Genomic DNA, 57671 nt, shown 5'->3' with positions numbered 1-57671 from the left:
CCTCGCAGCTTCTCTGGCTTGACTGACTTCTATAGTTTTGAGATAGTCAGTCAAAATCTTCTCTAAATTACTTGCACTAATTAAATTACCTGCTAAACCTTTGTCGCTAGTTTGCATAAAATAAGCAACTTGACGCAGCATTGCTTGCTTATCTTTATAATCAATAGTTTTAGGATCTATTCTTTTATCTTCTAGTAATGCACGTTCTACATCCCATTGATGTAACAATACCCGCGATGCTTGGTTATAAAGTTCGGCTCTATCTCTGGGTAATTCCTGATTACGATTGAGAATTGCCATCATTGTCAACAATAAGGGATTTCCTGCTAATTCTTTAATAGCCTTAGAATTCTCAATTCCTCTTTGCAGTCGCTCCCGTTTTCTGACTTTATCTGCTGCATCGCTAAAAGTTAAATCATGCCAACGCTGAATAAAATTCTGAATTTGTGCTGAGTCTAAATCTTGCAACATGAAGTGATGAAACTCAGCATTCTTTAACCGTTGCGGTTTATAGCCAATGACGCGGGAAGTGACAATTACCTGGACTTGAGGATATTCATTAGTAAAGCGATGAATATCTGTAATTACATCCTCTCGCTTACCAGGCTCAAAAACTTCATCTAAACCATCAAACATCACCAAAGCTTTACCAGCCTTAAGCTGTGCGTGCAGTTGATGTTGATTGAGGTGAGAAATTGCACCGCTACATTTATGGAAAAATTCAAGAAAATTATGGCATTCCTTTTCATCTCGCCGTCGCATATAAGTGCGTAACTCAATTAATAAAGGAATCGGTAAGGAGATAATATTATTCAGTGGCGACTCTGCCCAATTTAAAGCCAGATATTGCAACAATGTAGACTTACCTGAACCAGGATCGCCCAAAATCACAACATATTTATACTTTTGCTTTTCATTGACTATATCTAATACTGGACGTATTGGTTGTTCTAAATAAACACGTTTATGCTTTTCTAATTCTTCTGTTGCGACTTCTGTTTCTAATTGGTTAGTTTCTTTTAATCGTCTGAGATGTTCTTTGGGTAGTTCGTAAACTGCGGGTAAAACTTGTTCAACTTCCCGGACATTTTGCTCGATAAATATGCGCCATAATTTTAGTTCGTTATAAGCGTAACCACTAGTATCAAAGCTATCTAACTTGAGATGACCGTAACTTTCTCGAATTCCTTCTTGATAGCGTTCTAAATCAAAATCAGGAATAATCCCGGCAATCTGTGTAGTGTTCTCGCGAATTGTATCTAAATTATGAGAATCAAGGATTGCTCTTAGTTCAGGAACTTCTAAAATTATTTCTTTAACTTTCTTGATATATTTCTTACTCAGCAGGTTCCAATTAAAATCATCTGGTAAGGGAGATGAAGCATTAAGTTGATACCAAATTTCTGCTAATTTATTGGTGTTGATAGCTTGACAGTTATACTCAAAAGCATTGCCTAATATTTCTCTAACTTGGGGATGCTTGAGAAATTGCTTGATGGGCTGAATATAGTTTTTAATTTCATCTTCATCAAGTGCATGATATTCTAAATCCTGCTGCATCAGTTGCAAAAATTCCGTCAGCGCCATGACTTCAGCTTTTTGCAGTGGTTCTTGCTGAAAAGGGACAGTTACAGCAGAGTGAAAGATAAATTTAAAAAAGTCTTTAGCGCAGTCTTTGACTAAATCTTTGGCAAAGTCTTCGCTGATAATGGTTTTGACGAGAAATCCAAATGCTTTACCAGCTACCCAGGTAGTGAACCATTCAATCAGCATACTCGTGTCTATTGATATTTTGACTACGAGTATATACATCAGTCTCAGGAAGCATTGCAGATTTTACGATAATTTAAAAACAAGAACGCCAACGCGCTGAAAAGTTAGCTGCTAGGTTACGTGGGTTAGATGTCGATCCGGATGCGATCGCATAAAGGAATAACGGGAATAATAAGCTACCCCGCTTTACCAAAAATCTACCTAAAGGCGGAGTAGCACATCAGCACCGAAATTCCATGAAATTGCCAAAAAATCAATTCAGCCATCTCACAGCTATAGAAAGAAATAACCTTTCATTCCCGGCACAGTTTTTATTAAATCAAAATCTGTTGCAAGGTAAAATCCTTGATTTTGGTTGTGGCTTTGGTAATGATGTGAAAATTTTACGTCAAAAAGGATTTGATATTACAGGTTACGATCCTTATTATTCTCCTGAATATCCTCAAGAAAAATTTGATACTATTATCTGCTTTTATGTATTAAATGTTTTATTTCTTGAAGAACAAGCCAATGTCTTGATGGAAGTCTCTCATCTACTCAAGCCAGGAGGTAAAGCTTATTATGCAGTTAGAAGGGATATTAAAAAAGAAGGTTTCCGGGAGCATTATATCCATAAAAAACCTACCTATCAATGTGTAGTTAAACTCCCGTTTCATTCTATTTATTTGGATGATATGCGAGAGTTTTATGAATATACTCATTATAATTATCAACGCAATTCATCTCATAACTGTATATTCTGCAATCCTTATAAACATCTCACATTATTAACAGAATCAGCAACAGCTTATGCAATTTTTGATGGCTATCCTATCAGTAAAGGTCATGTTTTAGTCATTCCTAAACGCCATGTTAGCAACTATTTTGAGCTACCGTTTAAAGAACAATCTGCTTGCTGGCTCATGGCAAACAAAGTTCAAGAAATTCTGCAACAAGAATTTGCACCAGATGGTTTTAATGTGGGAATGAATATTAATCGAGCAGCCGGACAAAATATGATGCACGCCAGTATTCATATTATCCCTCGCTACAAAGGTGATACTGTCGGCGCTAAAGGTGGAATGCGAAATGCGATCCCGCAGAGGAATAAGTCAGGAATTTCCAACTGAAAATATACTATCGCTTTTCTGGCAAGGGGGCAGGGAGCAGGGAGCAGGGGGAAAAAATAAGAATATCTTCTCTCGAAATTGGATAATTTATTTTCTGGAAACTAAGTAAGTCAAGAACAGAGACTTCGCTCAGGGTGAGAGTCTTTTATATCCATATATTGTAGAGGGCATGGCAGTGCCAATGCCCCTACAATCTGTTGCATTCTTTTTTAAAATTGGTATTACTTGATGATATTTAACCGAGACTATCGGGATCGATTCCTAACGCTCTTAATTGTTCCGCCAATAGTTGAGCGCGTTGCTCTGCTTGTTGTGCGCGTTGCTCTGCTTGCTGTGCGCGTTGAGCTTCTTGCTGTGCGCGTTGTACTTCTTGTTGAATTTGTTCTTTTGGGGTGGGATAGCGTTTACCGTCTGCGTCGTACCAATAGAGCCATTCTCTAGTAACACCGCTATAATTTCCGCGTTCGCAACCAATTCCTAAGCCAATTTCTGGTAACCAAACTGGGTTTCCTGATTGCAATTCATATTTACCATTAACTAACTTATATACTTCTAGGCGCGGTTTACGACGACGGCGAGAAGAATAAATTACATAGTACAGTACGCCTAATTTGGCATATTGATCTAATTTAGCTGTGTATTCTTTACGATAATTTTGGGAAACTACTTCTAACACCAAACTAGGTATAACATTCTCATCCCACAATACATAACTGGGACGCAATTCTTCATCGTAAAACCTCTCTACACCTAAACTCAGAAACCCATCGGGCACAATTGCAGGTTCATCGGGGTGATAATATATACCCATGTCTACCCCAAAAAACCAATCCATTCTATCTGCCCAAAGTATCAGCAGAATTGCCTTCAGTAATCCTGGTATTAATTCTTGTAGTTCATTATCCACAGGTGTGTCGTCAGAGTCTGGTAGTTCTTCGGCTGAGGGCAAGTACCGAGGCAGATTGTAGTTTAACATGGCGGCTTTCCCCAAAACTCACCAGAATTATAGCGATTTCTGGGGTTACTGACAGCAATTAATCATTATGCGATCGCTACTCTATTTACTGATAAACATTTCTTTATGATATGTTGCCTCAATTCTTCTTGTCATAATCCACCCCATGCTGATGGAACAGAGTTTTGTTCTCACTGTGGTGTTCCCTTAATTGTATTGCGCCATTATCGTCCAATTCGGGTATTAGGTAGTGGCGGATTTGGCAAAACTTATTTAGCAGAAGATGTAGAAAAGTTTAATGAACTATGTGTAATTAAGCAATTTGCTCCCCAAATACAGGGTGCTGGTGCGCTACAAAAAGCAACGGAATTATTTGAGCAAGAAGCAAGGCGACTGCAATTTTTAGGAGAACATCCCCAAATTCCTACACTGTTAGCATATTTTGAGCAAGATAATCGATTGTATTTAGTGCAGCAGTTTATTGATGGAGATAATTTATTTGATGAATTAAAACAACAGGGTAATTTTAACGAGCAAAAGATTTGGGATTTACTGATCAATTTATTAACTATTCTGCAAACAGTTCACGAGCAAAAGGTAATTCATAGAGATATTAAGCCGCCGAATATTATCCGGCGTAAATTACCTTCTAAAAATCATGGTGATATTGTACTCATTGATTTTGGTGCATCAAAACAATTGAGTGAGACGGTAATTACTCAACCAGGCACAACTATCGGCTCTTTTGGTTATGCGCCTCCAGAACAAATGCAAGATGGACAAGTATATCCAGCTAGCGATTTATATAGTATAGGTACTACTTGCTTTCATTTATTAACTGGTGTTGCACCTTGGGAATTATGGAAGCAACAAGGATATGGTTGGGTTGCTAATTGGCGACAGTATTTATCGCTACCAATTAGTCACAAATTAGCGATGATTTTGGATAAGTTGCTGCAACTGAATTATCAGGAACGTTATCAATCAGCAGAGGAAGTTTTACAAGATATCAATGATATCGAATCTCATTCACAAATTCCTGATACAGTTGCTTATCCGCAGTTAGCCTCACCACCATCACCGGAATTAGTACCGACGGTAAATTATCAAATTCCATCATCAAATTCATCAACAGAATTACCAACAAAATTAGACTATCAACCTCCGCCATCAACAGTAGTAGACTTAGCAAAACCAAAACAGCAATTAAAATTACCTTTGCTGGTAAGTGGTGCTATCTTAATTCTGGGTTTGGGAGGATATGGTGTTTTGCAATTAAGTCAACCTATTGTAAATAAAAAAATTGAGGCGGAAAAATTAGCATTAGCTAATACCTTAGATGCTCATGATGGCTCGGTTAATTCCCTAGCAATTACTGCTGATGGACAAACTTTAATTAGTGGAGGGGCAGATAATAAAATTAAAATTTGGAAGTTAGGATCTGGAGATTTAAAAACTACTCTTAGCAAAAATTTAGACGCGGTTAATTCTGTTGCTATTAGCCGTGATGGAAAAACTTTATTTAGTGGCAGTAAAGATGGTAATATCCAGATTTGGAATTTACCAGAGGGGACATTAAAAACTACTCTACTAAAGAGTAAAGATGCAGTAAATTATGTTGCAATCACACCAGATCGTGAAACTTTAGTTAGTGCTGGAGGTAATACAATCCAGATTTGAAATCTGGAAACTGGAAAGCTAAAAAATACCCTCACTGGACATACAAAATCTGTGATGGCTGTTGCTATTAGCTCTGATGGGCAAACTTTAGCTAGTGGTAGCGCTGATAATACTATCAAGATTTGGAATCTAGAAAATGGACAATTAAAGAATACTCTCACCGGACATAAAGAATCAGTGATGAGTGTGGCGATTAGCCCTAATAATGAAACTTTAGTCAGTGGTAGTTCAGATGATACGATTAAAATTTGGAATTTAATAACTGGAAAATTAACTAATACGCTTACCGAACATTTTTATCCAGTTAGTACTTTAGCAATTAGTTCAAATAGTGAGACTTTAGTGAGTGGTAGTTGGGACGATCGCATTAAAATCTGGAATCTTAAAACTGGAGCAATTAAAAATACTCTAACTGGGCATAGAAGTGCAGTAAATAGTGTAGTAATTACCCCAGATGGACAGAGTGTCATTAGTGGTAGTAGCGACAGGACGATTAAAATTTGGCGATCGCATTAGGGAAGGGGACAAACAATTCAAAATTCAAAATTCTCTCTTGGAAAGTTCTGATCGGAGGAAACCTCCGCTCAGACTTTCCGCAAAATTCAAAATTAAGAATTAAGAATTTTATTTGACTTTTGCCCAATACCCAATGCCCCATGCTCTAAAATCTATCTCTAGATAGATGTACTAAATTTATAAGTAGTTGTGAGAAGCAAAGGCGACAATTGCTAGTCTGGGAAATTTACTGGTAGCGATCGCCTTTTTCGCTCCATTACCAAGACAAGATGAATTACCCAGCATCTACCGAGTCTCTGAGAAATCTAGGTAACTCTTAACTATTAATAAATATATATTGCTGACACCAGTTAATGGTTTATATTTACCCAAAGGTGGCGCAAGCGGCTACCGATCTCCAAAATGAGGAGGCAGCATCGTACCATCCTTGTAACTGATGCATATCCTCGATCCCAGGTGTCAGTGTAAGGATAAGTTGATATTAAAACAAAGAATTTTTGCTGAATTGTAACGGATAAAGACTACACTTAAAAGTCTTGTGCAGCAAAACCTGTAGCTTTAACTTAAAGTAATCATGTCCAAGGTTCTTGTCTCCGATCCTATTGACCAAGCTGGAATTGACATTCTCTCGCAAGTTGCTACTGTTGATGTCAAAACAGGTTTAAAACCAGCAGAACTGATAGAAATTATTGGTGAGTATGACGCGCTGATGATTCGTTCGGGTACGCGCGTTACTCAAGAAATTATTGAAGCCGGTACGCAATTAAAAATAATTGGGCGTGCTGGTGTGGGTGTGGATAACGTGGATGTCCCCGCAGCCACGCGCCACGGTATTGTAGTAGTCAATTCTCCTGAAGGTAACACGATCGCGGCAGCCGAACATGCGATCGCGATGATGTTATCTTTATCTCGCCATATTCCCGACGCTAATGTGTCGGTGAAAAAAGGTGAGTGGGATCGCAAAACTTTTGTCGGCGCGGAAGTTTACAAAAAAACCCTGGGAATAGTGGGGTTAGGTAAAATTGGCTCCCATGTGGCGGCTGTTGCTAAGGCGATGGGGATGAAGCTATTAGGCTACGATCCCTTTATCTCCACAGAACGAGCTGAACAAATTGGCTGTCAGTTAGTCGATTTAGATTTGCTGATTCAGCAAGCTGACTATATCACCTTACACATCCCCAAAACCCCGGAAACAGCCCATTTAATCAATGCCACAACTTTGGCAAAGATGAAACCAACTGCCCGGATTATTAACTGCGCTCGTGGTGGCATCATTGATGAAGCGGCTTTAGCTGAAGCCATCAAGCAAGGAACAATTGCTGGTGCGGCTTTAGATGTGTTTGAGTCTGAACCACTAGGCGAATCCGATTTGCGATCGCTCGGTAAAAATGTCCTCCTCACCCCCCACTTAGGCGCATCCACAGCCGAAGCCCAAGTGAATGTCGCCATAGATGTAGCTGAACAAATTCGCGATGTGCTTTTAGGACTTCCTGCACGTTCCGCCGTCAACATTCCCGGACTCAGCCCCGATGTGTTGGAAGAACTCAAACCCTACATGGAATTGGCAGAAACTTTAGGCAAGCTCGTCGGACAATTAGCTGGCGGTCGAGTAGAATTACTGAATGTCAGATTGCAAGGCGAACTAGCAACTAATAAGAGTCAGCCTTTAGTAGTTGCTTCCCTCAAAGGACTGCTTTACCAAGCACTGCGGGAACGGGTAAATTACGTCAATGCCAACATTGAAGCTAAAGAACGGGGAATTCGCGTGATTGAAACCAGAGATGCTTCTGTACGCGACTACGCAGGTTCCTTGCGGTTAGAAGCTACAGGGACTCTGGGAACTCATTCTGTCACCGGCGCGTTGTTAGGCGAGAAAGAAATTCACCTAACTGACGTTGATGGTTTCCCGATTAACGTTCCCCCCAGCAAATATATGCTGTTTACCCTGCACCGCGATATGCCAGGGATCATCGGTAAACTCGGTTCCTTACTAGGCAGTTTTAATGTCAATATTGCCAGTATGCAGGTAGGGCGGAAAATTGTTCGCGGTGATGCAGTTATGGCTCTCAGCATCGACGATCCTTTACCTGAAGGCATTTTGGCAGAAATTACCAAAGTGCCTGGTATTCGGGACGCATACACGGTAACCCTGTAAATAGCATGAAGGATGAGGGATGAAGGCTGAAGTAATTTCATCTTTTATCCTTCACCATTCATCCTTGAAAATATGGCAAAAACCTGGTGGGAATTACAAATTTTATGTGAACCAGACTTAGAAGATTCAATCTTTTGGCGTCTGGAAAATTTTGGCTGTCGCGGTACGGCAGTTGAAAATAAAGGTAATGCCTCTTTAGTCAGGGCTTATTTACCGGAATTTCAAGCACATTTGTTAGATTTAGCGGCGCTATCGCTGTGGCTGCGTCAAGATGCTTTGTGTGTTGGGTTAACCGCACCTGCTCTAAATTGGCAGATCATTAATGAGGAAGATTGGGGTACTAGCTGGAAGCAATATTGGCAACCGGAGAAAATAGGCGATCGCTTTTTGATTAATCCCGCCTGGCTACCATTACCCGAAACCACAGATCGCCTCGTGATTCGCCTCGATCCCGGAGTAGCATTTGGTACAGGCAATCATGCCACAACTCAACTGTGTTTAGAATCTCTAGAAATGCGGATGAGTGAATTACCAAAGTCTTTCACTCGTGTATCAACTAAAAAAGAGCCTGTGGTAATTGCGGATATAGGTTGTGGTTCTGGTATCCTTTCTATTGGGGCAGTCCTATTAGGTGCAGAAAAAGTCTATGCCGTCGATACCGATCCTTTAGCAGTGCAATCTACCTTCAGCAATCGCGCACTCAACGATGTTAGCCCAGAACGCTTAGTACCAGCAGAAGGCAGTGTAGACATATTACAAAAACTCATCGCTCAACCACTAGACGGAATTGTCTGCAATATTTTGGCTGATGTCATTATCGAATTACTACCCGAAATGAGTGCGATCGTCAAACCCACTACTTGGGCTGTCTTTAGCGGTATTCTCCTAGAGCAATCAAAAGCTGTAGCTGATGCCTTAGAAGATAATGGCTGGATTGTTGCTACCTTGTGGAAAAAGAAAGAGTGGTGTTGTTTGAATGTCCGCCGTTCTTGAACTAACCAGCCTGTTGATTTTGCTAATTGGCGTTAGCCTACCTTTTGGGTAGGCTGCTGTTTTTGATGCCAAATCTTAAAGAATCTCTTGGAGATGTTGTACTAACTGAGGTGCTTGCATCACGCCTTCAATTCTATCTACTGGTTTACCTTGCTTAAACAGTACCAAAGTTGGGAGAGCGTAAATTTGATACTGGCTAGCTATTTCTTCATATTTTTCTGTGTCTATTTTCACAATCCGTAACTTATCTTTAAGTTGGGCATTAACCTGCTCTAAAATTGGCACCATCATTTGACAAGGGCCGCACCATGAAGCATAAAAATCTACCAACACAGGTACATCAGAACCAGACAACATCTCTTCAAAGCTGTTGAATTGTTTTTTAGTAGCCATATGACACACCGATTTTGTCTTGATTGATTTAATAGTAATGCTTGGTTGAGAAAATGGGACTATGTCAAGAGCCAAGCCTTAAAAATAGGGGCATTGGGCATTGGGCATTGGGCATTGGGCATGGGGCATTGGGAAAAAGTCAAATAGAATTCTTAATTTTGAATTTTGATTTTTGAATTGTTTCTCCTCCTTGTCTTCCTTGTCCTCCTTGTCTCCCTTCCCTCCCGTCCGTCATCACGAAAGTACGGATATTGCACTCTTGCGGTGAGCGAGAACCTCACTTGATTTTCTCTGATGTTTGTTAATTTAAAATCAGATGCTATAGAGCTTGAGATTATACCTGGCAACTCACAGAATCTCATATCTTAGAAAAAGCGCAAAGTCTGAGCGGAGGTTTCCTTCGATGGCTCCGCTAACGTCTCTGACGAACAGAACTTTGTAAGAATAACATAACAGAAATTTCTAGAGGAGGCTGGTAGATGGCTGCAACCGACTTTAAAGACTATTACACAATTTTGGGAATTAGTAAGACTGCTAGTCCAGAGGAAATTAAACAAGCTTTTCGTCGGTTAGCCCGCAAATATCATCCTGATGTTAACCCAGGCAATAAACAGGCGGAAGCTAGTTTTAAAGAAGTTAACGAAGCTTATGAGGTATTGTCTGACCCAGATAAGCGCAAAAAGTATGACCAATTTGGTCAATACTGGAAACAAGCTGGCGAAGGCTTCCCCGGTGGTGCTGGGGTTGATATGGGCGGCTTTGACTTTAGCCAATATGGTAGTTTTAATGACTTCCTAAATGAGTTATTTGGTGGTGCTGGGCCTCGCAGTAGCCGAAGCTATTCTTATAAAAGTTCCACAGGTAGACCTGGGGGTTTTGGCGGTTTTAATGATTTTGGTTTCCAAGATGTAGGTGCTGGTGGTTCACAAGATAGTGAAGCAACTATATCTCTAACTTTTAGTGAAGCGTTTGCTGGCGTGCAGAAGCGCTTTAGTTTAGGTAGCGAAACCATAGATGTGCGTATCCCGGCTGGTGCTAAATCGGGTACTCGTCTGCGCGTGCGAGGGAAAGGTCAAATTAACCCCATGACTCAACAACGGGGTGATTTGTACTTAAAGGTAGAATTACAACCCCATTCTTTCTTCCAAATCGAAGGCGATAATTTGGTTTGCGAACTCCCAATTACACCGGATGAAGCTACTTTAGGCGCTTCCATTGATGTACCGACACCTGATGGTTCTGTGAACGTTAAGCTACCTGCGGGTGTACGTTCTGGTCAATCCCTGCGTTTGCGTGGTAAAGGCTGGCCGATAGCTAAGGGTGGAAGAGGCGATCAGTTGGTGAAGGTGGCAATTGTACCACCCAAAGAACTTAGCCAACAAGAGCGGGAATATTATGAAAAAATTCGGTCTATACGTACTTATAATCCCCGCAGTCACTTGCAACAGGTCAAGTTATAAGAAATGTTTCGCGCCTCAGATTCCATGATTCTGGGCGCGAAGCCATGTTTATGGTTTATTTAGCTTGATTTTTCGCCATTAAAGTTTTTATCCGAGACTTAAACGCTGCAATTGCCTTTGGAGTAGGTTGAGTAGTTTGCCAAGATGGGCGTTGCGTAATGCGATCGCTCCAACTTTGCAATTTAGAATTAAAAGTCACTCCCATTTGTGGTAAGAAAAGAATGCTAGTACCTGCCACAATATCCGCCAGAGTTAATTGTTCGCTACCAAAGTAAGGGCGATCGCCTAGTAGTTGCTCAAAAAAATTTAGTACAACAGCTGCTTTCTGTTTTGCTTCCTCAATTTTCTCAGGCTCCGAGTCTAAGCCAATCATTTGCCGCAATAGGGGATTGATGGCTGGTAAAAGTTCATTTACGGTTACCATCTCCACCATGCGCACAATTGCTAAAGCTTTCTCTTCTTTGGGCAATAAACTAGGGTTAGGATACTTAGCTTCTATATAATCGAGAATTGCTAAAGATTCAACTACCCGAAAATCATCATCAACTAATACGGGAACATGATGAAAGGGATTTAGCGCCACAAACTCTGGCTGAAACTGATCGCCATTCAGTTGCATTTCGATTAATTCAAAATCCAGTCCCTTTTCTAGTAAAGCAATCCAAGGACGACGGGAGTTAAATGAAATCGGTTGGTGATAAAGTTTGAGCATCTGTAAATCCTATTTTCACTCAACTACAAGCATCAAATTGTGCTAATAATGTCTCCACACTAGCATTATGATCCAGAAAAGAAAATAAATGATAATAGCGGAGCTTGCCTGATTTATCTAATACAAATTGTGCAGGTAAAGGTGCGCCTAAGGCTTGTCCTACGCGATATCTGCGAAAGACACCACAAGCAGGATCGCTGAGTAAAGGCATTTTTAAACCTAAGTCTCTGACTACTATTTCGCTTTGTTTTTCGTCAGTACTAGTAATCAGCAATATCTCGACATCACGCTCTTGAAATTGCTCGTAGTTTTCATTCAAAGATTTGATGTGCGGATAGCAAAATGGGCAATATTGCTTTTCTGTAAATATCCTGGTAAAAGCCAATAATACTGGTCGCTTACCGCGAAACCCAGACAATTTTACCAAACTATTATTTGTAATATCTGGTAATTGAAAATCTGGCGTTCCCACTTCCAGTCTTAACTCATTTATCGGAGGAATTGGCAGAAAATTCCGAAAGAAACGCTCATTTATTAAGCCGCTAAAATCAGTTGAAGTTAGCATATTTAATATCCTTGATAAGTCAATTATCTGTTGACTGTTGACTGTTGACTGTTGACTGTTGACAAATGACAAATGACAAATGACAAACGAAAAAACCACAGATAGGCACTGAAGTTAACACTGATTCATCTGTATCTGTGTTCATCGGTGATTATCTGTGGTTATAAATGATACTGCTCTTCAATCCAGTATACTGCGTTGCCAATTTATGGCAAGAGCAATCTAGACTGCGGAGAAGTAAACTTTAGATTTCACGGGGTCGGGATTCATGGTTTTATCCCCTGGTTGCCAACCGGCAGGACAAACTTCGTCTGGGTGAGACTGAACGTACTGAATTGCTTGTAATGTCCGCAGGGTTTCATCAACGCTACGACCAAAAGCGAGGTTGTTAATGGTTGCGTGCTGGATTACACCATCTTTATCGATGATGAACAGACCGCGTAAAGCAATACCTGCTGCTGGATCGAGAACGTTGTAAGCTGCGCTGATTTCTTTCTTAATGTCGGAAACTAAGGGATAATTCAAGTCGCCAACACCACCAGATTTGCGGTCAGTTTGAATCCAAGCTAGGTGAGAAAACTCACTATCTACGGAAACACCAAGAATCTCGGTGTTGATTTTCTTGAATTCTTCGTAGCGATCGCTAAATGCTGTGATCTCAGTGGGACAAACAAAGGTAAAGTCTAGTGGATAAAAGAATAGAACAACATACTTACCGCGATAGTCGGAAAGTTTGATGCTCTTAAATTCCTGATCCGATACAGCTGTTGCTGTAAATTCTGGAGCCTGTTGACCAACGCGGAGGCATCCTTCTGTTCCGTAAGTGAGGGACATTATCTTAATTCTCCTTCAACTTATATGCATTTACTAGCGTTGGAATTCGGGTCAGTGAAAACTTTCCCTTCCACGCTGTCACAGTTTAATTACGATCTGTTACGACTATATCATAGTCATAACGATTTTGAGTAGCAAATGGTTGATTTAGATCAAAGAGAGTGGTTATTGACCAATGGCTTAGGTAGTTTTGCCAGTGGGACAGTAGCCGATGTCAGGACACGCACCTACCACGGTTGGCTATTTGCGGCGACAAACCCCCCATCTGGGCGAACTCTGCTGCTTTCGCACTTAGAAGCTAGCCTAGAAGTAGAAGAAAAAGTTGTCACCTTAGGGACAAATTACTGGGGTAGCGGACGAATAGAAGCTACTGGTTACCAACTGCTACGGGATTTTGAGATTCATCCAGTCCCAAAATGGATTTGGCGACAGGATAATTGGCAGTTGAGTCGGCAATTGGTCATGCCTTATGGTTTGGTAGAAACTGAAAGTGGGGGAAAGGTAAATTCGCCAAATTCTGCGCCGGAATTATGCCATCGGCTATTGATTCAGTATCGTTATGAAGGCACAGAAGCCAGTATTTTAAGGTTACGACTGCTAATAGGCGATCGCGATTTTCATCATCAACAAACAGCTTCCCCAGAATTACACTTTTCTCAAGTGCTATTACCCCAGCAAATTTGTCTCCAAGCAATTATGAATGGGAGTTTTGGCACGCCTTGGCATTTACGCTGGACAAAAGGAGACTATAAAGCTGATGGTGTCTGGTATTGGGATTATCAATTAACAGAAGAAACTCGGCGGGGATTAGGCGACAAGGAAGATCTTTATAGTCCAGGTTATTTAACTGTACATCTCCAACCAGGTGATGTTGTCACCTTAGAAGCCAGAGTCGGTTTCCCCAATCCCCAGCCAGAACCCTTAACTTGTGAAACCTTTAGCGAAGCGATCGCTGCAGAAGAAGAAAGATTAGCCCAAATTTTTGGCTTTGATCGAGGGACTAATCAAAACCCCAATGCCCCATGCCCAATGCCCCATGCCCTATACTCAATATGGAAGAAATTACTTAAAGCCAGCGATCAATTTATTGTTTATCGTGCTTCAATTGCTGGCCCTACTGTGATTGCTGGTTATCATTGGTTTAATGATTGGGGACGCGATACTTTAATTGCGTTACCAGGTTTAGCACTAGTAACGCAACGCTTTGATTTAGCAAAAGGATTGTTGCAAACCTTTGGAAATTACTGTCACCAAGGTTTAATTCCTAATGCATTTCCCGATGTTGGTGGTGAGCCTTTTTACAACAGCATTGATGCTGCACTATTGTGGATTGAAACTCTAGGACTTTATTTAGAAGCTACTGAAGATTGGCAGTTTTTAGCCGAACAATTCCCGATAGTACAGCAAATTTACAAAGCATTTGTTGGTGCTACCCGCTACAACATTCATGTTGATGCTACTGATTGGCTAGTGAGTTGGGATGCGCCTCATGTAGCTTTGACTTGGATGGATGCTGTAGTGAAAGGAGAACCTGTCACACCTCGCTTGGGTAAGCCAGTAGAAATTAATGCTTTGTGGTATTCTGCTTTGTGTTGGCTGAGTCAGTGGGCAGAAAGATTAAGCCACAATCAGGATGCTAATTCAGAACGACTGGCAAAGCAAGCACAGCGTTATGGACAACAAGCAGAACAGGTAAAAGCTTCCCTACAAAAATTTTGGAATGCAAAACTCGGTTATTTTTACGACACTATCGAACTAGACGATCGCCGTCACGCGCAAATCCGCCCTAACGCAGTTTTAGCATTATCCTTATATCATTGCGGATTTCCAGCAGAACAAGGGCGTCAAGTACTTGCAGTTGCGGCTTCTTGCTTACTCACTCCCTATGGACTGCGGAGTCTAGCGCCTACCGATCCCCAGTATATTGGCAAATATCAAGGTAACCCAGAACAACGCGATCGCGCCTACCATCAAGGTACAGTTTGGAGTTGGCTGATAGGGCCGTTTATTCGTGCTTGGCAACGTTTTTATCCCGAACAACCAGTACCTTTTGATTGGCAACCTCTATTAAAGCACTTTTTAGATGATGCTTGCCTTGGCTCAATTTCCGAAATTTTTGATGGCGATCCACCCCATCAACCCAAAGGTGCGATCGCCCAAGCTTGGTCAGTGGCTGAGGTTATTCGTTATCTACCAAATTCTCAGCTTTAGAAGAGTCAACAGTCAACAGTCAACAGTCAACGGTCAACAGATAATTGACTTTGGACAATTGACTAAATCTTTGTGCGATCGGTCAAAATTTCATAGCCGGTTTCTGTCACTAATACAGTATGTTCAAACTGGGCTGATAAAGAATTATCTACAGTTACTGCTGTCCAGCGATCGGCTAAAGTTCTGGTATGCTTAGAACCTGCATTTAAAATTGGCTCGATGGCTAAAGTCATTCCCGCACGTAATTTTACATTCGGCATTTCTCTAGTACGGTAGTTAAATACAGAAGGTTCTTCGTGTAAATTGCGTCCTACACCATGTCCTGTGAATTCTTCTACCACTGTAAAACCATTGACTTTCACATGGTCTTCAATGGCCCCGGCTAGATCCATTAAGTATGCACCCGCCTTTACTTGTTCAATACCTTTGTAAAGAGCTTCTTCAGCTACGCGAATTAGTTTAGCGGCTTCTGGGGTGACTTCACCGACAGCAATTGTAATGCAAGAATCGCCATGAAAACCTTGAAAATAAGCGCCTGTATCTACTTTTAATACATCCCCAGTCCGAATTACTTTCTTTGGATTTGGGATTCCATGTACAACTTCGTTGTTAATACTGGCACAAATAGTACCAGTAAATCCGTGATATCCCTTAAAGCTTGGGGTCGCACCCATTTCGCGAATGCGTTTTTCTGCATAAGCATCCAAATCAGCCGTAGTCATTCCTGGTTGGACTAGCTCAGAAATTTCTTTGAGTACGGTAGCGACAATTTTTGCCGATTCTCGCATGATATCAATTTCACGCGGTGATTTAAGTTCGATACCTCGGCGTTGTTTACTGGGAGATGGTGGCTGAGTGGCTTGAGCAAGTAAGTTACTGAGTATGTTCATGAGAGATTAAAGCGATCGGCGCTGTAACGCTGATGGTTAAGTTTTTTCTAGATTAGTTGAGAAATAATATCTATATTTAAATTAACTTATTTTTACTGGCTTATTGATTTTTGACAGTAACTAAGCCATTTCCCTACTGAAAATTCAGAAAATGGCATAACATTATCTCTCAGGAGTAAATAGAATTACTCTTGGTCTTAAGCTGCTTTTTCAGTCAATTCATTTTAACTTTTGAATTTTCAATTGGTAACAGTAATCTCTCCGGTCATACCTGCTTCTGTATGTCCTGCTACTGAACAGCGTAGGGTATATTTTCCTGACTTGAGCGGTACAAATACCCAGTCTGCCGTCGCACCGGGTTTGAGTTCCACTTCATGAATAGCTCCTTTAATTTCTACTTTCCCGGCTTCGACTTTTTGCGTCCAGATAGCATCGGCAAAATCTTTAGCTGTAAAATAGTGTTTCATTTGGCTAGGGTTAGTCAGCCGGAGATTGTAACGTTTTCCCGCCACAAATTCTAAACTATTTGGCTCAAATTTGAGTTCGTTAGCTGCATTACCCAAACTAACAGAAACTTCAACTGCTGGTTGCTTGAGTAAATCACCAGATCCAGTTGCTGCTAATGCTGGATGATGGCTGACAATCAAACAGAGCATGAATAATACAATTATATAAATCCCCTTAATAGTTTTCATCGTCCAAAAGAGTATTTAAATTTGTTTTTTTGCACCTATTCACTTAATTACGAATTACGAATTACGAATTAGTAATTATTTCATTTGGGCTAATACAGCCGGGCCTGCTGTTGCTACTACAATCTTATCTGGATGGATTAATTCACGAGCGGCTTGATTGACTTGATTGAGGGTAACTTGCTGAATTTTGTCTGTAAAAGAGCGGAGTTCGACTTTATCGAGTCCATGTACTTGATTCATCAAAATAGTTTTCGTTAATTCTTCTGGATTAGCTAAAGAAACATTGTAGTTGCTAATTAATGTTTGTTTAGCTGCTTCAATTTCTGCGGCTACAACACCTTGTTGATGAATTTGCTTTAAGAGTTTTTGAGTGCTAGCGATCGCTTTTATGGTATCTTCTGGACTAGTTTGCAATTCTATCCAAAATGTGCCTGCATTTTTCCCGACTTGGAAGTAACTATAAATTCCATAGGTTAGCCCTTGGCGATCGCGTACTTCTGCGCCTAATCTACTAGATAGGGTATCGCCTCCCAAAATCTGATTTAAGACTAAAGCTGCATAAAATCGGGGATCTTTACGGTTAATACCCTTGTAACCCATATAAGTAATTGCTTGGGCTTTACCCGGTAGGATAGAGTTGACACGTACTTCCTTGTCGGGCATTGATACTTGAGGATATTGTAATTTTGGCGCTTCGCCGCTAACTTTCCATCCGCCAAATTCTTTTTCTAGTAGCGATCGCACTTTGGCTGGTTCAAAATCTCCTACTATTGTTAACACCATATTATCAGGACGATAATATTTTTCTTTAAAAGCGATCGCATCTTTGCGCTTAATCTTTTTTAAACTTTCTGCTGTAGGAAAGTTATGTAAAGGATGTTTGTGCGGATAAATCGACTGCACAAAGGTTCTAATCGCTACTTCATCTGGATCGTCTAAATCTAATTTGAGATTAGTTAAAGCTTGTTGGCGCTCAAGTTCCCACTCTTTCGCCGGGAAGTTACTATTTTTAACGACATCTGCTAAAGTTTTTAAAATTACAGGTAAGTCGCCAGCTAAACTGTCACCATCAATGCGCACGCCTTCGCGGTAGGCTCTAAACTCTAAATTTGCACCTCTATCTTCTAAAGCTTGGGCAATTTGTAAAAAATCTTGAGTTTTCGTGCCATTCATTAAGTTATCTGCTACTAAAGATGCTAATCCTGCTTTATCCTCAGGGTCAAATTCCGTACCTGCATTAATATGACCGCTAAGGGTGATAGTAGGAATACTGCGATCGGGTAGTAGTAATAATTTTAAACCATTGGCAAGTTGAAATTGTTGTGGTATTTCTCGCTCGCCAATATCTGTGATTTCATCCACTGGGGGTAAGTATTTTAATACTTCAGTGGGTGCTACAGGCGAGCCTAAACCGAAATTTTCTGTAGTTTGAGCAGAATTGGGTTTGCTTGTACCTTTTAACTCTTTTTGGCTGGGTTCAAAGTAGCCAACTGTACGTGCTTCTGGTTTCAGGTATTTTTTGACTACAGCAACAACATCTGCTGGCGTTACCTTGCGGATAGCAGCTAAGTAGCGTTCTGTATGGCGATAGTCACCAGTTGTGGTTTCATCATTACCCAATTGCATTGCTTGATTCGTGAGATCGCGGTTAGCTAAAATTACCGCAGCTTCTAATTGGGTTTTTGCACGATTAACTTCTGCTGCTGTGACTCCTGATTTGACTAAATCCGCGATCGCCCGATTTAAAACCGAGTCAATTTTCTCTAAACTTTGATTATAAGCTGCTGTCACCAACAATTCATACCAACCAAATTCTCGCAAGCTAGTCACAGAAGCGCCAATATCACTAGCTAACCCAGATTCTATCAATACCCGATCCAAGCGCGAATTTCGCCCTTCTGTCAAAATATAATCCATCACATCCAATGCAGGTACATCTGGATGGTTGATATCAGGTAAGGGGTAAACGACTTGCAACAGTTCCCCCGCACCTGCTTCTCGCAATACAATAGGAGATTCGGATAACTGTTGACTGTTGACTGTTGACTGTTGACTGTTGACTGTTGACTGTTGACTGTTGACTGTTGACTGTTGACTGTTGACTGTTGACTGTTGACTCTGCGGTAATTTCCCAAATATCTCTTTTACTACTTCCAGAGTGGGCGCAGTTTGAAAATCTCCCACGATAACTAAAACAGCATTGTCAGGACTGTAATATTTTTGATAGTACTTTCTCACCTGCTCGACTGTAAATTTTTCTACATCGGCTTTTGTTCCCCCAACAGGTAAACCATAAGCATGATTGGGAAAAGCTGCACGCATCACAGCCCGATTGAGGCGGTATTCTGGGCTATTTTCGTAACCTTGTAACTCAGAAATAACTACTCGTTTTTCACTAGCTAGCTGTTCGGTATCAATTACTGATTTTTGCATCCTATCTGCTTCTAAAATTAGCAGTGCTTTCAGCTTATTGCGTTCCGCAGTACCGTAATATGCGGTTTGATCGTAGCTGGTGAAAGCGTTGGAATCGCTACCTAAAGCGCTAAATAACCTGCCAAATTGAATTGGACGAGTTTCCGTCCCTTTAAACATCATATGTTCCAACTGGTGCGCAATCCCATTCAGCCCTGATTCTTCGTTGCGCGAACCTACCTTGTACCATACTTGTACAGTTACTACTGGCGCAGTATGTACTTCTTTTGTCAGTACTGTCAGGCCATTTTCGAGTAATGTCTTGCGGACGTTTTCTGTCACTGTTGGGGGTAGATTTTCTTGTGGATTTACTATTGACTGAGCATGTATTTGCTGCGATCTAACTATATGTTGGCTAACAGCAGATTTACTGCTAAATAACAATACCGCAATCATCCATAAAGTGAACAGCAATAACAAAAAACGATATCGATACAAGGTAGAAAACACAGGCATGGATTTTGCAGATGCTTGTAAACTAAGTTACATAAATTGAGTGATTCATCTAGTTTAATCCCTATAATCAGTCTCTTACCTCAGCACAGTCATAGAGATAAGATATTCTACCAGCCAAGATCGGAGAAATAAACTAGAAATTAATTTATTTTTGCTAAAATTCGCAAAAATTCCAGAGGTAAGCCATCAGTATCTGCAATAAAAGCCACTTCAAAAATACGATCGCCTATTTGTTGCTGTGTCGGTTCTAAAAGTATTTTTATTGGTGCTAAATCTGTTGTTGCCACTTGTTGTTGTAAATTAGTTAACCAACTGGGCAAATCTGGTGTAATTTCCGTTAAATCAAAGGAAAGATGATAATAACCCACATAATGCTCATCCGCAAAAGCATCTGGGGCTGGTTTCGGTTCGGGAATTTGGATTAGTTCAATTCTCCCACCCAATCCTTCCATCCAACAAGCCAGGGTATAGCCTGTAGTGAAGCGTTCGCAAACTGTAAACCCCAATTGTTCGTAAAAAGCGATCGCCCGATGAATATTCGCAGTCCGAATTGAAGCGTGGTGCATCATTTTGTTATTTGTCAATGGTCAATGGTCAACGGTCAATCGTCGAGAAATTCCAGACTTTGGACTATTGACTATTGACTATTGACGCTTTACTCAAACAATCGGAAATAAGGATAGCGTACAGGGACACCAGGCTCTTTTTCCAAATCAAAATTAATCACTTCCCAACAGGGTTCATCTGTGGGATCGGGGCTAAACTCTACCGGTAAACCGTATAGCCGCGCTGAGGTATTTTCCGTCGTCTGTTGTTGTCCAGAACGCCAAGTAGTGCTGCGTTCTAAATAACCACTCATTAACTCTTGATAACGACGCGCAATAATTACCCGCGTAGCTCGGAAACCTTGAGTATAAAGTTTATCCAACGCTTCGTGAATTTCAAACCTTATACCATCGGGATGGGTATGTTGTCTATACCATTCGTTATTCCACTTTCGCCAATGGCGTCCCGACTGTAAATGGATTAATTCACCCGTTTTCGGATTAGCTTCAAAAGCCCCATGACGCGGACATAAATAGGTATCCGTAAGCGTCAACGCCTGAATTGTTTGGCGACAGTGGGGACACTGAATTTCGGGGCCAAATATTGGGTACTGCAAGCCTGGATTCATCATGAAGTGCGTAGAAACATAGTTTTGTCTTCACCAGCACCAGTGGGTTTGATTTTACACTTCGGCTCCACCAATTGGGGTTACCACCTCATTGCTACACAGTCTACTGACTGATAGCAAGAACAGTATTCACCAGTGTCTTCCTCAGTATAGAAGGTTGACCAAAGAAGTTTGAAGTTTAAAGGATGAATTCAGAATTTCAGACTTTAGACTTCCGACTTTAGTCTTGAGTTGACCCTGTGATATTCTGGTTTTGCAACCAGCCTGAAATGTTGGAGTTTCTCCAGTGTTCCTGGGTACCATATTTATATTCTATCGTGTCTACAGCTTCTTACTGGCCATCTCCTGATTTTTCTGTTGCTGCTTTTATAGCAGCTAATGCGATCGTTGTCGGTTCAGTAAACATCAAAAGCGGGGTAAGCATTTGGTATGGAGCAGTAGTCAGAGCAGATGTAGAACGCATTGATATTGGTGAATACACAAATATCCAAGATGGTGCAATCCTACACTGTGACCCTGGCTTTCCTACTATCTTAGAAGATCGTGTCACCGTAGGACATCGTGCTGTGATACATTCTGCCTACATTGAGCGAGGAAGTTTGATTGGCATTGGCGCAATCATTTTAGATGGTGTACGTGTAGGCACTGGTAGCATTATTGGTGCTGGTGCTGTAGTTACTAAGGATGTACCACCATTTTCCTTAGTTATGGGCGTTCCTGGCAAAGTCGTCCGCCAAATTACCGACACCGAAGCCGCAGAATTAATCGCACACGCTGAAAAATACCAAAAATTAGCCTTGGTTCACGCCGGTAAGGGAACTGATATTGGCTTTACCAAGCCGGGATGAGGCTGGGGGACAAGGGAGACAAGGAAGACAAGGAAGACAAGGATAACAGGGATAACAAATGTTCCATGCCCCATGCCCCATGCCCCATGCCCCATGCCCCATGCCCCATGCCCCATGCCCAAATTGTAAACATTCTTTACAAACGGGACTGGAAAAATTGTCCACTTCAGCTAACAATAAAAATGAGAGTAGTTGACAAAAGTTTAATTTATTTAACAGAGGGGTTCTAAATATGGACATTGATTTTCGCGTAGCAGTTGTTTTAGCTCCAATCGCTATAGCTGCTGGTTGGGCTGTATTTAACATTGGCGCTGCTGCATTAAGACAAGTGCAAAACTTTTTAAACAGAGAAGCCTAAACTTACATAAAAATTAACATTTTTTAACCGGCTGTTTCTTTTTCTAGGAACAGTCGGTTAGTTAATGTTAGGGCATTGGGGAGCCAGTGCGTTGCGCGGGTTTCCCGCGTTGAAGCAACTGGCGTCATTGGGCATGGGGCATTGATTATTTTCCTTTGTTTTCTATGTTCCCTTTACTACCTAATCCTTATTCATCCTCCTCAAATCTGTGGATATTGATTCTTTACTTCAATCGTTCCAACCTTTTGGTATCAATTTAGGACTTGCACGGATTGTTAAACTCTTGGATAATCTGGGCAATCCTCATCAGCAAGTGCCAGTAATTCATGTTGCAGGTACTAATGGTAAAGGTTCTGTATGTGCTTATCTTTCATCGATTTTGACTGAGGCTGGGTATCGTACAGGACGTTATATTTCTCCCCATTTAGTTGATTGGAATGAACGGATTTGTATTAATGAACAGGCAATTTCCTCAGAAAAATTGTCTGAATTATTACATAAAGTGCAAAGTGCGAACGCACCTAATGAAGAATCGCCAACTCAATTTGAAGTGATTACCGCCGCAGCTTGGTTATACTTCGCCCAGCAGCAAGTTGATGTGGCGGTGGTAGAAGTGGGATTGGGCGGGCGCTTAGATGCAACTAATGTGTGCGATCACCCGTTAGTAACAGTAATTACTTCCATCAGTCGCGAACATTGGCAACAACTAGGCCCGACTGTAGCCGATATTGCTAGAGAAAAAGCGGGAATTCTTAAACCTGGATGCCCTGTGGTTGTGGGACAATTACCAGCAGATGCCCTAGAAGTTGTGCGATCGCGAATTGGAGAATTACAATGCCCAGTAGTCATCCCCCAGCCTGCACGCTCCATATCCTCCGGCTGGGCTGAATACCAAACTCAGGAAAATTCTAAAATTATTCAATATCCCCTACCTTTACAAGGACAAATTCAGTTAACTAATTCAGCCTTAGCTTTAGCTGCTATAGAAATTCTCCAAAAGCAGGGATGGCACATTTCCCAAACAGCCATAATTAATGGCATGGGACAAACTAAATGGCCTGGACGTATTCAATGGGTAACTTGGCAAAAGCATACATTATTACTTGATGGTGCCCATAACCCGGCTGGTGCTAAAGTATTACGCGATTATGTAGATAGTCTCAATCATCCCTCTGTGACTTGGGTGATGGGAATGATGGCGAATAAAGACCACGCTGATATTTTTCAAGTATTATTACGCCCAGAAGATAAATTATTTCTCGTACCAGTACCGGATACATCTTCAGCTAGTCCCGATAAATTAGCCAAACTAGCTACTGATATTTGTCCAAACTTAAGTTTTTGCCAATCCTATCCAGATTTATTATCAGCCCTAGAAGCAGCTTTTACGGCATCAGACAATTTAGTTGTCTTGTGCGGTTCCCTATATTTAATCGGACATTTTCTCGCCAATAAATAATTGAGGCAATACAACTTTGAATTTATATATGTATTGTCAAATAAATGGTTTATTAAAAAAAATTACAAATTGTCATATATTTCTGATAACTTAAACACACTTCCTGGAAATATCAGAACTCTTGATGAGTGCGATCGCTTCACAACTAAAAGCTACAAACTTCACTAGCAAAGACTTTTCCCTAGTTGGTTGTTGTGGTTTTACTTAGTTTAAACGCTGATAGTGAGTATTTAAATTTATTATGTAAATTTAATTTATATTTGTGGCTACAACTATATTTTCTGGGCAAAATTAACTGAGAAATTGTCTGGCAGAAAAATACCTGATTTGACACTGCTATAGCAATTTCTACTTAATAGGAGATAAATATGCTAAAAGTAGTTGTTGGTCACAGTGACGATCCAGATTCTCAAGGCGCAATTGCCGAAGTTTTAGAACATTGTGTTCACGATTTAGCAGGAGTTATACCTCAAGCAGGTATCTTATTTACAGCTATTGATTTTGAGCATGAGTTAATTCTCAAAGAAATTAACCAAGTATTTCCCGAACTAGATTTGATAGGTTGTACCACAGATGGTGAAACCTCCTCAGTATTAGGGTTTCAACAAGACTCTGTAACCCTAATGCTGTTTTATTCTGATACTGTAGAAATCAGTGCTGGTATTGGTTATGGAGCCAAAGAAAACCCCTTTGCTGCTGCTGAACAAGCTGTCAAACAAGCAACAGCAAAAATGACTAATAGCCCAAAATTATGTATTACTCTACCAGCTAGCTATTTAGAAGATGGTTCAACAACAAATGGAGAGTTAATTCTCCAGGGTTTGAAACTAGTCTTAGGCTCCCAAATGCCAATTGTCGGCGGTGCAGCAGGAGATCAGTTTAGATTTCAAAAAACCTACCAATTTTTTCACAATCAAGTACTGACTGATACTTTACCAGTTTTGATATTTGCCGGAGATATTAATTTTTCTTATGGCATTGCCTGTGGTTGGCAACCGATTGGACGCAAAAGTGTAGTTACCAAAGCTGAAGGCACCGTCCTTTACGAAATTGATGGTAGAACAGCAATGGAATATTATCAGAAATATTTAGGCGATCGCCCGCCAACAGCAGAACATCCCTTAGCCGTATATGAAGGAGATAGCGATCGCTATTATATGCGCGTGCCTAATAAACACGATATGGAAACTGGTAGCATCAATTTTCTCGGTAATGTCCCAGAGAATGCCACAATTCAAGTTACAGATAGTCGTCGGGATGAGGTAATTGCTGCTGCTGAAGCTTCATTCCAAACTGCTTTAACAAATTATCCCGGAACTGAGCCAGAAGCGATTTTATTATTTTCTTGTTGCTGTCGCCGTTGGCTTTTAGGCACTAGAGCAAAAGAAGAATATCAACTAGTAAAAAATGCCGTTGCTCAAGCAATACCTATTTGTGGATTCTATACCTATGGTGAATTTGCGCCTCTAGAACCTCATGGTTCTTCTTACTATCATCAAGAAACTTTTGTGACTTTGCTTCTAGGAACAAAATAGGGACTATGGAACCCATTGACTATGAGAAAAAACTAAAAGAATTAGAAAAAAATGTTCGGACATTAAAAAAGAAGCTAGAGCGATCGGAAGCCGATCGCCAACAACTAGAAAACGCCAGCGAAGTCAGAGAAAACATCCTCAAAAATGTCATTTCTGAGTTAGAGGAGTCACAAATAGCTCTGAAAAATCGTGGCGATGAGTTAGAGGAGGCGCTCAAAAATCTCAAAACTTTACAAATGAAATTAGTGGAATCGGAAAAGATGTCCGCTTTAGGAGTAATGGTGGCTGGGATTGCCCATGAAATTAACAACCCAGTCAACTTTATCTATGCTAATTTAAATTATGCTCAACAATATTTTCAAGATTTACTGAGGCTAATTTTACTTTATCAACAATATTATCCTGAACCAGATTTAGCAATTAAAAAAGAAATAAAAGAAATTGACCTTGATTTTCTCCAGCGAGATTTGGAGAAAATTTTCCAATCTATGAATGTAGGAGCAGAGAGAATTACAGAGATAGTTAAATCACTCAGGACTTTTTCCCGATTAGATGAAGCTGAATTTAAAGCAGTTGATATTCATCAAGGTATCGATAGTACACTAGTTATTTTAAATAATCGGCTCAAACGAGCAGGCGGTAACATTGCCGAAATTAAAGTCAGTAAAAATTATGGCAACCTACCCTTAATTAATTGTTATGCCGGACACATGAATCAAGTATTTATAAACATTTTAGTTAATGCTATTGATTCTTTGGAAGAAGCAATATTAAATGCAGCTAAAACTGATTCTCAATCAATTATTCAGCAACCAGAAATTAAAATTCAAACAGCAGTTATACAGAATAATTGGCTAGAAATTCGGATTGCTGATAATGGTATGGGCATGGATGAAAAAGTGCGGACAAAATTATTCGATCCCTTCTTTACAACTAAACAAGTAGGTAAAGGTACAGGTTTAGGTTTAGCAATTAGTTACCAAATTATTATTGACTTACATAATGGGAAATTAGAATGCTATTCAGAACCAGGAAAAGGTGCTGAGTTTGTTATCCAAATCCCCACTAGTTAATGCTAGAAGTAACTAAAGGCAAACAACTGTAAATTTTCTATTTTGGCTTTGAGATTTAAACCAAATTCTCTAAAATAGAGCAACAAATTCAAAACCAGAAACCCAGATACATTCTGAGTTTCTTAATTCTGAGTTTCTTAATTTTGAATTTTGAATTTTGAATTTTGAATTGGTATTACCAATGCCCTACACCCGATTATTCCATTCTTGCGCTGCATCTTCTACAGCTTTATCTACAGTTTTTTCTCCTAACATAGCTGCTTGCAAGTTCTCATAAATTGTCGTTTGCAATTTTTTAATGTCTTTCAAATTCGGCTTTAATATTTCCGCCTGTTGTAGTTGTTGGGCGCTGACAACCCTAGCTTTTTCTACAGTTGTGGCATTAGCTGTAACATCTTTAAAGTAGCTGTCAGTAAGTGATTTAACTGTAGAGGGCAGAACATTAGCCGCTTTAGCAAAAGCTAATTGATTTTGATCGTTAGTGAGAAATAGGGCAAATTTTACTGCCGCATCTGGATACTTACTATCTTTGGGGATGACTACATTCATCACAGCAACATTTTTCTTCCCAGTATCGCCGGTAATTTGCGGTGCGATCGCGGAAGCTTGAGCAATTTTTGGTGCATTATTGGCGATCGTTTTCAGAAACTCAGGCCCAGAAGCCAAAAATGCTGTTTCTCCAGCTTGATATAAATCAATAGCATGACGATGACCTTGAGTTAATACCTCTTTCGGCAACAATCCTTTGTTATACAAATCCACCCAATACTGAAAAGCGGCTTTTCCTGGAGGAGAATTAAAAGCTGCTTTCCCTTCGGTATCTACTAAGGTGACTCCCATTTGCACAAAAGATTCTAATACTTCTCCGGAATCTTGCGGTACAAAAGTGACAAAAAAGGCATATTTACCAGTTTTATCTTTAATTTGTTGGGCAGCTTGGGCTAATTCTGCGTAAGTACTCGGTGATTTGTTGATACCTGCCTGTTTTAACAAATCAGTGTTATAAATGGTTAGCCGAGTGGTGAGGTACCAGGGAATACCAAAACTTTTACCATTGATTGTGCTGGCTTTCCAAATATTGGGCAAATAGGAGGAACGTACTTCTTGTGGAACTTTAGTATCTAGATCCAACCAAGCATTTCGTCCTGCAAGTTGCGCCGCAAAATCCGGATTGAGGTTGACAACATCAGGTGGCGTTTTCCCTGATACAGCTGTTAAGATTTTGTTCTCCATCGCAGCCCAGGGTATATCAACCCAATTAATCTTTATACCTTGATTTTGTGACTCAAAACGAGCAATCAAGTTTTGAAAATAGTCCGTAAATTGAGGTTGAAGTTGCATTGTCCAAAACTCAATCTTTGCTCCTTGTGCCACAGATTGTTTTGTTTCTGTAGCAACTTTACCCGTGCTGCAACTAACAATCCAGCTAGTTAATAAACCTAGCAGTACAAATACAGAAAGACGCTTGAATTTGTGAATTTTAAACATTTTACTAGTATATTTACGCTTGCTTTGAACGAAAAGCTTATGCAGAATTGTCGAGATTATAGGCTAAATCAATTACCTAGTACCAAGATAGTTTTTTAGTATCATTTAACTTTTCAATTTAGCAGTGCGACGGGCAAGAAAGTGGTGAAAAGCTTCAATAGTCTGTTTGGCAAATCGAATAAAGGAGTCGGTATTGAACTAGCACCTGAACGTGTGAATATAGTTCAATTACGCAAACAGCGTCAAGGCTTTAAAATAGAAGCCTTAGTATCGGTAGAAGTTCCTGAAGGACTAATTACCGATGGTCAAATTGTCGATCCGCCAGCAATGGCGCTGTTAATTCAGCAAGCGCTGAATGACAATAAAATCAAAGCTTCTCGGGTTGCGACTGCTGTACCAGGACGAGATTCAATTGTACGTTTAATACCTGTACCAGCCGAGTTAGATGATAAAGAACTGCGGGAAATGGTACTCAACCATGAAGCAGCTTTATATTTACCCTATCCCCGTGAAGAAGCTGATGTAGATTACCAAAAACTCGGCTACTTTGTAGACGAAGATGGGATAGAAAAGGTACAAGTACTATTAGTAGCTACACGTAAGGAGGTCACGGACACATACATAAATACATTTGAGCAAGCTGGATTAGAAATTGATGTTTTAGAGATTAACAGTTTTGCGCTCATTCGCACAATTCGCGATCAACTGCGACAATTTGGCCCCCAAGAAGCAGCAGTATTAGTCGATATCGAGTTTGACAGTTCAGAAATCGCCATCATTGTCAATGGTGTACCCCAATTTTCGCGAACTGTACCGATAGGCACTTATCAAATGCAACATGCCTTATCAAAAGCAATGAGTTTACCAACTACGCGAGATATGGAATTGTTGCAAGGCATGGCGATTATGGCAACTCCTGTAGAGGCTGGAAAAACTGGTCTTACCGACATCAATCCAGGTATGGCAGCTATATTAAGAGTTTTGGGAGAACTAACTGACGAACTGCGGCGTTCCATCGATTTTTATCTCAATCAGAGTGAAAACCTAGAGATAGCACAAATCTTTCTGGCTGGCCCTGGTGGTGGGCTACAACAGCTAGATGAGTTTTTCACCCAAAGATTAAGCTTGCCAACTGCCCAAATCGATCCAATAGCATCTTTATCCTTAGAAATTAACGACGAAAAGTACCCTGTAGTACAACGCTCTGGGTTAGCGACAGTACTAGGTCTAGGAATGAGGGAGGTTTAACAGAATGTACAGTCTGGATATTAACTTTCTCAAAGACCGCCCAAATTACCAAAAAAATACCAGTAAAAAACCTGGAATTAAATTCCCGACTGGGAATTTAACACCGTTATATGTGGGAGTAGCATTAGGCATTTGCTTCCCTGCTGCGGCGGTAGGTGGTTTGTGGTGGTTACAAGCGAAAGTGGTGGAGTCAGAGCAAAAAATAGCACAACTAGATGAGGAAAACAAGAAGTTAGACACAGAAATTGGAAATATTAACAAAATTAAAGAAGAGACTAACAAAGTTAAAGGAGAGACACAAGCTTTAGTGTCAGTGTTTGACCAAATTCGCCCTTGGTCAGCTATGTTACAAGATTTGCGCGATCGCATTCCAGCTAAAGTGCAAATTGAAAACATCAAGCAAATAGCATCTACAGCCCCAGTAGCAGGTCAACCAGCAGGTAATCCGGCTGGTGGCATAGAAATTGTAGGAATGGCACGCTCTTTCAACGATGTCAATGATTTCTTGCTCAGTTTGCAACAGTCGAGATTTTTAAAGTCCTCAGAAAGCAAAATTGTGACAGCAGATTTAGTGGATGCACCAGTACAACCAGCAGCTGTTAATGCTAAAGAGGGTAAAAAAATTCCGCCGCTTCGAGTGGTTAAATACACTATTCAATCAAGCTTGAGCGATGTTCCCGCCTCGGAATTAATCCGAGAACTGGAGCAGAAAGGCACAGTAGGATTGGTGGCACGAATTCGTAGTATGCAACAAACAGGAGTCATTGCCAAATGACGGTGAGTGAAGATTTTAATTTTGCAGAAAATAATGGGGAATTGAGTGAATCTTCAGGTGGTAAACAGCTGTTTGGCATTAGTATCACCCCCCAACTGATTGGTATTTTAGTAGCGGTTTTGGGTATTGCTGGAGCCTTATATGTTGTCTTGAATATGGTAATGCCTGCTTGGGATAGCTATCAACAACAGCAAGGAAAAATTGGTGAACTACAAGGACAAGTCGATCAAAAAAAAGCTAGCCTAAAAAAAATTGATCAGGTAAAGGCTGAACTAGAGCAGGCAAAACAGCAACAAGTCCAGGTTTTAAGTTTATTTGCTAGTGAAAAAACCTTAGATACATTGTTACTAGATTTGAATCGCTTAGTGGAAACTACCAATGCTCAAGTTTCTGCCACTGGTGTCAGAGGTGAACTGAAAAAATTTGCACCAGTATCACAAAAAGCAGAACCGATAGTAGATGGCAGTCTGGGGCTACAAGTTGATGGCAAGCTAAAACGTAGCAGCGTCAATATTCAAATTGTTGGTACTTATGAACAAACGCAATCAATTCTGCGGAATATTGAGCGTTTACAGCCATTGTTGATCGTCAAAGATTATCAATCAAATTTGGAAAGAATACCCATTGAATCGTCGTCCGACCAAGGTGCAAAAAAGCCAACTGCTTTTCTCACCTCAATTAATACAAATTTCCAGTTACAAGCATTAATGCCACTTACTCCAGAGGAAATAGCAGCAGCAGCAGCAGCAGCTACCCCGCCTAAGAAGTAACAGCAATTAGTCACAAAAAAGCCAGGAAATAACCCTAATCCCCAGCCCGTCAACCTTTTATGGGTAAAACAGGTTGAAATATACCTACTCAAAAATTATTTGTCAACAAGGTTTTATTAGGTGAGGAATGAACTGTGAAACAGCTTCACGGTAATAATTTATTATTGGGCACTGCCGCATTTATCTTCTTGGCGGCTCAACCGGTTTGGGCAGATATTAGTCAGATTACTGATGTACAGCTAAATCCAGTTGATGGCGGAATTAATGTCGTTTTAAAAACCTCCTCAGGTTCGCGCCCACAAATTTTCACAACAAAAAGAGGTAAAGCTCTAGTTACAGATATTATTAATACTCAACTACGTTTACCACAAGGCAATAATTTCCGTAAAGATAACCCCACTTCGGGAATTGCCTCCGTCGAAATTATTCAGCTTGATGCTAATAGCGTCCGGGTGGTGGTAACTGGAAGCAATAATACCCCTAGCAATCAGCCTGTAGTGCGAAAAGATAATGGTATTACTCTTAGCTTTAGCCCTGCTGCTGGTACGACAGCGTCAACACCAACACCAGCAGCAACTCCACCATCGACTACACCATCTACTACTACCCCATCCCAACCAGGTCAACCGTCAGGTGTTCTAGTCCCCAATCCGGAAGTGACGATTGATGGGAAGCCTGCACAACCAGCTGGCCCTGGTCAACCTGTATATCAAGGGCCGCCTTTCTTACCTAGAGCTGTGGCTCCACCAGTAGGAGATATTGCTATCTCTAATACTGATGCTTCTCCCAGTACGATTGACCTAGCTACTCAAGAACGTGTCCCGCGGTTAGTACTTAGAGATGCACCAGTGCGGGAGGTGTTGTCACTACTAGCTCGCGCCGCTGGTTTAAACCTCGCCTATATAGGTGGAGAAGGCGCAGGTGGCGGTACTAATGCCGGTGGACAAGCTATTTCTCAAACCATCTCTTTAGATATAGAAAACGAACCTGTTCAAGATGTGTTTAATTACGTCTTGCGTTTGAGTGGTTTAGAGGCTAATCGGAGTGGGCGGACTATTTTTGTAGGGTCAAAGCTGCCTACTTCTACCCGTGACACCGTGATGCGTAGTCTGCGTCTGAATCAGGTAACAGTGGGTGTGGCGCTCAACTTTTTAGTCGGTATGGGTGCAGAAAGTGCCATTAGCCGTGAACGATTGGTTACTAGTGTCAGTGCTGTTCCTGTAGGTAATTCAGCCGCCGCAGTTACCCAAACTCAGACGACTACAGAAACTAAATTAGAAACTCAAAGAGTTGATTTTAAAGACTCTAATCCATTACTAAGAGGTTTACAGGCCTTAGGAGACGAGCGCACTAATTCTATTACCTTGATTGGTTCTCCGAGGCTGATTGATATTGCGATGGCGCAATTAACTCAGCTTGATATCCGCCGTCGTCAAGTGGTGGTTAATGTCAAAATTGTGGATGTGAATCTCACAGGGACGCAGGATTACAACACGAGCTTTTCTTTTGGTGCAGGGAACAACTTCTTTGCTGTGGATGGTGGTGCAGCATCTTTCAATTTTGGTGGCTCTAGACCTGCTAGCGCTACTGAAGCATCAAGAAGTGTAAGTGAAACTCCAGTTATTACTAACCCTGTTTCAGGAACACCTTTTATTGATCCTAATAGCGGTATCAGTATTCCTGGGACTACCCCAGGTACTATAGTAGTGAATCCAGATGGTACAACCACGAGAACCCAAAACCCTGGAAGTGGAACCTTTTATCAACCTATTGCTCCGAGTAGTACCAATCCGCTACAACCAGGTTTCTCTAATATCACTCCAGCTACTGATACCGTTGTAACGCGGAATGCTGATGGAACAACAAGTGTCGCACGGGGTACTCTTGGTACAGTTACAACAGCTCTTCCGTCTTTGTACCAATTCCCCAAACGTTTACTTGCTAGTTTGCAAGCTCAGGTGACAAATGGTAATGCCAAGATTTTGACTGACCCAACTTTAATTGTGCAAGAAGGTCAGCAAGCACTTGTCAATCTAACTCAGGAAGTTGTGGGGAACATAACTATTCAAACAACGGATACTTCAGGCGGCTCAAGAACTGAGAGAACAATAGATAAACAAAAAGTTGGTCTGACGTTGAATGTAAAAATTGAACGTATTGATGACAATGGTTTTGTTTCTCTCTCGGTTGCTCCTACTGTCAGCGCACCTACCGCTGCTGAAAATACAGGAAATGGCCAAATCATTTTAGTATCTGAACGCTCTTTGACTTCTGGGATGATTCGCTTGCGAGATGGTCAAACGCTGATTCTCTCAGGTATTATTCAAGACCAAGATAGAACTAGTGTTTCTAAGATTCCTATCTTAGGTGACTTACCTTTAATTGGTTCGCTGTTTAGAAGAACTAACAGAAGTAATGAACGTAGAGAGGTGATTGTGATGCTGACACCTCAAATTATGGATGATTCAGAACGCTCATCTTATGGCTATAACTATAATCCCAGTCCAGAGGTGCGACAATTGTTGGAACGTCGCGGTTGGCAACCTTCTAATAAGCGATAATGTTAATTCGTAATTCGTAATGCGTAATTCGTAATTACGGAGGCTGGTGAGAATTTGTTGACGAATTTTAGAGATTTTGGGATTAGGGAGATGAGAGATTTATTGGTCTCTCATCTCTATTTATTTTTTGGGTTTTGAGTGAGGAAGGTAATAATAATTTAAGCATTATGGCTGTCAGGTTCTGTGGAGGTAATACCTGTAAGTTGTAATGTTTTTTCCATTTCTAGGCGTTGTTCGACGTTGCGGAGGAAATAACCGTCTACCATTGCGGAACCTAAGAGTCTACCTAGTTCTTCGCGGCTGGTGGTAATTAAGGACTGATATTTGTCATTGGGTAAATTACCTAACATTTCTACAATGGCGCGTTGAATTAAACGCAATACTTCGGGTGATGTGGGTCGAGAAAGTTGAGCAACTGTTTGGGGATTTAATGATTGTATGTATTGCAACAAGTTATTGTTTTGGGTTGGCGATTCAAAGTAATCTGGCTGGCGAGGGGAAAGGTTACTCATGTTTTTTACTTCAATTGCGGTTGATTTATTTATTAATTTATCGGGTTGTTGATTTTGGGAGGGTTGGTGAAACCGAACTTTGAAGGCAGGGTTTGTTCTACTCTGGCTTGGGAGGAGGAAATTTATTTTTTTAACGCAAAGGTACGCTGAGGTTGGCGCGAAGGTACGCTGAGGTTTTTTGAGGTTCTATATATCTCAAAATCATTAGGTGCATTTCTAGCAAGGGAGGCGGTAATTCTCAGGAAAGGTAAAAATCTTCAACTTTCGTTAACCAATGGTTGTTATAAAGCAAAAGTACAGATAATACTTTGTGAGCAGATAGCGATCGCTCTTGAGTGCAACAGTTTCTTGAATACGGGAGTCTGCGCTGTGATAGATGAAATCGACCAACTTTTGGCTGATTGGCAGCAGAAAATTAATGCGGCTAGCCAAAATCTCCTGGAATTACAAGAACAGTCTACATATCAAAGGCTTTGTGGTTATTCTGGCTATCCTCAGCTAAGTTTGGCGGGAATTACGGCGATAAGGGTGACTCCGGCACTGGAGGCGATGAATGATTTGTTTCAATATTTCGACTTATTAGTGCAGGTGGTGGAGAAGGCGAGTAAGTTACGTCAGCAATTACCACGATTTTTAGCCAGCGCAGACAAGATTGATGAGATTAAACAACTGTTGATAGGTGCTTCCATTGATTTACCAGCAGTACATACGCCGCTTGCACAAAGAGAATTGCTGAGTGCTACTCATACAGTAAATGCGATCGCACCTGGGGAGTTATTACAAGTGATGACTCACGCTTTTTCTGTGGCTAGGGATGCTGTTTTAGCTGTGGATGAGGCTTGGAATCATCTAGATAACATTTTGGCAGATGCAGAATCGCAAATTTACGCACTGCAAAACTCAGCAGAATTCTTAGATAGTCAAGTGATTGATGAACTGGTACAAATTCAAACTGCGATCGCATCTTTGCGTCAAAGAGTAGAAGAAGATCCTCTAGGGGTGAGGGTGGAGGTTGAACAACAAATTCAGCCGATGTTGGTAAAAGTAAAGTCAGTTGTTGAACAAGCACTGAAACAGCAACGTCAAATTCGCGCAAGATTGGCGATCGCTCGCGATTTGTTAGAAAAATTAACTACAATCCAGGCAAATTCTCTAGTTACTTTTGCGGAAACTCAGGAGAAAATCGTGGGGTATTTAATCAAATCGCCTTCATTGACGCCTGAGGAGTTAAATGCCCTGACTCAATGGTTAACTAGGTTAGAAACTAAGCTAGCGGAGGGGTTAGTCAATCCAGTTATCATCGGTTTAGAGAATTGGATCGATAAAGCGCAAGCTTACATAGCATCAGAACAACAAGTATTTACTGCTAATAGCGCCCTTTTAGCCAATCGTCAGGAGTTACGAGGACGTTTAGATGCTCTCCAAGCTAAAGCATTAGCTAAAGGATTAATTGAAGATGGCAAACTATCCGATATAGCTGCACAAGCAAAGCAAATTTTATACACGCGCCCCACGGCTTTAGATAAGGCGGCTGAGTTAGTCTCTCAGTATGAGAAGCGGTTGAATTGGGGTATGGGGAATAGGGCATAGGGCATGGGGCATGGGGCGTGGAAGGAGGCAAAGGGGACAAGGAGGACAAGGGAGACAAGGGGGAGAAGGTGGGTAATGAATTGATGATGGCTGTTGAGGCTTTTATCTCGAATGTTGCACCTTTTATCTCGGAAGTTGAGCCTTTTATCTCGAAGGTTGAGCCTTTTATCTCGAAGGTTGAGCCTTTTATCTCGAACGTTGAAGCTTTTATCTCGGAAGTTGAGCCTTTTATCTCGAACGTTGCACCTTTTATCTCGGAAGTTGAGCCTTTTATCTCGGAAGTTGAGCCTTTTATCTCGGAAGTTGAGCTTTTTATCTCGAAATTTCACCCTTATCTCTTCACAAATGACAAATGACAAATGACAAATGACTAGGAGACCTAAATGAACGGCGATCGCTGTACGAGAAATGCCTGTACTGGCATGATTGAAGATGGTTACTGTAATGTCTGTGGGTTGGCGGCGGTAAAATCTGCCCCTGTCAGCCAAAAGCAAAGTGTAAATGTTACTGCGAGAAGTTCTCCGGTGACTACGGGTACGGGTTCTTCGCCGTTAACTAACCGTTCTAAGGGTTCGCGGCGTACTAGTGGCACTTCTGCTCGCAGTAGTCGCAGACAATTAGGTGCTGGGTTAATCTCTGTACCAGAATTACCTTCCACCGATCCAGAAAAGGCGATTCTGCTTAACCCAATGGTGCCAGAGAATAAGCGTTTTTGTAGTAATTGCAATCACCAGTTGCGCCGGGAAAAGGGATTTTGTAGCAAGTGCGGACAGAAATATTCGTTTATTCCTAGTCTGAATCCTGGGGATTTGGTTGTCGGACAATATGAAGTTAAAGGTGCGATCGCTTATGGTGGTTTAGGCTGGATTTATTTAGGTTTCGATAAAACTCTCTCTCGCTATGTCGTTTTAAAAGGACTTCTGAATACAGAAGATGCAGCTAGTGCAGCCGTAGCTGTAGCCGAAAGACAATTCCTCGCAGCCGTAAAACACGCCAATATCGTAGGAATTTACAACTTTGTGAATCACGGTACTGAGGGTTTTATTGTCATGGAATATGTTGGCGGTAAAACTCTCAAGGAAATTCGTAAAAGTCGGGGGCCTTTACCTGTAGCGGAAGCGATCGCTTATATTCACCGCATTCTCAGTGCTTTTGCTTATTTACATTCTTTAGGCATGGTATATTGCGACTTCAAACCAGACAATATTATGGTTGAAGGCGGCGATGTGAAGTTAATTGACTTGGGTGGCGTGCGCCGAATTGAGGATTTAGATGGCGATATTTACGGTACAGTAGGTTATAGCGCCCCAGAAGCAGGTGAAGGGCCGACAGTCGTATCCGATTTATTTACTGTTGGCAGAACTTTGGCAGTATTGCTGACTAATATTAAAGGCTTTAGTAAAGAACACCTGTATACATTACCCAGTCCTGAAGAAGAACCGTTATTTGGGCAACAAGAATCTCTGTATCGCTTCTTAATTAAAGCCACTGCGGAAAATCCTGACGATCGCTTTCAATCAGCCGATGAAATGGCGGATCAATTATTGGGTGTACTGCGGGAAGTTGTCGCCCTGGAAACTAATATTCCTCGTCCAGCTGCTAGTCATGTGTTAGGGGGAGATATGCTAGCGCTGACTTACGGTGGTAGTTTGGAGCCAATTAAACCAGATTATGAACAATTACCGTTACCAATCTTAGATGCTAACGATCCTGGATTTAATGCTGTGCTAAATGCTAGCGCGATCGCCGATCCGATGAAACGGGCAATGAGTTTAGATGAAGTCGTCAAGCAATTTCCTGATTCCCGCGAAGCATTACTGCGGTTAGCCAATAGCTTGATTGAGGGGTTGAATTTTGCCGAAGCAGAGCAAACCTTAGCCAAACTCGAAGCTAAAGATCCGTGGGATTGGCGCATTTTTTGGTATCGGGGGCGGGCTTTAATGGCGCACAATCAAGCACAAGCCGCGCAAAAAGCTTTCGATCAAGTTTATTTTGACTTACCGGGAGAGTTAGCACCCAAATTGGCGCTAGGTTTAGCCGCAGAACAGGCGCAAAATTATCAACTAGCAATTAAGATGTACGAGTTAGTTATCCGTACAGATCCCAGCTATGTGACAGCAGCCTTTGGTTTAGCCCGTTGTTTGTCAGCAACAGGCGATCGCCAAGGAGCAGTCGCCGCTTTAGGAAGAGTACCGCCAAGTTCTAGTTTATTTATGCGATCGCGAGTCGAAATTGCTCGGACTTTAATCAACCGCGATCGCGATATTCCCAGTTTTCAAGAACTACAAACAGCTTCCTCTGCGATTGAAACCCTAACTTTAGAAGGAATGGATCGCTATCGGCTCATTCAACAAGTTCTAGAAACAGCCTTAAATTTACTCACCTCAAAGCAATTAAAAGTTACTCCTAGTATGAAGATTTTAGGACAACCCCTGCAAGAAAAACATCTGCGCCAAGGACTAGAAAAAGCCTTGCGAGACATGGCACACCTAGCTACAGGTAAAGAGAAAATCCACTTAGTTGATCAAGCCAACCGCATACGCCCAAGGACTTTCATTTAAGTCAGCAGACAATTGTAGAGACGCGATTCATCGCGTCTCCGCCCAATGCCCAATGCCCAATGCCCAATAATAATTATGCAATGCCCAAAATGTGGTGCTTCAGTCCTAGTAGGGGACAAATTTTGTGAGGAATGCGGTACGCCTTTAACCGCTAGTAAACCGCCAACAAATACACAAGGCTGTGAAAAATGCGGTGCGGGAATAGAAGCCATTGATACTGATGGTTACTGTAGTAATTGCGGATTTCGCAGGGAAGCCAAAAAGAGCGATCGCATCGAAATAATTATTAATTCACAGTTAGCGGGAGTGAGCGATCGCGGTTTGAGACATCACCGCAATGAAGATTTTTTGGCTCTACACCAGATTAATGACTCCCAGGTAAATATTCTCGTAGTTTGCGATGGTGTTTCTAGCGCGGAACAACCAGATTTAGCGGCTCGTAATGCTGCTGAAACTGCGGCTGGGAAATTAGCTCATGTTTGGCAAAGTGGAGAAAAACCAGAGTTAGCGATTAAATCCGCCTTTGCTGCGGCGCTCGATTCTGTATGTAATATTCCTTGTATATCTGGTGTAAATTCCGATCCACCATCAACTACTATTGTGGCTGCGATTGTATATAACCGTACCGTTACTATTGGTTGGTTAGGTGACAGCCGTGCTTATTGGATTTCTGGTAAGGCTTCCCAACAATTAACTCGGGATGATTCCTGGTTATATGAGGTGGTAGCCGCAGGAGAAATGAGCGAAGCTGAAGCGAGAAAATCTCCTCAAGCTCATGCGATTACTCGCTGGCTAGGAGCAGATGCAGTTGCGGATGCTACACCTTCAATAGTCAATTTTACGATTCCTGAGTCGGGATATTTGCTTTTATGTAGTGATGGATTATGGAATTATGCTCCAAAAGCTGAGGAATTAGCTCAGTTAGTAGCGCGATCGCCTGGTAAAGATGCGATGAGTGTATCTCGGAGTTTGGTGGAGTTTGCGCGGCAAGGTGGCGGACATGACAATATTACGGTGGCTGTTTTGGCGTTATAAGCTCAATTATGGTGTAAAAAACGAACCGCGAAGACGCGAAGTACACGAAGAAGAAAATGAAGAAAGAAAAGAAGAAATATTAAGAATGAGTAAACTCATCAAAATTTTGGCGATAAACCACTAGCTCCTAACCCCTAGCCCCTAATATGTCAAACCAATTCAAAGCGGAAGTTTTTCAAAACCAATATTTACACGAAGGTGCTAAAGAAGTTCATGCGATCATGACTGTCAGCGTGGAAAAGGGTGATGGTGTACCCGTTTCTACTGGTAATGACAGACTTTTTGGTATTATCTGTGATGTCTCTGGTTCAATGGGCGGCGGTAAAATTCACGCTGCTAAGGATGCAATGGTAAAAGTTGTGAGTTTGTTACCAGAGGATGCTTACTTTTTTATTGTCACGGGTTCTAGTAAAGCGAGTGTAGTTTTCCCGGTGTCTAAAGCTACACCTGAAAAGAAAGAAGAAGCGATCGCCGCAATTAAAAGAATCCTGGCTAATGGTGGTACGCTCATGTCTAAGTGGTTAACTGAAGCGCTGGCACAGTTTAACAAGAAACCCGATGCTGTGCGCCAAGCTTTACTACTCACCGATGGCATGAATGATGATACAGATGAGCAAGCACTGCAGAAGATTTTACAGCAATGTGAGGGTGTATTTCAGTGCGATTGCCGGGGTGTGGGGACTGATTGGCGGGTTGCTCAACTCCAACAAATCGCTGGGAAACTGCTGGGAACGACTGATATTATTCCCGATGCGGCAATGATTGAAGCTGATTTTCAGGCAATTTTAGCAAAAGCTATGAGTAAGAATGTCAGCGATGTCACTATGCGTTTGTGGACGCCCCAAGGAGCTAAGGTACTATTTTGCAAACAGGTGAGTCCAGATATTGTTGATTTAACACAGCGTGGTAAAGCAGTTAAACCACAGATGTTGGAATATCCTACTGGTGCTTGGGGTAGGGATGAGTCCCGCGATTACCACTTTTGCATCGAAGTTAATGCCGGTAATGTGGGTGATGAAATGTTAGCTGGTCGCGCCAGCTTAGTTTACACCGTTAATGGTGTAGAAACAAAAGTTGCAGAAGCCCGAATTTTGGCAACTTGGACAGATGACGAAGCCAAATCTACCAAAATTAATAAGCGAGTTGCGCACTATACCGGACAAGCAGAACTAGCGCAATCAATTCAAGAAGGATTAGAAGCTCGTGCTAAGGGCGATATTGAAGTTGCTACCGCCAAATTAGGTAAAGCTGTGAAATTAGCTCATGAATCTGGGAATGAAGCCACAGCCAAACTGCTCAAAACTGTTGTTGATGTGGAAGATGCACCTACAGGTACAGTGCGGTTAAAGCGAGATGTAGCCAAGGAAGACGCGATGGCATTAGAAACTCGTTCTACAAAAACTACTCGCATTCCTAAGTCTTAGTGAGTGAAAAAAGGCAGAGGGCAGGAGGCAGAAGGCAGAAGGAACAGAAACAAATAAGTCACAAATGATAAATGATTATTGTACAGACGCGATTAATCGCGTCTCTATTGACAAATGACTAATGACTATTGACCATGCCTATATATCAATGTCCTAAAGGTCACGAATCCACAGAATCAGATTTTTGTTCGGAGTGTGGTGCCAAAATTCTCGGTATAGCTGAACCAAAAATAGCTAAAACAACAGTAAATATTGAAACCTGTCCAGCTTGTAGTGCGCCTCACGAGGTTGACAGTGGGGACTATTGCGAGATTTGTGGTTATAACTTTGTTACTCAAGCACATGGAGAATTAGCGATCGCTAAAATTCCCCAAGAAGAAAAGGTAACACAAAAACAAGCATCTGTTTCTACTCCCCCATCCCCGATTATTGGTTGGCAATTGGTAGTGACAATCGATCCATCTCTGCGTCATCCCGAAAGTCCAGAACCCCCAACAGCACAAGCGCCGATAGTTTTTCCATTAGAAAAGGAAACTAACCTTATCGGTCGCAATAGTCAAGCTAGAGCCATTCATCCAGAAATTGCTCTAGATTTTGACGGCGCAGTTTCTCACCGCCATGCTTTATTAAACCGTCAAGCAGATGGTACATTCACCCTGCGCGATATTGGTTCTTCTAACGGTACGCAATTCAAAGGCGTAGAGTTAAAACCAATGGTAGATATTTCTCTACAAGATGGCGATGAATTCACTTTAGGACATTGGACAAGAATTGCGATCGCAGCAATTCGCTGAAATAAGTCACAAATGCCCCATGCCCCATGCCCCATGCCCCATACCCAATATGAGTAAAATTATTGCAGTTTCAAATAAAGCTATTCGCGGACTGACGACGCCGCAATTGCTCAAAAGTGGTTTATATCTAACCTGGATATCCAGCGTCTTACTACTAATTAGTATTATTAGCGGAGTGCAGGCGCAAAGACAGGCGATTAAAACTGTAGGACAAGATTCCACCCCCAGTATCGTCACAGCGCAACGCCTAAAAGATGGGCTGGCGGGGATGGATGCTAATGTTGTGAACGAATTGTTAGTACCAACGGGACAAAACCAAGATGCTATTAAAGGTTACGAAGAACGATATTTAAGAGTTACGGAAAGGTTAGTAGCTGCGGCTGAAAGTATCTCATTTGGAGATATAGAACGCAAACAAATTGAAACTATGCAATTGGCTTTAGGTAACTACTTAGCTAAAATCCAGCAAGCGAGAGATTCTCACGCCCGTGGGGATAATAATGCCATGCTGATTGCTTATCGTGCTGCTAGCGAAATCATGGATAAAACCCTTCTCCCCGCAGCCGATGAGTTAGATAAGGTAAATCTGCAAGCTTTAGACGCTACTTACACTCAAAAAAAAGTTGCCACACAAAATTATATATTTTCTATTTTCTTAATTGGTTTAGCACTGATTGTTTTACTGGGTTGGCTACAAATATTTCTCAGCCAACGGATGCGTCGCACTTTTAATCCAGCGCTGTTATTAGCTACTGCGATCGCACTTGGCTTGTTAAATTATACTGCTGGCGCGTTGTTATCAGCTTCCCAAAACCTGAGAGTAGCGACAGAAGACGCTTTTACTTCTATGCATACCTTACGCCAAGCTAGAGCGATCGCCTATATCGCTAATACTGCCAAAAGTCGCTATTTACTTGATACAGCTTTTGCTAGCAGCCACGAACAAGCTTTTGGACAAAATATCGCTCAAATTGCCCAAGTACCGCCAGGAAAGACTATTGAGTCAGTAGTAGAAGCTTATAAATATGAGTATGCCAAAGTTGATGGGTTTACAGGTTACCTAGCTGATGAACTGAAAAATATTGTTTTTACAGGTGAAAAAGCAGCGACATTAGCAAATCTGGCGAGTTTGGGCACTTATTTGACAATCGATCGCCAAATTCGCGATTTAGAAAAAAGCGGCAAACATCAACAAGCGATCGCTTTATCCTTAGGTAATAACCCAGGACAGTCAATTTGGGCGTTTGAACAGTTGAAAGCAACTAATCAAAAAGCTTTTGATATTAACCAAGCTGCTTTCGACAAAGCAATCAAGCAAGGCTTTCGCGATCTCGAAGGTTTTGAACTTAAAGCTACAGTAGCGCTGAGTGCGATCGCGCTTTTGACATTATTCGGGCTAACACCACGTATCAAAGAGTACTTTGTTTAATCATCTACAGCAATTCCAAATAGGTTGTGGTGACTTCCAATTCAAAAAATAACTAATCGCTATGCAGGCAGGGAAGGGAAGACAAGGAGGACAAGGGAGATAAATGACTGTTGACTGTTGACTGTTGACTGTTGACTGTTGACTGTTGACTGTTGACCCCAACATACTTATCTATTGACATAAATTATGGGGATTTCAATGATAAATTTTGTTCCTTGTCCTGGTGTAGATTCACACCACAATTTACCGCCATGCTTTTCAGTAATAATTTGATAACTAATAGATAAACCTAAGCCTGTACCTTTACCAACTGGCTTTGTCGTAAAGAAGGGATCGAATAACTTCTGACAAATTTCTGGTTTAATTCCCGGGCCATTGTCAGCGATACAAATTTGCACCCAATTGTTATTAATTACTTCTGTGTGAATTGAAATAATCCTGGAATTAACAGAAATTCCTGTTTGCAATTGTTGCTGACTATGTTCTTCTAAAGCATCAATCGCATTACTAAGAATATTCATAAATACCTGATTTAATTGTCCTGCATGACATTCCACAGGCGGTAAATCACCATATTTCTTGATAACTTGAATCTCTGGGCGTTCTGAATGTGCTTTTAAACGATTGTGGAGAATAATAATAGTGCTATCAATGCCATCGTGAATATTTACATCTTTAACTTCGGCTTCATCCAAACGCGAGAAATTCCTTAACGAAAGCACAATTTCTCGAATTCTCGTAGTTCCTATGCGCGTGGATTGCAAGGCTTTACTTAAGTCTTCGATGAGAAATTCTATATCGATAGATTCGAGGACATCGGCAATTTCTTCTGGCGGTTGAGGATAATATTGTTGATATAGTGCTACGAGATTTATTAAATCTTGAGTATATTCACTAATATGAGAAAGATTACCATGAATAAAGTTAACAGGGTTATTAATTTCATGGGCTACACCTGCAACCATTTGCCCCAAACTGGACATTTTTTCACTTTGAATCATTTGCAGTTGGGTTTGTTTGAGTTCGTACAAGGTGTTTTCTAGTTCTTGGGTTTGTTGTTGGAGTTGAATTTCTGCTTGTTTGCGATCGCTAATATCTCGCAAAATCCCCTGCCATCCCATGACTTGACCATCAGCATCTTTGAGAATTGAGGCATTAGATGTTACCCAACCCCAAGTTCCATCTTTTTTCGGATGGCGAAACTCTATGTCATTAATACTCTCACCTGTCTCAATAATTTGCTTGAGAAATGCCATCACTTGCGGTAAATCATCAGGGTGAATCAATGGTACAAATGATTGATTTAACCATTCGCAAACTTCGTAGCCAAAAATCTCCTGAAATTTTGGCGATATATAAGTGATAGTACTATCTACTAAAGTAGTCCATATAACATCATTGGCATTTTCTACAAGGTTGCGGAATTTGGCTTCGCTTTCAGCCAACGCCAGTTCAGAACGCTTGCGTTCACTAATATCTCTAATGACTCCCAAGGCATGGATTTTACCATTGTAAAAAATAGGACTGGCTGATACCTCAACATCTATCAAAGTGCCATCTTTGTGTAGATCTAATCCTTGACCGTGAAATTGATTACCAGCTCTAATGTCACGGATAAACTCAGCAAATCTTGGTAAGGTATCTTCATGGACAAACTCTGGCGGCTGAAGTTTGACAAATTCCTCTTGAGAATAGCCATGCATCTGACAAATAGCATGATTAGCGACAACAATTTTTCCTGTTTCTATATCAATGATGTTGATACCATCACTAACATTTTCAAAAATGGTACGGTAGAGAATTTCTTGTTGTTCTAGTGCGTTTTGAGCTTGTTTGCGTTCTGTAATATCTGTGGCGGTGACGACAATTTGATGGATGCGCGAACTACTATCTTTTAAAGGTGTGACACTGACAGACCACCAGGTTTCTTGGCCATTAGCACAAAAATGTTCTTCAAAAAAGCTAGTTGTACCGGAATGGACAGCCTCTGCATAATGTTGACGGTAAAGTGCAGCCATATCCTTAGACATCGCTTCCGCTAAAGTTTTACCCAAGATGCTTGGCATATCTACAGTTCTGCTACGAGCGATCGCCGGATTATAATCGACAAAGCGGAATTCTTGACCGTTATCTAAAACATCAAAGACAAAAATGCCGTAGTCTACGCCTTCCCAGACACTTTGTAATAGCTGAGTTTGTTCTAAAAGACGCTGTTCGGTGCATTTGCGATCGCGAATATCGCGGCTAATAGTTGCCAAGCCTATAGGCTGATTCGTAACTGGATCTTTCACTAAAAACAGAGTATAGTCAATTAAAATTGGCTCTCCCGTCACAAGATGGCGAAACCGAAATTCACTTTGCCAATAACCTTCCTGGATTACAGTTGGTAAAATACTTTCCTGAAATAGTTCCATGTCTTCAGGTAAGATAAAATCACTGAGATGTTTGGTTTTAGTTTCCTCCATATCCTGCAATCCAACTAACTTCATTCCTGCTGGATTGAGGTAAAAAGGCTGTCCTGTCATTGATGCAATACCAATAAAATCGGCACTAGCTTCGAGAATTGTCATCAAAGCTTGGTGTTCTTCCCTCGCTGGCTGAAAAAAACTCTTAGCTTCTAGTTCTAGTATCGTTTTTTGTTGTAAAGATGGTGATTCCCATAAATTTGCTAACTCTTGCTCTAACTGCGCTACCCTCTGTCGGAGAGTGATGATTTCTTGCTTGAGGCTAGCTACGCTCTCAGTTTCTAGAAATACTGATTCTGGGGATATCTCGTCGTGACTGGAAGAGAACTGAGTCATATCTTTGAAGCCGTAGCAGATTAGTTTTCCTAGACGCTCTAGTGGTGCTTAATCTAGAGTTCCCTTGTATGAGTGCAAGTAAACAAAAATTACCTAACTTCGTCAAAAGTCAAAAGTCAATGGTCAATTGACCATTGACAAAAAGCATGAAAAATATCTGACACTGCGTAAGCCCTAATATTTTTCATGATGCGATCGCCAAAAAACTGATAAATGACTGGGGAGCATCCCAATTGTGACGCAATACCCTAGAAGGGTATTGCTATACCAACAAAGCCTGCCTTCGCAGGCTATCAAACTTTTAGCCTGCGAAGGCAGGCTTCGTATTTCTAGCCCCACCCTTATAGGGTGAGGGCGTTTTTGCACATTTGGGATGCTCCCAACTAATATTTCCTCTCCTGTGGCTGAAACATGTTAATGGCTACCGAACGATATTGAATATCAATTCCTGCTGGTGAATAATAAGCCATTGTATGCTTGAGGAATTTTTCATCATCTCTTTGGGGATAGTCTTCACGGAAGTGTGCGCCGCGACTTTCTTGACGATTTAAAGCGGAAGCTAAAATCGTCTGTCCTACTACCATTAAACTCCGCAATTCCAAAGCTTCAACAATTTCTGTATTCCAAGAATTACCTTTGTCATCTAAATATATTTGTGGATATTGCTGTTGTATTTGGGTAAGTTTTTCCAACCCTTCCTGCATCACTGCTGCGGTACGAAAAACGCCGCAATATTGAGTCATGCAATCTTGAAAGGCTTGGCGAATTTCATTAATTCGGTATGTTCCTGGCTGTTCTAGTAAAGCTTGAATTTGTTCTTTCGCTTCCTTGATGTAACGTTGTTCATCGACTGTGGGTAATTTGCGGTTTTGCACAAATTGAGCGATCGCGGCTCCGGTACGTTTGCCATAAACTACACATTCCAATAGGGAATTACTACCTAAGCGATTAGCGCCATGTACAGACACGCAAGAAGTTTCCCCAGCAGCAAAAAAGCCTTCAACAAATTCATCGCCACCACTGCGGACTTTGCCATCAATGTTCACTGGGATACCGCCCATACAATAGTGAATAGTCGGGCGGACTGGCATAGGTTGAGTCACTGCATCAACACCAACTAAGCGATGGGCTTCTTCCCAACAGAAGGGAACGCGACTCATGATTTTTTCTTTACCCATGTGGCGCAAATCCAGGTAGACAAACGGCCCCCCAGCGCTACCATCGGCATGTATACCCCGCCCAGCACGAATTTCATAAGCGATCGCTCTTGATGTAATATCGCGGGGTGCTAGTTCCATCCGACTGGGGGCGTAGGTTGCCATAAAGCGATCGCCTTCGGAGTTGATTAAATAAGCCCCTTCGCCCCGCACAGCTTCAGAAATTAGCACGCCTACAGGGTACAATCCTGTGGGGTGAAATTGCACAAATTCCATGTCTTCGAGGGGCAAACCTGCGATCGCTGTCATTGCTAAACCGTCACCGGTCGAAGCATAATCATTTGAGGTCGTGTTATATACGCGACCATATCCCCCAGTGGCAAACATCACAGCTTTGGCGCGTAATACTTCTATATGCCCATTCAGCAGGTGATACATCACCACACCTTTTGCCTGTCCCTCTTCCAAAATCAGGCGCATTACGTACCATTCTTGGTAAATTTGCACACCATAGCGCCGTAAATTATTCACCAATTCATGTAAAATTGCGTGACCGGTTTTATCAGCCGCATAGCAGGTACGATTGTGAGAATGTCCGCCAAAAGCACGCTGGGCAATCCTTCCATCTGGTAACCGGGAGAACAACACGCCCATGTGTTCCAAATCAATCACCACATCTGGCGCTTCTTGGGCGAGAATAGCCACAGCATCTTGGTCTGCTAAATAATCCGAACCCTTAACAGTATCAAAGGCATGGGCTTCCCAACTATCTTCAGAATCGACATTTTTTAACGATGCTGCCATGCCACCTTGCGCCGCTACCGAGTGGGAACGAATCGGGTGAGTTTTTGCCACGACAGCTACATTTAAACTGGGATTAATCCGGGCAATTTCCACCGCCGCACGACATCCCGCCAAGCCACCACCAACAATAATTACATCATGTTCCAGCATAATTAATTTTTATGAATTTTTAATAGTGTAGACAAAGAAATTCCCTGCCACAGGACAGGGATATAGTTGCGATCTTGGATTGTATTTTGAGATTTTGCATAATTTAGGTAACTTATCGCTGAGATATTTATATTTCTTAAGCCAGACGACTCAATCCCTAACAGCAAATCTCAACTTTCACAGGAACTCGAAAAAATCACTTATTCCGTTCAAGTTATTAACAGTCAACAGTCAATAGTCAACAGTCAATAGTCAACCATCACTTCCGGAATATTTTTTAGCTAGTCCTTCATGGGAAAAACCCACAACCAAATATAAAAATCTCTAGCCCCTAGCCTCTAGCCCCTAGCCCCTAACTGTTCAGCTAGTTGCTTGTACGGGTTTTTGTTGAGAAACATTACCTGGAATTGGTTCAGTTTTTGTTCCTGGCTCGACAGCAGTTAGTTCAATATGATTTAACAATGTAGTTACAAATGCAAATAACAAGAAAGGCAGAGATAACAGAACGACAAGACCGACAGTAGCTAAAGCATACACCGGTCTTCTCGCACCCATCAGTGCCAATGCCGATGCCAAACTTATAGTAATTGTAATTAACCAAACAATTATTTGACCGTATATATCACCAAAGGTTAAAGTACAGACAAATCGATAGTTTTGAATATTATTCATGTTCATCACATTCGCCTCAAGTCTATCTTATAGGTTCTACCTTAGAACCAGGTTTGACGATGCGTCAATTTCTCAATATTTTTCCAAGGTTTTTAATATTACTTTATAAATTACTGACTCTGTGAATATAAAAAATAGTCAAAAGTTCTATACTCTAGACTCTTGACTATTTAATTTAACTGTGTAAAGCCGGAAATTAAGGGAGCATCCCAATTTTGACGCAATACCCTAGAAGAGTATTGCTATACCAACAAAGCCTGCCTTCGCAGGCTATCAAACTTTTAGCCTGCGAAGGCAGGCTTCGTATTTCTAGCCCCACCCTTATAGGGTGAGGGCGTTTTTGCACATTTGGGATGCTCCCGAAATTAAGCGCTAGCTTGTTGAGAAGCAGTTTTTCTTCTCTTAATTAGCAAACCAAGACCACCAGCTACTAATGTACCGCCTATAGTTAGAGGTTCGGGGACAGAATAAGCCGCAGTTTTGAAGTTTGGGCCAAAGTATCCTTGCGCTACACTAGGCCCATAAAGTGGAAAAACTAAAGTTGGGCTATTTACAAACAAATCACCGATAAAGTTGATGGCTGGGTCTACTGTAAAACCAACTGGATTCCAAGTGTAATTCTCTGAGCCAGTAGCAGCTGCAATAATAAAAGTTTTACCCGCATCTAAGATTGTTTTAGCTACTGATGTATAGCGGAACCATCCGTCTAAGGTATCGCCAGGTTTGACAGTTCCCGACACTAGAAGCTGTCCAGCATCATTAAAGATACCAACATCATGTGTTTGCGTTAAATCATTTTTCTGGTCATCATAAAACCCAAGTTGATTGATGGCGATTTGTTTATTAGTGGAGAATTTAAAACCCAGGCTCCACTCGCCATTACTGGCGTCTATTGTAGGTGAATCAAAGTTAATTGCAGCCGCATGAGCTGTTCCGCCCATCCCCATACCAATCAACACTGCTCCAGCAGTAGCTATTGATAACTTCTTGAAAAAAGTTACACAAGTCATGAAATTTATTCCTCAAAAGCTTCAAGGTTGGAGAAAATCTGGGTATACAAAGTTGCGGATAATGGCGCGCAGTATACCCAAAAAAAATTAATTACAGCAGCAGAATATTGAGCGATAGATGCTACAACTATTACCAACGCTTTCTCTCTATTGGTAAAGCATCTTGTACTAAAAGTCTTACTAAAAGATAACTTTAACTTTTAGGTATGCTTTTGTGTACGCAAATAATTTTGTATAAATTATTTGATTACTGATAACACACTTAATCTACAAAAATTTCCTTTAAAAAACAAGTTTATACAGTGTCTTTACGTAAAAAATATATTAAATTAGCTACTTAATTTTGGCAATAAATATCCCAAAATATGTATAATTACGTCATAGTATGCAACTATGCCACTCAGCAAGTTTATGAATTTTTCATAAAGAAAGTGACTATTTATACGGCAACACGCTTCTGTTAAGGATAATTGTAGGTAAAAAATGCGACAAATGGGTAGATTGAGCTTACCTTGTGGAAACCCAACATAAACAAGGTTTTGATGTGTTGGGTGACTCACCTTCAGCTGCGTTGCCAAATTTTAATTGTTTTATCCAAACTTCCACTAACTAACATCTCGCCGGAAGCTGTAAAAGTGACTGCTGTGACAGTATCCGTATGTCCGATAAAAGTAGCGAGTAGTTCTCCAGTTGCTAAATGCCACAATTTGATAGTTTTATCAGCGCTACCACTAGCGATAATTTGCTCATCGGGACTGAGGCTAATTGTACAGACTTCATCTTGATGTCCTTTAAGGGTACGAATTAATTCCCCAGTTGCTAAATGCCAAATTTTGATTGTTTGATCGCGACTGCCACTAACTAAGAGTTTACCATCCCCAGAAATCGCTAAAGAGCGAACAATATGAGAATGTCCCATGAGGGTGTAAAGGGGTTGCACATCTTGAAAATCTTTGACACCTTCGAGGTGAGAAGTACACCAGACTTTAATTTTGCGATAACTACCGGTAACGATAGTTTGACCATCTTGACTTAATGCGAGAGAATGGGCTGCGGTATCATCAAGAGAAAGTGCGATCGCCACTTGACGCTGCATCAAATCCCAAAATAAGATTTTGCGATCGTCTCCACCAGTAGCTAACATTCTGCCATCAGGGGTAAAAGCTACGCATCTCACTACCCCGTTATGTTTGTGCAAGATATCAATTAAATCTAATGCACCGACATGCCAAATTTTAATCGTGGAATCTGCGCCGACGCTGGCTAAAGTTTGTCCATCAGCACTAAAAGCCAGGGAATTAACTTCATCAACTAATCCAGAGACAACCCAAGGTGACTCTGATAATGTTTCGATTAATTCTCCTCTAGATAAATCCCATAACTTAGTTTCGCCTCGACTCCCGCTAGCTAATATCGGCGGTGTTTTACTGAGACTACATACCGAAACATTCTGTTGTGGGATTCTCGCAGAATAGGCTAGACAATTAATTCCTCTAGTATGTCCTTTTAAAGTCTGCCAATATTCCCAGTCACCAATGATTTTTTTCAGGGGATGTTCTGCGGCGACAGTCTCAACTTTTTCGGCTATTCTTACCTCATTCACTATTATAGCTAGATCTTGCTTCTTCACTAGTGATTCTAAATACCAATTCAATCCTCCTGCATACAATAAATTACTGGGATTGATGGTAATTTTTTGTTCAGTAAATTCTAATTGGGCAGTAGGTAAAAAGCCAGCAATTATAACTTTTTTTTCGTAGCCAATTTTACTAGAATTTGGATAAAATAAAGCCAAAAAAATTAAGACTTGGTGCTTTTTTAAATCCTCTTGGGTAACTGTCCAATTAATTTTATTCTTTTTCAGACTATTAAAACTTTCGCCATCAGCAGCGTAAACTTGAATACTCAGTTTTTTGTTAGCTGAGAGTACATAAGCAAATTTACTATCACCGCGTAAATTGCCCTCATCATCTAAAACCATGTTGTTGATGGTATCATGAGACACCTTTTTCACTATCTTACCCAAACGTTCGGCGATCGCGCGATCGACAATTTGTTCGCGCAAAAGATAATCTTGAGCTTGCTGTTGAAAGTATTGGGGAAAAGGAATCGTCCAATCAGGAGGTTCGGGATATTCTGGTGGTGTTGGTGGTGGATTTTTGGCGAAAATTTCCGCTTGTTGGCGCGATAATTCGATTAATTGAGCCAATGGCTCACCCCAAAAAGTCATAATTTCACTATGACAACCTTTCATTTGACTTTTGAGTACAGACAAGTCATAAGTTTTAAGTTTTTTGACTCGTTGGAGAAAGTCAGCTTGTTGAGCTTTGAGTAAGCTAATCCAATCCATCTGCATTAGAGCCGCACACTATTGCATACTTAAGGTAATCTATACGAATACAATTACTCAAGTTAATCATCTTTGTGGATGAAAATTCCGTAATTCTAACAGTCTCAGAGAACACAAGCAAAAGCAGATGTTCGCGGTAAAGATACACCTAGATAGCCCTCAAACACACAATAACTGATATGGCTGAGGTATAGAGAGTTAATTGATGTCAAATCATTCTAACTAATATAGAGAATAATATATTGTTTCGATGGAAACAGTTCTGACAGCAATGAATAGTTTGATTAAAGGCTGACAGTAATGGCAGCAGAAATGCTAAACTATAGATAGCTATATCAAAATCATCTGATTATGCTAACTCTCAAGCTTCAGTAATCAGATCAACATCAACGATAAATAGCAGTTGATTTTAATTTTGACGTTCTGGTAGTGAATCTGGATGGCGATCGCTCGCTGCTAATTGTTGAATTTTCATGTGCAAATCCAAATCATTACTGCTAACAATTGTTTCTAAATTTGCAATTCTAGTTTCTAAAAGTTGTATCTGCTGTTGCGCCAAATAATTAGGTTGAGATTTTTTGTCATCACCACGCCATACAGCGACTGTACCAACTGCGGCACCACCGAGAGCCGCTAAAGGTAAAATTGCTCCGCTTCTTGTAACGGCTGACAGAGGAATGCATAATGCAAAGATTCCTACCGTAGTTCCCCAGATTTTAGCGGTAGCTGCAACTCGGAAATTGTGCGCTGGCTCTAGGTTGTTTTGTGATTGAGAAGCCATAACTTGATCCTAGATGAGGTAGTTCTAGGTTCGCACAATTACCCGTAAAAATACTTCCTACGTTTGGGTTAAGTATATTTACTTGATTTACCCTGGAAATGCGATCGCATCCTGATGGATTTATTCTTAAATGTAAATATTTTAAGTAATTTAGAAAACATTTAAAATTCAAATTACTCAAAGCAGTATAAAAGCTAATACGGTTCAGTTAAGGAGCAATGTAGGTTGGGTTGAACGAAGTGAAACCCAACAAATCGCCGAAAATGTTGGGTTACCCTACGGGAAGCCGCTCCGCGTCTACGTTCCTCAACCCAACCTACGCGGTTTAAGGTTTTTGATGCTAACTGAAAGGTATTGGCATAAAAGCCGGAAATATCAATTTTTGAATTCTGAGTCATATATCAACAATCCAGTGCTGCTGTTGTTTAATTACACAACGATACTCATTGGGAAACTTTAATCAGTGGATTTGAAATTAATAAATTATTTTTATAGGATAGTTAGACTTCTGCATTAACTATTTCTAGCTTGTATTACTGACAAAATTACACCAAAAGTGTGTTTCTTAAGACATCTTTTTAAAGTTTTATGATATTTGCCAGAGTTACCTGGGAATAATAACTAACAAGCAAGTATATAAAACTTAAATCCAATGTCCGCACTGATCAATACATTAAATCTTATTACTGGTTATCGTCTAACAGAGAAAATTTACTCAGGTACTAAAACCCTAGTTTATCGGGGTATCCGAGAACAAGAGCAACAATCTGTCATCATTAAACTGATGCGGAATGAATACCCGACATTTAGCGAAATTGCTCAATTCCGCAATCAATATAACATTATCAAAAACCTGGATATTAAAGGCATAGTCCAGCCTTTAAGCTTAGAAAATTGCCGCAATGGCTACGCCTTAATCATGGAAGATTTTGGTGGACTCTCTCTCAAGGAATGGCAATTATCTCATCAGAAATTAGAAGCTAATTGTATTTACCTTGATGAGTTTTTTCCTATCGCCATCGAAATTACATCTATATTAGAAGAATTGCATCGCGATCGCATTATTCATAAGGATATTAAACCAGCTAACATTTTAATTCACCCTACTTCAGGTGAAGTTAAAATTATTGATTTTAGTCTTGCAACTCTCCTACCTAGAGAAATTCAATTCCTGACTAATCCCAACGTTTTAGAAGGAACATTAGCTTATATTTCTCCCGAACAAACGGGAAGAATGAACAGAGGTATTGATTACCGTACCGATTTTTATTCTTTAGGTGTTACTCTTTTTGAACTCCTCACCGGACAGTTACCTTTCACTACAACCGATCCGATGGAGTTAGTTTATTGCCACATCGCCAAAGAAGCACCAAAAGCCAGCCAAATTAATCCTAGTATACCACAGATATTATCTGATATTATCGATAAGTTGATGGCGAAAAATGCCGAAGACCGCTATCAAAGCAGCCAAGGCCTGAAGCATGACTTAGAAAAATGTCGCCAACTGTGGCAAGATACAGGCGATATTCCCACATTTGAGTTAGGATTGCGTGATTTTTGCGATCGCTTCCTCATCCCAGAAAAACTCTATGGTCGTCAACAAGAAGTAGAAACTCTACTTGCTGCTTTTGAAAGAGTCGCCAGTGGTAAAACCGAAATGGTTTTAGTTACAGGTTCATCGGGAATTGGTAAAACTGCTGTAGTTAATGAAGTCCATAAACCAATTGTCCGCCAACGGAGTTACTTCATTAAAGGTAAATTCGATCAATTCCAGCGTGACATACCCTTATCTGGATTAGTACAAGCATTTCGCGATTTAATTGGGCAATTATTAAGCGAAACAGACGCCCAAATTCAACAATGGAAAACAAAGATTTTGTCAGCTTTAGGCGAACAAAGTCAGGTAATTATTGATGTGATTCCCGAACTAGAATTAATTCTAGGTAAGCAGCCTGAAGTTACAGAACTTTCTGGTAGCGCCTCACAAAATCGCTTCAATTTATTATTTCAAAGATTCCTCCAAGTATTTAGCACAAAAGAGCATCCTCTAGTAATTTTTTTAGATGACTTGCAATGGGCAGATGTCACTTCTTTAAAATTCATTCAATTATTAATGAGTGAAAATACATCTTCTCAGATTATTGGTGAAATTGAAAATCAAGCAGAAATAGCTAGAGGGTTACTACTGATTGGTGCTTATAGAGATAATGAAGTTTCACAGGCTCACCCCCTTTATTTGAAACTCCAAGAGATTGAGAAGATAGGAGCAACAATTAATCATATAAATTTAGCACCTTTAACTCAAAGCGATTTAAACCACTTAATTGTAGATACTCTCTATTGTCAAGAGATAACTGCCGCACCATTAACACAAATGGTATTTGCAAAAACTAAAGGTAATCCATTTTTTGCTAATCAATTTATCCAGAGCTTGCATGATGATAATTTAATTAAATTTAACTTTGATACTGGCTTTTGGGAATATGATATTAGAGAAATAGAAGCATTATCTTTGACGGATGATGTTGTTAAATTCATGGCGATGCAAATAGAAAAGCTGCCATTACCTACTCAAAATGTATTGATGCTAGCATCATGTATTGGTAATGAATTTGACTTAAAGACTTTAGCGATCGTCCATGAAAAATCTGCTCAAGATACAGCATTAGATTTATTACCAGCATTACGTGATGGCTTAGTTTTACCTCAGAATGAAGCTTACAAATTATTTCAGAATGAAAAAGCTCTAGAAATTAGTATTGAACGTCAAGAAAAGCAGCCATTCCAAACATCTAACTTTCAATTTCCCAAATATAAATTTGTTCATGACAGAATCCAGCAAGCCGCCTATTCTTTAATTCCAGTTGAAGATAAAAAGCCAATTCATTTAAAAATTGGCATTTTGTTATTAAGTAATATTCCTCTATCTGAACGAGAAGAAAAGATTTTTGAGCTTGTTAACCAATTCAATATTGCTTTAGAGTTTATTACTCACCAATCTAAACGTAATAATTTGGCTGAGATGAATTTAATGGCTGGACGTAAAGCCTTAGCTTCAACAGCTTATTCATCTGCACTTAAGTATTTAAAGATTGGTATTGAATTACTAGCTGACGATAGCTGGGATAGCAAATATGAACTGACTTTAGCTTTATATGGAACAGCAGCAGAAGCAGCATATTTAGCTGGCGAATTTGCGGAGATGGAAAAATTAGTAGAAGTAGTCTTGATAAACGCTAAAGTACTGCTAGACAAAGTTAAAGTTTATGAAGTCAAAATTCAAGCTTATGGAGCACAAGGTAAAGTACTAGAAGCCGTAAATATTGCATTAGGCTTACTGAAATTATTAGCAGTGGAATTCCCTGAACAACCTAGTCAGTATGATATTCAGAAAGCAATTGCAGAAACAGCATCAAATCTAGCAGGAAGGAATATTGAAGACTTAATCAATTTACCGCAAATGACAGATACTCAAGCATTAGTAGTTATGCGTATTTTATCGAATACAACTGTTTTTGCTTATACTGCCATTCCTGCACTATTTCCCTTAATTGTACTCAAACAGATCAATTTATCGATCAACTATGGTAATGGCCCTTTGTCTGCTTTCTCTTATGTTGCATATGGGGTAATGCTGTGTGGGGTAATTGGAGACATCGAGTCTGGGTATCAATTCGGTAAATTAGCTGTGACTATGCTAAATAAATTTCCAAACAAAGCAGTTAACTTAAAAGTTCTAGAAACATTTAATCAACTCATTAGACCTTGGAAAGAACATATTAAAGATACTTTACAGCCTTTAATGGAAGCATATTCTACCAATCTCGAAACAGGAGATTTAGAATTTGCTTCTTATGCTATTTATGCTTACTCTTATAGTGCATATTTTATTGGACAAGAGTTATTAATACTTGAAAAAGATGTAACAAATAACGGCAAAATTATTCATCAGATTAAACAATATAGAGCTTTTTACTGGAATGAAATATATCGACAAACGATTTTAAATCTATTAGGAAAAGTAGAGAATCCTTATTATTTAGTTGGTGAAGCATATGATGAAGTAAAGATGTTACCTATTCATATTAAATCTAATGATGGTATTGCTCTTTCTTTATTATTTACAGCTAAACTTCAACTGTGTTATTTGCTAGCAGATTACCCAAAAGCAATAGAAAATGCCAAGCAAGCACAACAATATTTGTATGCTGGCATAGGAACGCTAATAATTGTTCAATTTCATTTTTACGACTCATTAGCTCATCTGTCTATCTATTCAGATGTTGATGCATCTCAGCAACAAGAAATCATGGAAAGATTAATAGCAAATAATTCAAAATTAGAAAATTGGGCACATTATGCACCCATGAACTATTTGCATAAATTTTATTTAGTTGAAGCTGAAATATATCGAGTTACTGGTAAATATATAGAGGCAATGGATAAATATGAAAATGCTATATCTATAGCCCATGAAAATGGATATCTTCATGAAGAAGCAATCGCTAACGAACTTGCTGCTAAATTATATTTAGGCTGGGGCAAGCACAAAATTGCTAAAATTCACTTAATTGATGCATATTATGGCTATATATACTGGGGAGCTAAAGCCAAAGTTAGCGAATTGGAAAAACGTTACTCTCAATTCCTTAATCCAATTCTTCAAGAAGAAAGAAATAGCCTAAATTTTGTTAGAAGAAAACCATTAATCAATGAAATAAATTTATCAACTCATAGTAGCCACCAAACTATGATTGGTGGTAAAACCAGTATTTCAGATTCTCTAGATTTGTTAGCTGTAATTAAAGCCTCGCAAGCTTTATCTGGAGAGATGGAGATGGAGCGCTTGATTGCTGTATTAATGGAAGTTTTAATGGAAAATGCCGGAGCATCGAAATCAGCTTTTATCTTAAATCAAGGTGATGATTTCAGTTTAATAATTAATGCGGCTAATAGTAATTCTAGTGAAATCTATACTTCTACAAGTATTATATCAACTCATATAGAATCAAGTGATGATGTACCTATAAATATCATTAACTATGTCAAACGAACAAGAGAAATATTAGTAATTGATGATGCTAAAATTGATAAATTTTTAGTAGATGAAAGATATTTGTTGTGTCAAAAGCCTAAAAGCATTTTATGTATACCTGTTGTGAATCAAGGTAAATTACTAGGTATTCTTTATCTAGAGAATAATATGGCAACAGGAGCATTTACGCAAGATCGGATAGAAACTATTAAACTCTTAACTACTCAAGCAGCTATTTCTCTGGAAAATTCTATTCTCTACAATAATTTGAACCAAGCCAACAAACATTTAGAAGAATATAACCATTCTTTAGAAGACAAAGTAGAGGCAAGGACACAAGAACTTAACGAAAAAAATCAAAGTTTGCAGCAAGCAATACAGGAACTACGCCGCACTCAAACTCAATTA

General features: G+C 40.5%; 46 protein-coding genes (2 of these 46 running past the window's edge). 24 read left to right on the top strand and 22 right to left on the bottom strand.

Annotation, left to right across the window (positions count from 1 at the left end; translation table 11 throughout):
- On the bottom strand, positions 1 to 1773 hold the beginning of the coding sequence (locus H6G08_RS06515) for a HEAT repeat domain-containing protein (RefSeq protein ID WP_190539775.1). 1968 nt of this gene lie to the left of the window's left edge; the window shows 1773 of its 3741 coding nt (coding positions 1-1773); the start codon lies at positions 1771 to 1773; its stop codon lies off the left edge, out of view.
- Positions 1774 to 2009: 236 nt separating this feature from the next.
- Between H6G08_RS06515 and H6G08_RS06510 the strand changes: the two genes are divergently transcribed.
- Positions 2010 to 2882 carry an HIT family protein gene (locus H6G08_RS06510; protein WP_190539772.1) on the top strand — a complete coding sequence of 291 codons (873 nt, stop codon included), beginning with the start codon at positions 2010 to 2012 and terminating at the stop codon, positions 2880 to 2882.
- 235 nt (positions 2883 to 3117) lie between these two features.
- Here H6G08_RS06510 and H6G08_RS06505 read toward each other — a convergent pair whose 3' ends face one another.
- Positions 3118 to 3858, bottom strand: a complete 741-nt coding sequence (locus tag H6G08_RS06505) for a Uma2 family endonuclease (protein WP_190539771.1) — start codon at positions 3856 to 3858, stop codon at positions 3118 to 3120.
- A 105-nt stretch (positions 3859 to 3963) separates the two neighbouring features.
- Between H6G08_RS06505 and H6G08_RS06500 the strand changes: the two genes are divergently transcribed.
- The 4 genes from H6G08_RS06500 to prmA all read left to right on the top strand — a co-directional run bounded on the left by H6G08_RS06500 (position 3964) and on the right by prmA (position 9181).
- Positions 3964 to 5517 carry a protein kinase domain-containing protein gene (locus H6G08_RS06500; RefSeq protein WP_313941402.1) on the top strand — a complete coding sequence of 518 codons (1554 nt, stop codon included), beginning with the start codon at positions 3964 to 3966 and terminating at the stop codon, positions 5515 to 5517.
- A gap of 3 nt (positions 5518 to 5520) precedes the next feature.
- Complete coding sequence (locus H6G08_RS38485) at positions 5521 to 6033, top strand: WD40 repeat domain-containing protein (protein ID WP_313941415.1); 513 nt, start codon at positions 5521 to 5523, stop codon at positions 6031 to 6033.
- 574 nt (positions 6034 to 6607) lie between these two features.
- The gene (serA, locus tag H6G08_RS06495) at positions 6608 to 8188 is read left to right on the top strand and encodes a phosphoglycerate dehydrogenase (RefSeq protein ID WP_190539769.1); all 1581 of its coding nucleotides are present in this window, start codon (positions 6608 to 6610) and stop codon (positions 8186 to 8188) included.
- A 72-nt stretch (positions 8189 to 8260) separates the two neighbouring features.
- On the top strand, positions 8261 to 9181 hold the full coding sequence (prmA, locus tag H6G08_RS06490; protein ID WP_190539767.1) for a 50S ribosomal protein L11 methyltransferase: 921 nt from the start codon (positions 8261 to 8263) through the stop codon (positions 9179 to 9181).
- 75 nt (positions 9182 to 9256) lie between these two features.
- Here prmA and trxA read toward each other — a convergent pair whose 3' ends face one another.
- Positions 9257 to 9574 (bottom strand): thioredoxin, encoded by a 318-nt coding sequence (trxA, locus tag H6G08_RS06485; RefSeq protein WP_190539765.1) that lies wholly within the window; start codon positions 9572 to 9574, stop codon positions 9257 to 9259.
- Positions 9575 to 10053: 479 nt separating this feature from the next.
- On the opposite strand from trxA, the gene H6G08_RS06480 reads away from it, so the two are divergent.
- Positions 10054 to 11034 carry a DnaJ C-terminal domain-containing protein gene (locus tag H6G08_RS06480; protein WP_190539763.1) on the top strand — a complete coding sequence of 327 codons (981 nt, stop codon included), beginning with the start codon at positions 10054 to 10056 and terminating at the stop codon, positions 11032 to 11034.
- 55 nt (positions 11035 to 11089) lie between these two features.
- Here H6G08_RS06480 and H6G08_RS06475 read toward each other — a convergent pair whose 3' ends face one another.
- The 4 genes from H6G08_RS06475 to H6G08_RS06465 form a co-directional block, all read right to left on the bottom strand.
- Positions 11090 to 11746 (bottom strand): glutathione S-transferase family protein, encoded by a 657-nt coding sequence (locus H6G08_RS06475; RefSeq protein WP_190539761.1) that lies wholly within the window; start codon positions 11744 to 11746, stop codon positions 11090 to 11092.
- 19 nt (positions 11747 to 11765) lie between these two features.
- The gene (locus H6G08_RS06470) at positions 11766 to 12311 is read right to left on the bottom strand and encodes a peroxiredoxin family protein (protein ID WP_190539759.1); all 546 of its coding nucleotides are present in this window, start codon (positions 12309 to 12311) and stop codon (positions 11766 to 11768) included.
- A 19-nt stretch (positions 12312 to 12330) separates the two neighbouring features.
- Positions 12331 to 12456, bottom strand: coding sequence for a hypothetical protein (locus H6G08_RS38075; protein WP_277877801.1), 126 nt, complete (start codon positions 12454 to 12456; stop codon positions 12331 to 12333).
- Positions 12457 to 12533: 77 nt separating this feature from the next.
- Positions 12534 to 13145, bottom strand: a complete 612-nt coding sequence (locus H6G08_RS06465; protein WP_190539757.1) for a peroxiredoxin — start codon at positions 13143 to 13145, stop codon at positions 12534 to 12536.
- Between the two features lie 138 nt (positions 13146 to 13283).
- On the opposite strand from H6G08_RS06465, the gene H6G08_RS06460 reads away from it, so the two are divergent.
- A complete protein-coding gene (locus H6G08_RS06460; protein WP_190539755.1) occupies positions 13284 to 15356 on the top strand; it encodes an amylo-alpha-1,6-glucosidase in 2073 nt (690 codons plus the stop codon).
- A 62-nt stretch (positions 15357 to 15418) separates the two neighbouring features.
- Here the strand turns inward: H6G08_RS06460 and map are convergent, their stop codons facing one another.
- The 5 genes from map to H6G08_RS06435 form a co-directional block, all read right to left on the bottom strand.
- Entirely contained in the window at positions 15419 to 16246 is an 828-nt protein-coding gene (gene map, locus H6G08_RS06455; RefSeq protein ID WP_096643049.1) for a type I methionyl aminopeptidase, read from the bottom strand.
- A gap of 239 nt (positions 16247 to 16485) precedes the next feature.
- Positions 16486 to 16902 (bottom strand): cupredoxin domain-containing protein, encoded by a 417-nt coding sequence (locus tag H6G08_RS06450; RefSeq protein WP_390625577.1) that lies wholly within the window; start codon positions 16900 to 16902, stop codon positions 16486 to 16488.
- A 114-nt stretch (positions 16903 to 17016) separates the two neighbouring features.
- Positions 17017 to 19869 (bottom strand): M16 family metallopeptidase, encoded by a 2853-nt coding sequence (locus H6G08_RS06445; protein WP_190539751.1) that lies wholly within the window; start codon positions 19867 to 19869, stop codon positions 17017 to 17019.
- 140 nt (positions 19870 to 20009) lie between these two features.
- A complete protein-coding gene (locus H6G08_RS06440; RefSeq protein WP_190539803.1) occupies positions 20010 to 20435 on the bottom strand; it encodes a VOC family protein in 426 nt (141 codons plus the stop codon).
- Positions 20436 to 20524: 89 nt separating this feature from the next.
- A complete protein-coding gene (locus H6G08_RS06435) occupies positions 20525 to 21043 on the bottom strand; it encodes a TIGR02652 family protein (RefSeq protein ID WP_449242061.1) in 519 nt (172 codons plus the stop codon).
- Between the two features lie 317 nt (positions 21044 to 21360).
- Between H6G08_RS06435 and H6G08_RS06430 the strand changes: the two genes are divergently transcribed.
- From H6G08_RS06430 to H6G08_RS06410, 5 genes are all read left to right on the top strand, one after another.
- Positions 21361 to 21891 (top strand): gamma carbonic anhydrase family protein, encoded by a 531-nt coding sequence (locus tag H6G08_RS06430; RefSeq protein ID WP_190539749.1) that lies wholly within the window; start codon positions 21361 to 21363, stop codon positions 21889 to 21891.
- A gap of 232 nt (positions 21892 to 22123) precedes the next feature.
- The gene (locus H6G08_RS06425; protein WP_045870083.1) at positions 22124 to 22249 is read left to right on the top strand and encodes a photosystem II protein Y; all 126 of its coding nucleotides are present in this window, start codon (positions 22124 to 22126) and stop codon (positions 22247 to 22249) included.
- A 208-nt stretch (positions 22250 to 22457) separates the two neighbouring features.
- A complete protein-coding gene (locus H6G08_RS06420; RefSeq protein ID WP_190539747.1) occupies positions 22458 to 23708 on the top strand; it encodes a bifunctional folylpolyglutamate synthase/dihydrofolate synthase in 1251 nt (416 codons plus the stop codon).
- 368 nt (positions 23709 to 24076) lie between these two features.
- Positions 24077 to 25243: an FIST signal transduction protein gene (locus tag H6G08_RS06415; protein ID WP_190539746.1), complete on the top strand. Its 1167-nt coding sequence runs from the start codon at positions 24077 to 24079 to the stop codon at positions 25241 to 25243.
- A 5-nt stretch (positions 25244 to 25248) separates the two neighbouring features.
- Positions 25249 to 26316, top strand: coding sequence for a sensor histidine kinase (locus tag H6G08_RS06410; RefSeq protein ID WP_190539745.1), 1068 nt, complete (start codon positions 25249 to 25251; stop codon positions 26314 to 26316).
- Positions 26317 to 26502: 186 nt separating this feature from the next.
- Here H6G08_RS06410 and H6G08_RS06405 read toward each other — a convergent pair whose 3' ends face one another.
- Positions 26503 to 27804 (bottom strand): ABC transporter substrate-binding protein, encoded by a 1302-nt coding sequence (locus H6G08_RS06405; RefSeq protein ID WP_190539744.1) that lies wholly within the window; start codon positions 27802 to 27804, stop codon positions 26503 to 26505.
- Between the two features lie 141 nt (positions 27805 to 27945).
- Between H6G08_RS06405 and pilM the strand changes: the two genes are divergently transcribed.
- The 4 genes from pilM (at position 27946) to H6G08_RS06385 (ending at position 33158) form a co-directional block, all read left to right on the top strand.
- The gene (pilM, locus tag H6G08_RS06400) at positions 27946 to 29052 is read left to right on the top strand and encodes a type IV pilus assembly protein PilM (RefSeq protein ID WP_190539742.1); all 1107 of its coding nucleotides are present in this window, start codon (positions 27946 to 27948) and stop codon (positions 29050 to 29052) included.
- Between the two features lie 4 nt (positions 29053 to 29056).
- Positions 29057 to 29827: a PilN domain-containing protein gene (locus H6G08_RS06395; protein ID WP_190539740.1), complete on the top strand. Its 771-nt coding sequence runs from the start codon at positions 29057 to 29059 to the stop codon at positions 29825 to 29827.
- The gene (locus H6G08_RS06390; RefSeq protein WP_190539738.1) at positions 29824 to 30597 is read left to right on the top strand and encodes a pilus assembly protein PilO; all 774 of its coding nucleotides are present in this window, start codon (positions 29824 to 29826) and stop codon (positions 30595 to 30597) included. The genes H6G08_RS06395 and H6G08_RS06390 overlap by 4 nt, the downstream gene beginning before the upstream one ends.
- Before the next feature lie 134 nt (positions 30598 to 30731).
- Positions 30732 to 33158 (top strand): secretin GspD/PilQ domain-containing protein, encoded by a 2427-nt coding sequence (locus H6G08_RS06385; RefSeq protein WP_190539736.1) that lies wholly within the window; start codon positions 30732 to 30734, stop codon positions 33156 to 33158.
- A 158-nt stretch (positions 33159 to 33316) separates the two neighbouring features.
- Here H6G08_RS06385 and H6G08_RS06380 read toward each other — a convergent pair whose 3' ends face one another.
- Positions 33317 to 33670, bottom strand: coding sequence for a DUF760 domain-containing protein (locus H6G08_RS06380; protein ID WP_190539734.1), 354 nt, complete (start codon positions 33668 to 33670; stop codon positions 33317 to 33319).
- Positions 33671 to 34039: 369 nt separating this feature from the next.
- Between H6G08_RS06380 and H6G08_RS06375 the strand changes: the two genes are divergently transcribed.
- The 7 genes from H6G08_RS06375 (at position 34040) to H6G08_RS06345 (ending at position 42503) form a co-directional block, all read left to right on the top strand.
- Positions 34040 to 35260 (top strand): hypothetical protein, encoded by a 1221-nt coding sequence (locus H6G08_RS06375; RefSeq protein ID WP_190539733.1) that lies wholly within the window; start codon positions 34040 to 34042, stop codon positions 35258 to 35260.
- 68 nt (positions 35261 to 35328) lie between these two features.
- Complete coding sequence (locus tag H6G08_RS06370; protein ID WP_190539731.1) at positions 35329 to 35616, top strand: hypothetical protein; 288 nt, start codon at positions 35329 to 35331, stop codon at positions 35614 to 35616.
- A 27-nt stretch (positions 35617 to 35643) separates the two neighbouring features.
- On the top strand, positions 35644 to 37821 hold the full coding sequence (locus H6G08_RS06365; protein ID WP_190539729.1) for a serine/threonine-protein kinase: 2178 nt from the start codon (positions 35644 to 35646) through the stop codon (positions 37819 to 37821).
- 45 nt (positions 37822 to 37866) lie between these two features.
- Complete coding sequence (locus H6G08_RS06360) at positions 37867 to 38856, top strand: PP2C family protein-serine/threonine phosphatase (protein ID WP_199322394.1); 990 nt, start codon at positions 37867 to 37869, stop codon at positions 38854 to 38856.
- A 146-nt stretch (positions 38857 to 39002) separates the two neighbouring features.
- Positions 39003 to 40280, top strand: coding sequence for a vWA domain-containing protein (locus H6G08_RS06355; protein WP_190539727.1), 1278 nt, complete (start codon positions 39003 to 39005; stop codon positions 40278 to 40280).
- Between the two features lie 134 nt (positions 40281 to 40414).
- Complete coding sequence (locus H6G08_RS06350) at positions 40415 to 41074, top strand: FHA domain-containing protein (protein ID WP_190539801.1); 660 nt, start codon at positions 40415 to 40417, stop codon at positions 41072 to 41074.
- Positions 41075 to 41093: 19 nt separating this feature from the next.
- Complete coding sequence (locus H6G08_RS06345; protein ID WP_242046084.1) at positions 41094 to 42503, top strand: GlnX family signal transduction membrane protein; 1410 nt, start codon at positions 41094 to 41096, stop codon at positions 42501 to 42503.
- A 52-nt stretch (positions 42504 to 42555) separates the two neighbouring features.
- Here the strand turns inward: H6G08_RS06345 and H6G08_RS38070 are convergent, their stop codons facing one another.
- From H6G08_RS38070 to H6G08_RS06310, 8 genes are all read right to left on the bottom strand, one after another.
- Positions 42556 to 42684, bottom strand: coding sequence for a hypothetical protein (locus H6G08_RS38070; protein ID WP_277877802.1), 129 nt, complete (start codon positions 42682 to 42684; stop codon positions 42556 to 42558).
- Positions 42671 to 45304 carry a PAS domain S-box protein gene (locus H6G08_RS06340; RefSeq protein ID WP_190539725.1) on the bottom strand — a complete coding sequence of 878 codons (2634 nt, stop codon included), beginning with the start codon at positions 45302 to 45304 and terminating at the stop codon, positions 42671 to 42673. The genes H6G08_RS38070 and H6G08_RS06340 overlap by 14 nt, the downstream gene beginning before the upstream one ends.
- Positions 45305 to 45687: 383 nt before the next feature.
- The gene (locus H6G08_RS06335) at positions 45688 to 47415 is read right to left on the bottom strand and encodes a succinate dehydrogenase/fumarate reductase flavoprotein subunit (RefSeq protein ID WP_190539723.1); all 1728 of its coding nucleotides are present in this window, start codon (positions 47413 to 47415) and stop codon (positions 45688 to 45690) included.
- A gap of 360 nt (positions 47416 to 47775) precedes the next feature.
- The gene (locus H6G08_RS06330; protein WP_086691328.1) at positions 47776 to 48093 is read right to left on the bottom strand and encodes a hypothetical protein; all 318 of its coding nucleotides are present in this window, start codon (positions 48091 to 48093) and stop codon (positions 47776 to 47778) included.
- Positions 48094 to 48452: 359 nt separating this feature from the next.
- The gene (locus tag H6G08_RS37380; RefSeq protein ID WP_199341180.1) at positions 48453 to 49097 is read right to left on the bottom strand and encodes a PEP-CTERM sorting domain-containing protein; all 645 of its coding nucleotides are present in this window, start codon (positions 49095 to 49097) and stop codon (positions 48453 to 48455) included.
- Positions 49098 to 49659: 562 nt separating this feature from the next.
- A complete protein-coding gene (locus H6G08_RS06320) occupies positions 49660 to 51453 on the bottom strand; it encodes a WD40 repeat domain-containing protein (protein ID WP_190539721.1) in 1794 nt (597 codons plus the stop codon).
- A gap of 403 nt (positions 51454 to 51856) precedes the next feature.
- Entirely contained in the window at positions 51857 to 52228 is a 372-nt protein-coding gene (locus H6G08_RS06315) for a hypothetical protein (protein ID WP_190539720.1), read from the bottom strand.
- A gap of 194 nt (positions 52229 to 52422) precedes the next feature.
- Positions 52423 to 52626, bottom strand: coding sequence for a hypothetical protein (locus tag H6G08_RS06310; protein WP_190539718.1), 204 nt, complete (start codon positions 52624 to 52626; stop codon positions 52423 to 52425).
- Between the two features lie 254 nt (positions 52627 to 52880).
- Here H6G08_RS06310 and H6G08_RS06305 point away from each other — a divergent pair, with 254 nt between their 5' ends.
- Positions 52881 to 57671, top strand: partial view of an ATP-binding sensor histidine kinase gene (locus H6G08_RS06305; RefSeq protein ID WP_190539716.1) — the 5' portion only. It continues 801 nt past the right edge of the window; the window shows 4791 of its 5592 coding nt (coding positions 1-4791); it begins with the start codon at positions 52881 to 52883; its stop codon lies beyond the right edge, outside the window.

Origin of the sequence: Calothrix anomala FACHB-343 (genome assembly GCF_014696435.1) — a bacterium.
Lineage (GTDB): Bacteria > Cyanobacteriota > Cyanobacteriia > Cyanobacteriales > Nostocaceae > Aulosira > Aulosira anomala_A.
The sequence above is the reverse complement of the archived record's forward strand: the minus strand, read 5'-3'. Positions and strand labels throughout refer to the sequence as shown.

Coding starts and splice junctions, on each gene's coding strand:
- H6G08_RS06510 (WP_190539772.1), top strand. CDS start 2,010: ATGAAATTGCCAAAAAATCAATTCAGCCATCTCACAGCTATAGAAAGA.
- H6G08_RS06505 (WP_190539771.1), bottom strand. CDS start 3,858: ATGTTAAACTACAATCTGCCTCGGTACTTGCCCTCAGCCGAAGAACTA.
- H6G08_RS06500 (WP_313941402.1), top strand. CDS start 3,964: ATGATATGTTGCCTCAATTCTTCTTGTCATAATCCACCCCATGCTGAT.
- serA (WP_190539769.1), top strand. CDS start 6,608: ATGTCCAAGGTTCTTGTCTCCGATCCTATTGACCAAGCTGGAATTGAC.
- prmA (WP_190539767.1), top strand. CDS start 8,261: ATGGCAAAAACCTGGTGGGAATTACAAATTTTATGTGAACCAGACTTA.
- trxA (WP_190539765.1), bottom strand. CDS start 9,574: ATGGCTACTAAAAAACAATTCAACAGCTTTGAAGAGATGTTGTCTGGT.
- H6G08_RS06480 (WP_190539763.1), top strand. CDS start 10,054: ATGGCTGCAACCGACTTTAAAGACTATTACACAATTTTGGGAATTAGT.
- H6G08_RS06475 (WP_190539761.1), bottom strand. CDS start 11,746: ATGCTCAAACTTTATCACCAACCGATTTCATTTAACTCCCGTCGTCCT.
- H6G08_RS06470 (WP_190539759.1), bottom strand. CDS start 12,311: ATGCTAACTTCAACTGATTTTAGCGGCTTAATAAATGAGCGTTTCTTT.
- H6G08_RS38075 (WP_277877801.1), bottom strand. CDS start 12,456: ATGAACACAGATACAGATGAATCAGTGTTAACTTCAGTGCCTATCTGT.
- H6G08_RS06465 (WP_190539757.1), bottom strand. CDS start 13,145: ATGTCCCTCACTTACGGAACAGAAGGATGCCTCCGCGTTGGTCAACAG.
- H6G08_RS06460 (WP_190539755.1), top strand. CDS start 13,284: ATGGTTGATTTAGATCAAAGAGAGTGGTTATTGACCAATGGCTTAGGT.
- map (WP_096643049.1), bottom strand. CDS start 16,246: ATGAACATACTCAGTAACTTACTTGCTCAAGCCACTCAGCCACCATCT.
- H6G08_RS06450 (WP_390625577.1), bottom strand. CDS start 16,902: ATGCTCTGTTTGATTGTCAGCCATCATCCAGCATTAGCAGCAACTGGA.
- H6G08_RS06445 (WP_190539751.1), bottom strand. CDS start 19,869: ATGCCTGTGTTTTCTACCTTGTATCGATATCGTTTTTTGTTATTGCTG.
- H6G08_RS06440 (WP_190539803.1), bottom strand. CDS start 20,435: ATGCACCACGCTTCAATTCGGACTGCGAATATTCATCGGGCGATCGCT.
- H6G08_RS06435 (WP_449242061.1), bottom strand. CDS start 21,043: ATGAATCCAGGCTTGCAGTACCCAATATTTGGCCCCGAAATTCAGTGT.
- H6G08_RS06425 (WP_045870083.1), top strand. CDS start 22,124: ATGGACATTGATTTTCGCGTAGCAGTTGTTTTAGCTCCAATCGCTATA.
- H6G08_RS06415 (WP_190539746.1), top strand. CDS start 24,077: ATGCTAAAAGTAGTTGTTGGTCACAGTGACGATCCAGATTCTCAAGGC.
- H6G08_RS06410 (WP_190539745.1), top strand. CDS start 25,249: ATGGAACCCATTGACTATGAGAAAAAACTAAAAGAATTAGAAAAAAAT.
- H6G08_RS06405 (WP_190539744.1), bottom strand. CDS start 27,804: ATGTTTAAAATTCACAAATTCAAGCGTCTTTCTGTATTTGTACTGCTA.
- H6G08_RS06395 (WP_190539740.1), top strand. CDS start 29,057: ATGTACAGTCTGGATATTAACTTTCTCAAAGACCGCCCAAATTACCAA.
- H6G08_RS06390 (WP_190539738.1), top strand. CDS start 29,824: ATGACGGTGAGTGAAGATTTTAATTTTGCAGAAAATAATGGGGAATTG.
- H6G08_RS06380 (WP_190539734.1), bottom strand. CDS start 33,670: ATGAGTAACCTTTCCCCTCGCCAGCCAGATTACTTTGAATCGCCAACC.
- H6G08_RS06365 (WP_190539729.1), top strand. CDS start 35,644: ATGAACGGCGATCGCTGTACGAGAAATGCCTGTACTGGCATGATTGAA.
- H6G08_RS06360 (WP_199322394.1), top strand. CDS start 37,867: ATGCCCAATGCCCAATGCCCAATAATAATTATGCAATGCCCAAAATGT.
- H6G08_RS06355 (WP_190539727.1), top strand. CDS start 39,003: ATGTCAAACCAATTCAAAGCGGAAGTTTTTCAAAACCAATATTTACAC.
- H6G08_RS06350 (WP_190539801.1), top strand. CDS start 40,415: ATGCCTATATATCAATGTCCTAAAGGTCACGAATCCACAGAATCAGAT.
- H6G08_RS06345 (WP_242046084.1), top strand. CDS start 41,094: ATGCCCCATGCCCCATGCCCCATACCCAATATGAGTAAAATTATTGCA.
- H6G08_RS38070 (WP_277877802.1), bottom strand. CDS start 42,684: ATGTCAATAGATAAGTATGTTGGGGTCAACAGTCAACAGTCAACAGTC.
- H6G08_RS06340 (WP_190539725.1), bottom strand. CDS start 45,304: ATGACTCAGTTCTCTTCCAGTCACGACGAGATATCCCCAGAATCAGTA.
- H6G08_RS06335 (WP_190539723.1), bottom strand. CDS start 47,415: ATGCTGGAACATGATGTAATTATTGTTGGTGGTGGCTTGGCGGGATGT.
- H6G08_RS06330 (WP_086691328.1), bottom strand. CDS start 48,093: ATGAACATGAATAATATTCAAAACTATCGATTTGTCTGTACTTTAACC.
- H6G08_RS37380 (WP_199341180.1), bottom strand. CDS start 49,097: ATGACTTGTGTAACTTTTTTCAAGAAGTTATCAATAGCTACTGCTGGA.
- H6G08_RS06320 (WP_190539721.1), bottom strand. CDS start 51,453: ATGCAGATGGATTGGATTAGCTTACTCAAAGCTCAACAAGCTGACTTT.
- H6G08_RS06315 (WP_190539720.1), bottom strand. CDS start 52,228: ATGGCTTCTCAATCACAAAACAACCTAGAGCCAGCGCACAATTTCCGA.
- H6G08_RS06310 (WP_190539718.1), bottom strand. CDS start 52,626: ATGACTCAGAATTCAAAAATTGATATTTCCGGCTTTTATGCCAATACC.